Annotated in this window: 43 protein-coding genes, 1 tRNA gene and 1 pseudogene (2 of these 45 cut by a window edge); 29 read left to right on the top strand and 16 right to left on the bottom strand. The window is 72.6% G+C overall.

The genetic code is table 11. The features are described from left to right. Both ACH4XV_RS34120 and ACH4XV_RS34115 read right to left on the bottom strand, forming a co-directional pair. Nucleotides 1–172 carry the 5' portion of a transposase gene (locus ACH4XV_RS34120; protein ID WP_395796288.1) on the bottom strand. The gene continues 191 nt to the left of window position 1, outside the view, so 172 of the gene's 363 nt are visible here — the first part of the coding sequence; its start codon is at nt 170–172; its stop codon lies off the left edge, out of view. Nucleotides 173–214: 42 nt separating this feature from the next. Then, nucleotides 215–580: pseudogene (locus tag ACH4XV_RS34115) on the bottom strand (winged helix-turn-helix transcriptional regulator); the annotation flags it as partial. Between the two features lie 151 nt (nt 581–731). On the opposite strand from ACH4XV_RS34115, the gene ACH4XV_RS34110 reads away from it, so the two are divergent. The 9 genes from ACH4XV_RS34110 (at nt 732) to ACH4XV_RS34070 (ending at nt 19,669) form a co-directional block, all read left to right on the top strand. Beyond that, a complete protein-coding gene (locus ACH4XV_RS34110; protein WP_395796199.1) occupies nt 732–1,643 on the top strand; it encodes an NAD(P)-dependent oxidoreductase in 912 nt (303 codons plus the stop codon). A gap of 451 nt (nt 1,644–2,094) precedes the next feature. Continuing rightward, complete coding sequence (locus ACH4XV_RS34105; protein WP_395796198.1) at nt 2,095–5,322, top strand: amino acid adenylation domain-containing protein; 3,228 nt, start codon at nt 2,095–2,097, stop codon at nt 5,320–5,322. After that, nucleotides 5,319–10,946 carry an amino acid adenylation domain-containing protein gene (locus tag ACH4XV_RS34100; RefSeq protein WP_395796197.1) on the top strand — a complete coding sequence of 1,876 codons (5,628 nt, stop codon included), beginning with the start codon at nt 5,319–5,321 and terminating at the stop codon, nt 10,944–10,946. Before ACH4XV_RS34105 ends, ACH4XV_RS34100 begins: the two co-directional genes overlap by 4 nt. Further along, the gene (locus ACH4XV_RS34095) at nt 10,943–12,457 is read left to right on the top strand and encodes a class I adenylate-forming enzyme family protein (RefSeq protein ID WP_395796196.1); all 1,515 of its coding nucleotides are present in this window, start codon (nt 10,943–10,945) and stop codon (nt 12,455–12,457) included. Before ACH4XV_RS34100 ends, ACH4XV_RS34095 begins: the two co-directional genes overlap by 4 nt. Beyond that, on the top strand, nt 12,454–15,816 hold the full coding sequence (locus ACH4XV_RS34090) for an amino acid adenylation domain-containing protein (protein ID WP_395796195.1): 3,363 nt from the start codon (nt 12,454–12,456) through the stop codon (nt 15,814–15,816). The genes ACH4XV_RS34095 and ACH4XV_RS34090 overlap by 4 nt, the downstream gene beginning before the upstream one ends. Next, nucleotides 15,816–16,049 carry an MbtH family protein gene (locus tag ACH4XV_RS34085; RefSeq protein WP_380014546.1) on the top strand — a complete coding sequence of 78 codons (234 nt, stop codon included), beginning with the start codon at nt 15,816–15,818 and terminating at the stop codon, nt 16,047–16,049. The genes ACH4XV_RS34090 and ACH4XV_RS34085 overlap by 1 nt, the downstream gene beginning before the upstream one ends. Beyond that, nucleotides 16,046–16,312, top strand: a complete 267-nt coding sequence (locus tag ACH4XV_RS34080) for an acyl carrier protein (RefSeq protein ID WP_078979926.1) — start codon at nt 16,046–16,048, stop codon at nt 16,310–16,312. The genes ACH4XV_RS34085 and ACH4XV_RS34080 overlap by 4 nt, the downstream gene beginning before the upstream one ends. Then, nucleotides 16,305–17,768 (top strand): condensation domain-containing protein, encoded by a 1,464-nt coding sequence (locus ACH4XV_RS34075; protein WP_395796194.1) that lies wholly within the window; start codon nt 16,305–16,307, stop codon nt 17,766–17,768. The genes ACH4XV_RS34080 and ACH4XV_RS34075 overlap by 8 nt, the downstream gene beginning before the upstream one ends. Further along, nucleotides 17,765–19,669, top strand: a complete 1,905-nt coding sequence (locus ACH4XV_RS34070; protein WP_395796193.1) for a N,N-dimethylformamidase beta subunit family domain-containing protein — start codon at nt 17,765–17,767, stop codon at nt 19,667–19,669. Before ACH4XV_RS34075 ends, ACH4XV_RS34070 begins: the two co-directional genes overlap by 4 nt. Nucleotides 19,670–19,673: 4 nt before the next feature. Here the strand turns inward: ACH4XV_RS34070 and ACH4XV_RS34065 are convergent, their stop codons facing one another. Continuing rightward, nucleotides 19,674–20,198: a cupin domain-containing protein gene (locus tag ACH4XV_RS34065; protein WP_395796192.1), complete on the bottom strand. Its 525-nt coding sequence runs from the start codon at nt 20,196–20,198 to the stop codon at nt 19,674–19,676. 219 nt (nt 20,199–20,417) lie between these two features. Between ACH4XV_RS34065 and ACH4XV_RS34060 the strand changes: the two genes are divergently transcribed. Next, nucleotides 20,418–21,041 (top strand): dihydrofolate reductase family protein, encoded by a 624-nt coding sequence (locus ACH4XV_RS34060; RefSeq protein ID WP_395796191.1) that lies wholly within the window; start codon nt 20,418–20,420, stop codon nt 21,039–21,041. Between the two features lie 288 nt (nt 21,042–21,329). Here the strand turns inward: ACH4XV_RS34060 and ACH4XV_RS34055 are convergent, their stop codons facing one another. From ACH4XV_RS34055 to ACH4XV_RS34045, 3 genes are all read right to left on the bottom strand, one after another. Beyond that, nucleotides 21,330–21,674 (bottom strand): VOC family protein, encoded by a 345-nt coding sequence (locus ACH4XV_RS34055; RefSeq protein ID WP_395796190.1) that lies wholly within the window; start codon nt 21,672–21,674, stop codon nt 21,330–21,332. Nucleotides 21,675–21,886: 212 nt separating this feature from the next. Continuing rightward, nucleotides 21,887–23,248 carry a glutaminase A gene (glsA, locus tag ACH4XV_RS34050; RefSeq protein WP_395796189.1) on the bottom strand — a complete coding sequence of 454 codons (1,362 nt, stop codon included), beginning with the start codon at nt 23,246–23,248 and terminating at the stop codon, nt 21,887–21,889. A 260-nt stretch (nt 23,249–23,508) separates the two neighbouring features. Further along, nucleotides 23,509–24,444 carry a LysR family transcriptional regulator gene (locus ACH4XV_RS34045; RefSeq protein WP_395796188.1) on the bottom strand — a complete coding sequence of 312 codons (936 nt, stop codon included), beginning with the start codon at nt 24,442–24,444 and terminating at the stop codon, nt 23,509–23,511. A 246-nt stretch (nt 24,445–24,690) separates the two neighbouring features. Between ACH4XV_RS34045 and ACH4XV_RS34040 the strand changes: the two genes are divergently transcribed. The 3 genes from ACH4XV_RS34040 (at nt 24,691) to ACH4XV_RS34030 (ending at nt 27,530) form a co-directional block, all read left to right on the top strand. Beyond that, entirely contained in the window at nt 24,691–26,064 is a 1,374-nt protein-coding gene (locus tag ACH4XV_RS34040) for an MFS transporter (protein WP_395796187.1), read from the top strand. Nucleotides 26,065–26,167: 103 nt separating this feature from the next. Further along, nucleotides 26,168–26,569: a DUF3224 domain-containing protein gene (locus ACH4XV_RS34035; RefSeq protein WP_395796186.1), complete on the top strand. Its 402-nt coding sequence runs from the start codon at nt 26,168–26,170 to the stop codon at nt 26,567–26,569. A gap of 151 nt (nt 26,570–26,720) precedes the next feature. Beyond that, nucleotides 26,721–27,530, top strand: coding sequence for a sugar phosphate isomerase/epimerase family protein (locus tag ACH4XV_RS34030; protein WP_395796185.1), 810 nt, complete (start codon nt 26,721–26,723; stop codon nt 27,528–27,530). Between the two features lie 225 nt (nt 27,531–27,755). On the opposite strand, the gene ACH4XV_RS34025 is transcribed toward ACH4XV_RS34030, so the two are convergent. Both ACH4XV_RS34025 and ACH4XV_RS34020 read right to left on the bottom strand, forming a co-directional pair. After that, nucleotides 27,756–28,655, bottom strand: coding sequence for an alpha/beta fold hydrolase (locus ACH4XV_RS34025; RefSeq protein ID WP_395796184.1), 900 nt, complete (start codon nt 28,653–28,655; stop codon nt 27,756–27,758). A gap of 20 nt (nt 28,656–28,675) precedes the next feature. Next, complete coding sequence (locus ACH4XV_RS34020) at nt 28,676–29,884, bottom strand: MFS transporter (RefSeq protein WP_395796183.1); 1,209 nt, start codon at nt 29,882–29,884, stop codon at nt 28,676–28,678. A 139-nt stretch (nt 29,885–30,023) separates the two neighbouring features. Between ACH4XV_RS34020 and ACH4XV_RS34015 the strand changes: the two genes are divergently transcribed. Beyond that, nucleotides 30,024–30,557: a CGNR zinc finger domain-containing protein gene (locus tag ACH4XV_RS34015; RefSeq protein ID WP_395796182.1), complete on the top strand. Its 534-nt coding sequence runs from the start codon at nt 30,024–30,026 to the stop codon at nt 30,555–30,557. 400 nt (nt 30,558–30,957) lie between these two features. Continuing rightward, complete coding sequence (locus tag ACH4XV_RS34010; RefSeq protein WP_395796181.1) at nt 30,958–31,437, top strand: HIT family protein; 480 nt, start codon at nt 30,958–30,960, stop codon at nt 31,435–31,437. Between the two features lie 17 nt (nt 31,438–31,454). Here ACH4XV_RS34010 and ACH4XV_RS34005 read toward each other — a convergent pair whose 3' ends face one another. Both ACH4XV_RS34005 and ACH4XV_RS34000 read right to left on the bottom strand, forming a co-directional pair. Then, on the bottom strand, nt 31,455–32,036 hold the full coding sequence (locus ACH4XV_RS34005) for a dihydrofolate reductase family protein (RefSeq protein WP_395796180.1): 582 nt from the start codon (nt 32,034–32,036) through the stop codon (nt 31,455–31,457). Between the two features lie 65 nt (nt 32,037–32,101). Then, the gene (locus tag ACH4XV_RS34000; protein WP_395796179.1) at nt 32,102–32,941 is read right to left on the bottom strand and encodes a helix-turn-helix domain-containing protein; all 840 of its coding nucleotides are present in this window, start codon (nt 32,939–32,941) and stop codon (nt 32,102–32,104) included. Between the two features lie 356 nt (nt 32,942–33,297). Here ACH4XV_RS34000 and ACH4XV_RS33995 point away from each other — a divergent pair, with 356 nt between their 5' ends. Further along, the gene (locus ACH4XV_RS33995) at nt 33,298–33,741 is read left to right on the top strand and encodes an amidase family protein (RefSeq protein ID WP_395796178.1); all 444 of its coding nucleotides are present in this window, start codon (nt 33,298–33,300) and stop codon (nt 33,739–33,741) included. A 196-nt stretch (nt 33,742–33,937) separates the two neighbouring features. Here ACH4XV_RS33995 and ACH4XV_RS33990 read toward each other — a convergent pair whose 3' ends face one another. Further along, nucleotides 33,938–34,522 (bottom strand): TetR/AcrR family transcriptional regulator, encoded by a 585-nt coding sequence (locus tag ACH4XV_RS33990; RefSeq protein WP_395796177.1) that lies wholly within the window; start codon nt 34,520–34,522, stop codon nt 33,938–33,940. 64 nt (nt 34,523–34,586) lie between these two features. On the opposite strand from ACH4XV_RS33990, the gene ACH4XV_RS33985 reads away from it, so the two are divergent. Beyond that, entirely contained in the window at nt 34,587–35,123 is a 537-nt protein-coding gene (locus ACH4XV_RS33985) for an SRPBCC family protein (RefSeq protein WP_395796176.1), read from the top strand. A 299-nt stretch (nt 35,124–35,422) separates the two neighbouring features. Next, nucleotides 35,423–36,004 (top strand): hypothetical protein, encoded by a 582-nt coding sequence (locus ACH4XV_RS33980; RefSeq protein ID WP_395796175.1) that lies wholly within the window; start codon nt 35,423–35,425, stop codon nt 36,002–36,004. Nucleotides 36,005–36,199: 195 nt separating this feature from the next. On the opposite strand, the gene ACH4XV_RS33975 is transcribed toward ACH4XV_RS33980, so the two are convergent. Next, nucleotides 36,200–37,060, bottom strand: coding sequence for a helix-turn-helix domain-containing protein (locus ACH4XV_RS33975; protein WP_395796174.1), 861 nt, complete (start codon nt 37,058–37,060; stop codon nt 36,200–36,202). 229 nt (nt 37,061–37,289) lie between these two features. Between ACH4XV_RS33975 and ACH4XV_RS33970 the strand changes: the two genes are divergently transcribed. Beyond that, nucleotides 37,290–38,861 carry an MFS transporter gene (locus tag ACH4XV_RS33970; RefSeq protein WP_395796173.1) on the top strand — a complete coding sequence of 524 codons (1,572 nt, stop codon included), beginning with the start codon at nt 37,290–37,292 and terminating at the stop codon, nt 38,859–38,861. Here the strand turns inward: ACH4XV_RS33970 and ACH4XV_RS33965 are convergent. Next, complete coding sequence (locus ACH4XV_RS33965) at nt 38,798–39,361, bottom strand: CGNR zinc finger domain-containing protein (protein WP_395796287.1); 564 nt, start codon at nt 39,359–39,361, stop codon at nt 38,798–38,800. The two genes, ACH4XV_RS33970 and ACH4XV_RS33965, sit on opposite strands and share 64 nt — an antisense overlap. Before the next feature lie 59 nt (nt 39,362–39,420). On the opposite strand from ACH4XV_RS33965, the gene ACH4XV_RS33960 reads away from it, so the two are divergent. Then, a complete protein-coding gene (locus ACH4XV_RS33960) occupies nt 39,421–40,965 on the top strand; it encodes an MFS transporter (RefSeq protein ID WP_395796172.1) in 1,545 nt (514 codons plus the stop codon). 2,587 nt (nt 40,966–43,552) lie between these two features. Here the strand turns inward: ACH4XV_RS33960 and ACH4XV_RS33955 are convergent. Further along, nucleotides 43,553–44,626, bottom strand: a complete 1,074-nt coding sequence (locus ACH4XV_RS33955) for a LacI family DNA-binding transcriptional regulator (protein ID WP_395796171.1) — start codon at nt 44,624–44,626, stop codon at nt 43,553–43,555. A 164-nt stretch (nt 44,627–44,790) separates the two neighbouring features. On the opposite strand from ACH4XV_RS33955, the gene ACH4XV_RS33950 reads away from it, so the two are divergent. The 5 genes from ACH4XV_RS33950 to ACH4XV_RS33930 all read left to right on the top strand — a co-directional run bounded on the left by ACH4XV_RS33950 (nt 44,791) and on the right by ACH4XV_RS33930 (nt 50,842). Further along, the gene (locus ACH4XV_RS33950) at nt 44,791–45,963 is read left to right on the top strand and encodes a Gfo/Idh/MocA family protein (RefSeq protein ID WP_395796170.1); all 1,173 of its coding nucleotides are present in this window, start codon (nt 44,791–44,793) and stop codon (nt 45,961–45,963) included. Continuing rightward, the gene (locus tag ACH4XV_RS33945) at nt 45,960–47,132 is read left to right on the top strand and encodes a dihydrodipicolinate synthase family protein (RefSeq protein ID WP_395796169.1); all 1,173 of its coding nucleotides are present in this window, start codon (nt 45,960–45,962) and stop codon (nt 47,130–47,132) included. The genes ACH4XV_RS33950 and ACH4XV_RS33945 overlap by 4 nt, the downstream gene beginning before the upstream one ends. A gap of 143 nt (nt 47,133–47,275) precedes the next feature. After that, nucleotides 47,276–48,124: a sugar phosphate isomerase/epimerase family protein gene (locus tag ACH4XV_RS33940; protein WP_395796286.1), complete on the top strand. Its 849-nt coding sequence runs from the start codon at nt 47,276–47,278 to the stop codon at nt 48,122–48,124. Nucleotides 48,125–48,425: 301 nt separating this feature from the next. Next, nucleotides 48,426–49,535 (top strand): glycerate kinase, encoded by a 1,110-nt coding sequence (locus ACH4XV_RS33935; RefSeq protein ID WP_395796168.1) that lies wholly within the window; start codon nt 48,426–48,428, stop codon nt 49,533–49,535. A 149-nt stretch (nt 49,536–49,684) separates the two neighbouring features. Further along, nucleotides 49,685–50,842, top strand: a complete 1,158-nt coding sequence (locus tag ACH4XV_RS33930; RefSeq protein ID WP_395796167.1) for a methyltransferase — start codon at nt 49,685–49,687, stop codon at nt 50,840–50,842. Nucleotides 50,843–50,952: 110 nt separating this feature from the next. Here the strand turns inward: ACH4XV_RS33930 and ACH4XV_RS33925 are convergent, their stop codons facing one another. Next, nucleotides 50,953–51,528, bottom strand: a complete 576-nt coding sequence (locus tag ACH4XV_RS33925) for a MarR family winged helix-turn-helix transcriptional regulator (RefSeq protein ID WP_395796166.1) — start codon at nt 51,526–51,528, stop codon at nt 50,953–50,955. Between the two features lie 68 nt (nt 51,529–51,596). Here ACH4XV_RS33925 and ACH4XV_RS33920 point away from each other — a divergent pair, with 68 nt between their 5' ends. The 3 genes from ACH4XV_RS33920 (at nt 51,597) to ACH4XV_RS33910 (ending at nt 55,317) form a co-directional block, all read left to right on the top strand. Beyond that, nucleotides 51,597–52,859, top strand: a complete 1,263-nt coding sequence (locus ACH4XV_RS33920; RefSeq protein WP_395796165.1) for an MFS transporter — start codon at nt 51,597–51,599, stop codon at nt 52,857–52,859. 83 nt (nt 52,860–52,942) lie between these two features. Next, nucleotides 52,943–53,014 (top strand) — tRNA-Pro (locus ACH4XV_RS33915). A gap of 2 nt (nt 53,015–53,016) precedes the next feature. Then, entirely contained in the window at nt 53,017–55,317 is a 2,301-nt protein-coding gene (locus tag ACH4XV_RS33910; RefSeq protein ID WP_395796164.1) for a hypothetical protein, read from the top strand. A gap of 15 nt (nt 55,318–55,332) precedes the next feature. Here ACH4XV_RS33910 and ACH4XV_RS33905 read toward each other — a convergent pair whose 3' ends face one another. Further along, nucleotides 55,333–56,025 carry a TetR/AcrR family transcriptional regulator gene (locus tag ACH4XV_RS33905; protein ID WP_395796163.1) on the bottom strand — a complete coding sequence of 231 codons (693 nt, stop codon included), beginning with the start codon at nt 56,023–56,025 and terminating at the stop codon, nt 55,333–55,335. Nucleotides 56,026–56,283: 258 nt separating this feature from the next. Here ACH4XV_RS33905 and ACH4XV_RS33900 point away from each other — a divergent pair, with 258 nt between their 5' ends. Then, a protein-coding gene (locus ACH4XV_RS33900; protein WP_395796162.1) for an MFS transporter crosses the window boundary here: on the top strand, nt 56,284–57,671 show its 5' portion. The gene runs 37 nt beyond the window's last position; only the first 1,388 of its 1,425 coding nucleotides appear in the window; it begins with the start codon at nt 56,284–56,286; the stop codon falls past the right edge of the window.

The following is a 57,671-nucleotide window of genomic DNA, read 5'->3' as shown; positions in this document are numbered from 1 at the left end:
CGAACCGGGGCGGCAGGTCGGACCAGCGCACACCGGTCCGCATGCGGTACAGCACGCCGTCGACGATCTGTCGCAGGCCCGGCCCCCGGTCGGCGAAAGGCCCGGGCGCGGGCCAGAGCGGCGCGAGCAACGCCCACTCGCGGTCGGTGAGTTCGGTGCGATCCGCGACCACGGACAGGGTGATCAACCGGTCCGTGTCGACGCTGTACCCGGACGCGTCGCCCAGGAGGTTCGCCCGTCCCCACGCGCCGAGCGGTCGCAGTGCCGCGTTCAGCGACGTGCCCAGCGGGGTGAGCGAATACTCCACCCGCAAGGGCAGTTCGTCGAACTGCTCACGATGCACGATGCCGTCCAGTTCCAACTCTCGCAGATGCGAGGCCAGTACCTTCTCGGTGATCCCGGGTACCAGCCGGCGCAGCTCGCCGAAGCGGCACGGGTGCTCGTTCAGCGCCCACAGGATGAGCACCTTCCACTTCCCGCCGACCACCCCCATGGCCGCGTCGATCCCGCAGACGTACGCCCCCGGCCTGCCTCTGACCGTACCCGTGCCGGTTCCCGTGCCTGTTCCGGCGCCCGTCATGTCCGTCCTCCGCCCGCTCGTCGCCCGTGCACCGCCCACGTGCCGCCCCGCTTCGGTATCACTCAAGCCGTCCCGACGGCCGGTGTCGCGCGAGTACCCACTTCCAAGTGCGTACTTGCCCGCCCGGACGCCGGTGACCAGCCTAATCGGCATGGAACCCGACACCCGAACGACCGATCCCACCCTGCCCGCGTCCACCCCCAAGGCCCCGCTCGCCGTACTCGGCCTGGGCGCCATGGGCGGCGCGCTGGCCCGCGCCTGGCTCGCCGCCGGGCACCCGGTGACCGTCTGGAACCGCACCCCGGGCCGGGCCGAGCCGTTCGCCGCCGCAGGCGCGACCGTCGCCGCCGGCGCCGCCGAGGCGGTGGCCGCGGCCGAGTTGGTCGTGGTGTGCCTGCTCGACCACGCCTCGGTCGAGGAGACCCTGACCGGTGTCGACCTCGCCGGTCGGGACCTGGTCGACCTCACCACGACCACCCCCGCCGAGGCCCGCGCCGGCGCCGCCCGGGCCACCGAGCGCGGAGCCCGCTTCCTGGCGGGCGGGGTGATGGCGATCCCACCGATGATCGGCGTCCCCGGGGCCGGCGGCTACGTCTTCTACAGCGGCTCCCGGGAGGTCTTCGACACCCACGGCGAGACCCTGGCCGTGCCGGCGGCCGGGCGCTACGTGGGCACAGACGCCGGTTTCGCCGCGCTGTACGACGTGGCCCTGCTCAGCGCGATGACCGGGATGTTCGCCGGCCTCACGCACGCCTTCGCACTGGTACGCGAGGAGGCGATCGAACCGACCGCCTTCGCCCCGCTGCTGGCCGAATGGTTGACCGCGATGGCGCCTACGGCGCACCGCACGGCGGCCCAACTGACGACCGGCGACTACGCCTCGGGGGTAGCCTCCCCGCTCACGATGCAACTCGCGGGCGCGCCGACCTTGCTGCGTACCGCCGCCGAGCAGGGCGTCAGTCCCGAACTGCTGCTGCCCTATCTGGCCCTGATGGAGCGTCGGGTGGCCGACGGGCACGGGAACGAGAGCGGGACGGGGCTGATCGATCTGCTTCGCGGCTGAGCCGGGCCCGGATCCCCCTCCCGAGCCCGGATGCGGGGATCCGAGCCGACCCGGATCCGCGCCGCCGATCCCGAATGCGCGAACTCCGACCCGGATGCGCGGGGCCGGGCCGGCTCGGCTCCACGTCCCCGAATCCCCCTGCCCGACTGCCGGTTCGACCATCCCGATCATTAACACCCGGTTGGTATTCGGGCCGGTCGGCTCCGTTCCGCTTGATTCGAGGTCTGGACCAATAGTCGGTTTGGTATAGACCATTGACACTGCCTCGATGGCACTCCTAGCGTTGCCGACGCACGCCACGGGGGCGGACTTCGATCGGGCGACGACAGGTCGTCCGACGCGCCGCCGTGCCGCGAGCCGACGCCCGCGTCGGATCGCGGAAACGGGATGACGGCACGGCCGTTCGGTCGGCGCGTGACGTCCCTCGGGCGATGGTGGCGAGGGGGTCGACATGGACGACGAGCACACGCTTTCCCGAACCGGGTCCGGAGAACGGATCGAGCCGACCGGGGCCGCCGTGCCGCGCGCCGGGGAGCGCGTGGGCGGGTTGTCCTTCGGCCAGGAACGCCTGTGGTTCCTCGACCGCTTCGAACCGGGCGACGCCGCCTGGAACATCCCGTGGGTGTTGCGCCTGTCCGGCCCGCTGGACATCGAGGCGCTGCGTGTCGCGTTCGCGGGCGTCGCGGCCCGACACGACGCGCTGCGCACCCGATTCCCCGACGACGAGGGACGCCCCGTCGCCGTGGTGGCACCGCCCGGCCCGGTCCCGATCGAGATCGTGGACCCGGCCGGGCCGAGTGCCGACGCACCCGCCCGCATCCTCGCCGAGCGGGTCAACACCGGCTTCGCCCTCGCCGCCGCACCGCCGCTGCGGGTGACCCTGGTCCGGCTCGACGACCGTGAACACGTGTTGTGCGTGGTGCTCCACCACATCCTGGCCGACGGCTGGTCGCTCAATCTGCTCCGCCGCGAACTGGAACTGCGCTACAGCGCGCACCGCGACGGCGTATCGCCCGTCTTCGCCGAACTGCCCTCCTACCTCGACCACGCCGCCCGGCAGCGGGAGCACGACCCGGACACCGAACGGGCCGTCGACTACTGGCGCCGGCAACTCGCCGATCTGCCCACGCTCGACCTGCCGCTGGACCGCCCGCGCACCGCCGCGCCGTCCTCCGCGACCGCGTTCCACACCCGGCGCCTGACCGGCATCGGCCCCGCCCTGGACCACGTCGCGCGGACCCGGCGCTGTACCCCGTTCATGGTCCTGCTCGCCGGCTACCAGGCGCTGCTGCACCGGCACGGCGGGCAGCGCGACTTCGCCGTGGGCGCGCCGATCGCCGGTCGCGGTGAGGTCGAACACGAGGGTCTGATCGGCTACTTCTCCAACACCCTGGTGTTGCGCGCCGACCTGCGCGGGGAGCCGACCTTCGGCGAACTGCTGCGCCGCACCCGAAGGACCGCGCTCGGCGCGTACGGCCACGACCGCATCCCGTTCGAGCGACTGCTCGCCGAACTGCGGGTGGACCGCGATCCGGCGGCGCCCGCCCCGCTGTTCCAGACGCTGCTCACGGTGCACACCCAGGACGCGGACACCGGGCCCGCCCGCCGCTTCGCCGACCTGGAGGCCCGCGAGGTGGACGGCGGCCACCGCGCGGGCAAGTTCGACCTCTCCCTGGACATCCGCCGCGACGGCGACGACCTGGAGGCGGTCTTCGGCTACCGCACCGCGCTGTTCGACGAGTCGACCGCGGTCGCCCTGGCCGCCCGCCTGGAGACCCTGCTGCGCGGCGCCCTCGCCGACCCGGACACCCCGGTACACCTGCTGCCGCTGCTGACCGACGCCGACCGGGACCGACTGCGCATCCGACCCGAACCCGTCGACGAGCCCGCCGAATCGGTCCCGGCGGCCATCGCCCGGATCCCGGGCGACCGCATCGCCCTGCGCACCCCCGACGGCTCCGTCACCTACCGCGAACTCGCCCTGCGCGCCGACGCCCTGGCCGCCCGACTCCGCAGCGCAGGGGTCGAACCCGGCGCGGTCGTCGGGGTGTTGTCCCCACGCGGCGCCAACGCGGTCGTGGCCATGCTCGCCGCCTGGCGCGCGGGCGCCGCGTATCTGCCCCTGGACCCTGAATACCCCTCCACACGCCTGGAGTTCATGCTCGCGGACAGTGCGACCCGGGTGGTGATCACCGACGCCGCGCACGCCGGGAGCCTGCCCGCGACGATCACCCCGGTACGCGCCGACGCCGCACCGGAGGGCGCGCCCTTCACGCCCGTCGAACCCACCGCCCAGTCCCCCGCGTACCTGATCTACACCTCCGGCTCCACGGGCACCCCCAAGGGTGTCCTGGTCCCGCACGGGGCACTCGCCGCCCGGGTGCGCTGGATGCGCACCGGCTACCGGATCGAGCCGAGCGACCGGGTTCTCCAGAGCGCCTCGCTCAGCTTCGACACCCATGTCGAGGAGCTGTATCCGACCCTGGCCGCCGGCGCCACGCTGGTCCTGCCCGCGCCCGACGCCACCCTGCCCGACGTACTCGCCGCCGGCGACGCGGACGACGTCACCGTGCTCGACCTGCCCACCCCCTACTGGCACGAACTCGTCGAGACCGGCGCCGACACCATCGCCTGGCCGCCCGCGCTGCGCCTGCTCATCCTCGGCGCCGACCAGGTCCGCCCCGGCGCGGTCGCCGCCTGGCGCGCCCGCTTCGACGACCGGGTCCGCCTGGTCAACTCCTACGGGCCGACCGAGACCACCGTCATCGCCACCACCGCCGACCTCGGCGCCGCCGACGCCACCGCACGCCCGCCGATCGGCACCCCGATCGACGCCACGCACACCGTCGTCGCCGACGCGCACGGCAACCCCGTTCCGCCCGGCGTGCCCGGCGAACTGCTGATCGGCGGCGCCGGCGTCGCCCACGGCTACCTCGGCCGCCCCGGCGCCACCGCCGCCACCTTCCGTCCCGACCCCGACGGCCCGCCCGGCGCCCGCCGCTACCACACCGGGGACCGGGTACGGCTGCGCGCCGACGGGCGGTTGGAATTCCTCGGCCGGCTCGACGCCCAGGTCAAGGTGCGCGGCTACCGGATCGAACCGGGCGAGGTGGAGGTCGCGCTCCTGGCCCACCCCGGCGTACTCCAAGCCGCCGTGGTCGCCCGGGACGAGGCACTGGTGGGCTACGTGGTCACCACCGCCGACCTGTCCGTGCCCGAACTGCGCGCCGACCTGGCCGGGCGACTGCCCGCACACCTGCTGCCCGGCGCCCTGGTTCGGCTGGACCGGCTCCCGCTGACCCCGAACGGCAAACTCGACCACCGCGCCCTGCCCGCCCCCGACCGCCGCGCCGAACAGACCCACGGTTACCTCGCGCCGCGCACCGACGCCGAAGAACTGGTCGCCGAGATCTGGATCGACGTGCTCGGCCTGGACAAGGCCGGCGTACTCGACGACTTCTTCGAACTCGGCGGGCACTCGCTCCTGGCCACCCGCGTGGTCGCCCGGATCGCCGCCGCCACCGACCTCGTCGTACCGCTGCGCACCCTGTTCACCCACCGCACCCTCGCCGGATTCGCCGCCGCGGTCGAGGAGCTATTGGTCGCCGACCTCGCCGCGCTCGACGACGACACCGCCGAGCAGCTGCTCTCCGCCGAGAGGAACCGTTCGCAGCCATGAGCACCGAGTCCCCCGCGCGCGACACGTCGCTGTCCGCGACCAAACGCGAACTCCTGGAACGCCGGCTGCGCCGCCGCCTAGCCGCCGGCCCGGTCATCCCCCGCCGGCCCGAGGGCACCGTGCCGCCGCTGTCCTACGCCCAGGAACGCGTCTGGTTCATGGAGCAGTTCGCGCCCGGCACGGCCGCCTACACCATCCCGGTCGCCCGCCGGCTGCGCGGCGCGCTCGACGTCGACGCCCTGGAACGGGCTCTGGCCGACCTGGTCGCCCGCCACGAGACCCTGCGCTCGCGCTACCTCGTGGACGAGGACGGACAGCCCCGCCTGGACATCGCCGCGACCCTGCCGTCGGTACTCACACGCGTCGAGGCGGCCGACCGGGCCGAGGCGGAGCGGTTGGTCAACGCGGGCGCCGCGGCGTCCTTCGACCTGGCCGAGGGACCCCTGATCCGGGCCCTGCTGATCCGCCTGACCGACACCGACCACGTGTTGCTGTTGACCGTGCACCACAGCGTCAGCGACGGATGGTCCAGCGAGATCATGGTCCGCGAGGTACTGGCCGGCTACGCCGCCTATGCCGCCGGCAGCGCGCCCCGACTTCCCGAACTGCCGGTCTCCTACGGCGACTTCGCCATCTGGCAGCGGGAGCGACTGACCGGCGAGACGCTGCTGCGCGAGACGGCTTACTGGCGGACCGAGCTGGCCGGCGTCGAGCCGCTCGAACTGCCCACCCGCGGACCACGCCCGGCCCGACAGACCTTCGCCGGCGCCGGCCACGCCTTCGAGGTCGACCGTGAACTCCTGGACCGGCTCACCGCGTTGGCCCGCGAGCGCGGCGCCACCCTGTACATGGTGCTCCTCGCCGCCTTCCACCTCATGCTCGCCCGGCACAGCGGGCAGCGCGAGTTCGCGGTCGGCTCGCCGGTCGCCGGTCGCCCGCATCCCGAGGTGGAGAACCTGGTCGGGATGTTCGTCAACGTGGTGGCGCTGCGCGCCCGCACCGGCGGCGATCCGACCTTCGCCGAACTGCTCGACCGCACCCGGGAGACCTGCCTGGAGGCGTACGCGCACCAGGAGCTGCCGTTCGCCCAGCTGGTCACCGAGCTGAACGTGGCGCGCGACGTGACCCGGTCGCCGGTGTTCCAGGCGGTGCTCGCGGTGCAGAACTACGCGACGGCGAACGCCCCCGACGACCGGGCCGGGTTGACCGCCGAGGCGTTCGGCCTTCAGGCCGGCGGCACCCGGTTCGACCTGGAACTGTTCCTGATGGAGTGGCCGGACGGCCTGTACGGCGCCTTCAACTACAACACCGACCTGTTCGACGAGACGACCATCGCCCGCCTGGGCCGGCATCTGGGTCGACTGCTCGCGGTACTCGCCGACCGGCCCGACGTACCGGTGTCCACCCTCGACGGCCTCGACCCCGACGAACGTGACCTGGTCCTGACCCGCTGGAACGACACCGCCGCGCCGGTTCCGGAACGGTCCACGCTGGTCGACCTGATCGCCGACCGCATCGCCCGCACCCCCGACGCCACCGCTGTGGTCCTGGACGATCACACCCTGACCTATCGCGAACTCGACGCCGCCGCCGATCGGGTCGCCCACCGCCTCCGCGCCGAGGGGGTCCGCCCCGGCGACCTGGTCGCGGTCGGCGCGGAACGCTCCCCCGAACTGGTCGCCGCCCTGCTCGGCGTGCTGCGCACCGGCGCCGGGTACACGCCGCTGGACCCCGAATACCCGGCCGAGCGCTTGGCGTTCATGCTGGCCGACTCGGGCGCGCGGGTGTTGCTCAGCCACCGGCGACTGCCGATGCCCGCCGACTGCGCGGCCACGGTGATCGCCCTGGACGACCCCGCCGACTGGCCCGACCCGACACCCGGCGCCGACGGCACCGGTGGCATCCCCGATGTCGCGGCACCGACTCCCGACGACGTCGCGTACATGATCTACACCTCCGGCTCCACCGGCCGGCCCAAGGGTGTGCCCAACACGCACCGCGGCATCGTGAACCGGATCGCGTGGATGCAGGACTCCTACCGACTGGGACCCGACGACGCGGTGTTGCAGAAGACGCCGGCGAGCTTCGACGTGTCGGTCTGGGAGTTCTTCTGGCCGCTTACCGCGGGTGCCCGGCTGGTCCTGGCCCGCCCGGGCGGGCACAAGGATGCCGGTTATCTGCGCGACGTGATCGCCGAACAGGGCGTGACAGTCGCGCACTTCGTGCCCGCGATGCTGACCGTGTTCCTCGCCGAGGAGGGCGTGGAGCGCTGCACGACGCTGCGCCGAGTGGTGTGCAGCGGTGAGGAGTTGGCACCGGACAACGCCCGCGCCTTCCGCGAGCGGCTGCCGGATTGTGCGCTGGCGAACCTGTACGGGCCGACCGAGGCGGCCGTGGACGTCACCGCGTGGGAGTGCGCCGGCCCGCTCGCCACCGTGCCGATCGGCGCGCCGATCCACAACACCCGGGTGTACGTGCTCGACGAGGCCATGCGACCCGCACCGCTCGGCACGCCCGGCGAGCTGTATCTGGGCGGGGTCCAAGTGGCGCTGGGCTACCACCGGCGGCCCGGATTGACCGGGGAACGTTTCGTCCCGGACCCGTTCGGCGCCCCGGGCACCCGCCTCTACCGCACCGGCGACCTCGCCCGGTGGCGACCCGACGGCACCCTCGACTTCCTCGGCCGGATCGACGATCAGGTCAAGCTGCGCGGCCTGCGTATCGAACCCGGCGAGATCGAGGCCGCGTTGCGCGCCCGCCCGGAGGTGGACGAGGCCGCGGTGGTGGTCCGCGAGGACACCCCCGGAGACAAACGCATCACCGCGTATGTGGTGCCCACCGTCGCGGGGGTCGGGGACCACGACCCGGGCACGGTCGTCACCGGCCCCGACCCGGATCGCGGCACCGAGGACTTCGACTCCGACGACATCCGGGCCGCGCTCAAACGCACCCTGCCCGACTACATGGTCCCCGCCGCGTTCGTCGCGCTGCCGGCGCTGCCCCTGACTCCCAGCGGCAAGCTCGACCGCAGGGCTTTGCCCGCGCCCGCGGCGCGTCGCTCCAAGGGCGCCGCCGCCGCGCCGCCGACCACCCCGGCCGAGCTGCTGTTCGCCCGAATCTGGTGCGACGTGCTCACGCTGCCCGAAGTCGGCGTCGACGAGGACTTCTTCGACCTCGGCGGCCACTCCCTGCTGGCCACCCAGGTGGTCGCGCGTGCCCGCAAGCAGCTCCCGCAGATCGGCGGCCGGGCGGTCAGCGTGATGGACGTCTTCACACACAAGACCATCCGCGAGATCGCCGCCCTGTCCACGCTGTCCGAGGCCGAACGCGGCCCGGCGCGGCTGCTGTACCGGCTGAGCAAACCCGTCCCGGCGGCGCGGCGCACCCTGTCCCTGGTCTGCGTGCCCTACGGCGGCGGCAGCGCGGTGGTGTACCAGCCGCTGGCCGACGCACTGCCGGACACCCACGACCTGTGGTCGGTGGCCATCCCCGGACACGACGTGGGCGTCACCCAGGAGCGGCTGCCGTTCGACGAACTCGCCCGGCGGATCGTCGCCGAGGTCCAGGAACGGGTCGAGGGACCGATCGCGCTCTACGGCCACTGCGGCGTCGGCAGCGCGTTGATCGTCGCCGTGGCCCGGCAACTGGAAGCCGCCGGACGCGCGTTGGACGCGGTGTACATCGGCGCCCAGTTCCCGTTCGCCCGGCCTCGCGGGCGGGTGCTCTCCGCGCTGAGCAAGGTGGCCGCGCTCGAACCGCTGCTCGGCGACCGGGTGTACGCCAACTGGCTGACCTCGATGGGCGCCGACATGGCGGACCTGGACGGCGACCAGATGAAGTTCATCATCGGCAACATGCGGCGCGACTCGGTGGCGGCCGAGGAGTACTTCACCGAGGCGCTGTCCGACAACCGCCCCCGGCTGCGCGCGCCCATCGTCTCGGTGATGGGCGACCGGGACCCGGCCGCCGACTTCTACCAGGAACGCTTCCGCGAGTGGCGCACCATCGCCGACCGGGTGGCGCTGGTGATGCTGGACGAGGCGGGCCACTTCTTCCTCAAGCACCGTGCGAACGACCTGGCCGAAGTGATCACGCGCGTACATCCGGCGGTGGCCGCGGGCCGCACCGACGCGCTGCCCACCCGCGAGGCGGACGGCCCGTGGTGGTTCCACGGCGCCGCCGGACCACCGGACGACGACCCCGGACCGGACCGGGCCGGGGCCGACGCCGCGCCGGGCCGCGAACCCCGGCCCGGCATGGGCCGGTTCCTCCTGGTGGCGTTCAGCCAACTGGTCTCGATCACCGGCTCCGCGCTGACCGAGTTCGCGTTGCCGATCTGGATCTACCTCCAGACCGGCTCGATGGGCCGCTTCGCGCTCTACGCGGTGATCGGCATGTTGCCGGGCATCCTGATCGGCCCGCTCGCCGGGGCGATCGTGGACCGCGTGGACCGACGCAGGGTGATGCTCCTCGGCGACCTGGCGGCGGGCAGCACCCAGGGGGTGCTGTTGCTGCTCCTGGTCTCGGGGTCGCTGCATCCGTGGCACATCTACGTCCTGCTGGGCGCGCTGTCCATGGCGCTCACCTTCCAACGCCTGGCCTACGCCTCGGCGGTGCCGCAACTGGTGCCCAAGCAATACCTCGGACACGCCAACGGCATCGTGCAATTGGCGGGCGGGGTCGCCCAGTTCGTGGTCCCGCTGATCGCGGTCGGGCTGATGGCCGGCATCGGACTGCGCGGCATCCTGATCCTGGACGTGATCAGCTACACGATCGCCATCACCATCATCGCCTTCGTGAAGTTCCCGCACACCCTCCCGTGGCGGCGGCGCGAATCGCTCACCGCCGAGATCAAGCACGGCTTCACCTACTCGTGGCGCCATCGCGGCTTCCGGGCCATGCTGCTCTGGTTCGCCGTGCTGAACCTGTTCCTGTCCCCGCTGTTCCTGCTCACCACGCCGCTGGTGTTGTCCTTCGACTCGCTCGGCGGCGCCGCCCGGGTATCCATGGCGGCCGGTGCCGGGGTGATCGTGGGCGGCATCGCGATGGGCTTCTGGGGCGGTCCGCGCCGGCAACGGCTGCGCGGCATGTTGTGGTTGGCCGCCGCGCTGGCCGGGGCGTCCGCGTTCACCGGTCTGCACGCGAGCCTGTGGGTGGTCGGGATCGGCGCCTTCGGGATGTCCTGCGCACTGTCCCTGGTCAACGGCGTATACACGACCATCGTCCAGGTCAAGGTGCCCCAGCGCTTCCACGGCCGGGTGTTCGCGCTGAACACCCTGGTCGCCTGGTCCACGCTGCCGATCGGGCACGGCGTCATCGCGCCGCTCGGCGCCAAGCTGTTCGAGCCGTTGATGACCGACGACGGGCCGCTCGCGGGCTCGATGGGCCGGCTGATCGGACACGGCGAGGGGCGCGGCATCGGCCTGCTCTACCTGGTGTTCGGCGCCGCGATGCTCGCCCTCGTGCTGATCGGCCTGCGACTGCCGGTACTTGCCCACTTCGACCGGGATGTCCCGGACGCGCCCGCCGACGACGAGGTCGGCATCCAGGAACGCGAACGCCGGATCCGGGCCCGGGCCCGGGCCGCCGAGCCGGCGCCCGCCCTCGCGGAGGTGTCGAAGTGAGCATCGGAACCCGACCCCGGCCGACGCCCACCGGCCGCCGCGCACCGGAGAGCCTGTCCGCGCTGCTCGCGCATCGCGCCGAGATCGAGCCGGAGCAACCCGCGATCCTCAGCGGGCGCGAGAAGTTGACGTTCGGCTCCTGGCACTACCGCGCGGACGCGGTCGCCGCCGGGCTGGCCGAACGCGGCATCGGCGCGGGCGATCGGGTCGCGCTCCTGTACGGCAACGGCGACTGGATCGACTACGCGACCGCCTACCTGGGCGTACAGCGCGCCGGCGCGGTCGCGGTGCCGATGTCGGACCGGCTCGCCCCCGCCGAGGTGCGGCACCTGCTCGCGCACAGCGGGGCCGCGGCCGTGCTGCACCGCGCCGAGTTGGTCCCGCCGGACGCCGGCACCGGCGCTTGGACCGCCCCGGTCGAGGACATCGAGACCTACCCCGCGGGCAGCCTGCCGACCCCGGACCCCGGCGACCTCGCGCAGATCCTGTACACCTCCGGAACCACCGGCACCCCCAAGGGTGTCGCCGCGACGCATGCCAACCTGGCGTACGGCTGCACGCTGGACGCGCGCCGTCGCCCGCTCGGCCACTCGGCGCACTTCCTGCACGCGTATCCGGTGGGCACCAACGCCGGGCAGACCATGCTGATCAACGCGCTCGACGCGAAGGCGACGGCGATCGCCGCCCCGCGCTTCACCCCGGGCCACTTCGCTCGACTGATCGAACGGCACGCGGTGGGCAGTGTGTTCGTGGTACCGGCGATGGCCATCGAACTGCTCGGCGCGGACCAGGCACACCGCCACGACCTGTCCAGCGTGCGGCTGCTCGGCTCCACCGCCGCCGCCCTGCCGCGCCGGGTCGCGGTGGGCCTGGCCCGGCTGTTCCCCCAAGCGCAGATCGTCAACTACTACACCTCCACCGAGGCCGCGCCCGCGCAGACCACGATGTTGTTCGACCCCGAACACCCCGGCTCGCCCGGCCGACCCGCGTCGTTGCGCGACCTGCGGGTGACCGACGAGCGCGGGCGGGTGTTGCCGGTCGGGGAGACCGGAGAGGTCTGGCTGCGCACCCCGACCACGCCCCGCTCGTACTACGGCGAGAAGGCCGACTCGCGGGTTTTCTCCGGGCGTTGGGTGCGCATGGGCGACCTCGGCTACCTGGACGCCGAGGGCTTCCTGTACCTGGTCGACCGCGAGCGGGACGTGATCAAGTCCGGTGCGTACAAGGTCTCCACGTTGCAGGTCGAGGACGCCCTGCACGAACACCCGGGCGTGCTGGACGCGGCCGCGTTCGGCGTACCGCACCCCGTGCTAGGGATGGCCGTCGCCGCCGTCGTGGTGCCCCGGGGCGAATTGACCGCGACCGAGCTGCGGGTGTTCCTGATGGAACGGCTCGCCGCCCACGAACTCCCCGGACACGTGGTGTTCCGGGAATCCCTGCCGCGCAACGAGGGCGGCAAGATCCTCAAGCGCGAGCTGCGCCGGCTCCTGGACGACGAGGTCCGACCATGACTGTGACGAACGATCAGATCCCCTGGAACGATCGTATTCCGCCGAACGAGCACCCGGCCCCGACGGCCGAAAGCGCCGAGGCCGGGGCGGGGCTCGACACGCTGCCCTTCGCGCCGTTGTCCGCCGCCCAGTTGGGCGTGTGGGTGACCGAGCGCACGTTGCCCGCCGAGTCCGCCTACCACCTCTCGGTGCTGCTGCGCTTCGACGGCCCGCTCGACCCGGACGCGCTGGCCCGCGCGTGCGCCGCCACGATCGAGCGGCACCCGATACTGGCCGCCGCGGTCGGCGAGGCGGACGGCACGCCGGGCCTGGTGCCCACAACCCCCGCGCCGATGCGCCGCGTGCCGGCCGACGAGGCGGACCTGGACGCGCTGATCCGGGCCGAACTGGGCCGCCCCTTCGACCTGTACGCCGGTCCGCTCGCCCGCTTCACCCTGTTCTCCTTCGCGCCGGACCGGCACACACTCCTGGTGACGGCGCACCACGTGATCTTCGACGGCACGTCCAAGGAGATCGTGGTGGCCGCCCTGGCTCGGGCCTACCGCGCGGCCCGCGAGGGCGGGACTCCGGCCGGCCCGGCAGCCCCGGCGTCGCAAGGCCCCGGATCGACCGACGTATTCCGGGCCGGACCGGTGTCGGCCGACCATCCCGACACCACCGGCGTCTGGGCCCGGCACCGCGAGGAGCCCGGTCGGGCGATCCTGCCGGGGCTGCTGCCCACCACGCGGGCCGGCGGGGAACCGGCGCCGGGCTCCACGATCCCGTTCACCCTCGGGCCCGAAACGGTCGACGCACTGCACGAGACGGCCGCGCGACTCGGCGTCACCCACTTCGAACTGCTGCTGGCCGCCTGGCACACGCTGCTGTTCCGCTACGGCAACGCGCGGGTGCGTACCGCGCTCGAACTCACCACCCGCACCCCGGCCGAGGCGCGCGGGGTCGGGCTGTACGTCAACGAGCTGCCGGTCTCCTCCCGGCCGCGCGCGGGACAGGGCTTCGGCACGTTCGTCCGGGAACTGCGCGCCGAACTGCGGGCGATCTACGCCTTCCGCGACGTACCGTACAGCCACACCGTGCGTGGTCTCGGACCCCGGACCGCGCTGACCGAGCTGACCGTGAGCTATCGGCGGCGCACCCGCGTGGTCGAGCCGGTCTTCCCCGGGGTGGAGACCCGGGTCGAATGGATCGTGTTGCCGCCGACCGCGCGCAACACCGCGCATCTGCAACTGGTCGAGGGCCGGGATCGGATCGACGGCGCGCTGCACGTACCTACGGACGGCTTCGTCCCGGACGCGGCCGCGCGTATCCCGGGCCACTTCGCCACCCTGCTGAACACCGCGCTGGCCGACCCCGAACTGCCGCTGGGCGATCTGCCGTTGTTGTCCGAGCCGGAGCTGGTCCGGGTCCTGCACACCGACAACGCCACCGACACGCCGTATCCGGCCGAGGAAACCGTCGTCGAGCTGTTCGCCGCGCGCGCCGCGGCCGCCCCCGACACGGTCGCCGTCGTGTGCTCGGGCCGGTTCCTGACCTACCGCCAGGTGGCCTCGGCCGCCTACGTGTTCGCCGAGCGCCTGCACCGCGCCGGGATCGGCGCGGGCGACCTGGTGGCGATCGAACTGCCGCGCACCGGCGAACAGGTCGCCGCCGTCCTCGGCGTACTCGCCGCGGGCGCCGCGTATCTGCCGCTCGACCCGGGCTATCCGGCCGAACGGTTGGCCTTCATCCGGTCGGACGCGCGCATCGCGGCGATCGTACGCGACGGGGGCGCGCGGGCGGGTGAACCGGGCGGATCCGGTACGGACTTCACACCCGAACAGGTTCCGGACGCGCCCGAGGAGTCCGTCCGGCTCCATCTCGTAGCTCCCGTCGAAGCGCCGGTCCCCGATGCCCCCGCCGCACCGGCCCGGCTTCGTCTCGTCGCCCCCGTCGAACCGCTCGTCCTGGCCGCCCCCGACCTGAACGGGCCCGACCTGTTCGGTAGCGAGCCCGGCCGGGTCCGCCCGCCCAGTCGGCCGGCGCCGGGCGATCCGGCGTATGTGATCTACACGTCCGGCTCGACCGGTCGGCCCAAGGGCGTCCAGGTACCGCACCACGCGCTGGCCAATCTGCTCGCGAGCATGCGCGACCGGCTCGGCGCCGGTCCCGACGACCGCTGGCTCGGGTTGACCTCGCTGTCCTTCGACATCTCCACGGTCGAACTCCTGCTGCCGCTGACCACCGGCGCCCGGGTGGTACTGGTGCCCGACGACCGGCACCGGGACGGACCGGCGCAACTGGCCCTGCTGGAGCGGCACGCCGTCTCGCATGTCCAGGCCACCCCCAGCGGCTGGCGGGTGCTGCTCGCGGCCGGCCTGCACCGTCCGGGGCTGACCGCGATCACCGGCGGCGAGGCCCTGCCCGCCCCGCTGGCCGCCGAACTGCGCGGCGCGGTGGGCCGGTTGGTCAACGTATACGGGCCCACCGAGACCACGGTGTGGTCCACCTACACCGAGGTCGACTCCGGGGCCGCGCCCGGCATCGGCCGGCCCCTGGCCAACACCCGCGCGTACGTGCTCGACGGCCGGCTGCATCCGGTCCCCGAGGGCCTGGTGGGCGAGTTGTTCCTGGGCGGGGACGGCCTCGCGCACGGCTACCTCGGCCGCCCGGGGCTGACCGCCGAGCGGTTCGTGGCCGACCCGTTCGGACCGCCCGGCGCCCGCCTGTACCGCACCGGCGATCTGGTCCGACACGCGCCCGGCGGCGGGCTCGACTACGTCGGGCGTACCGACGCCCAGGTCAAACTGCGCGGACACCGGATCGAACTCGGCGAGATCGAGAGCCGGCTCGCCGCACACCCCGGCATCGCCCAGGCGGCGATCCGACTGCTCGACCCGGACAGCGAACACGCCCGCCTGGTCGGCTACCTGGTCCCCGAGCCCGGACAACCCCCCGTCGCCCCGGACGAGTTGCGTGCCTACCTCGCCCGCACCCTGCCGAGCGCCATGGTGCCCGCCGGCTTCCTGACCCTGGACGCCTTCCCGCTGACCCCCAACGGCAAGCTGGACCGGGCCCGCCTGCCCGAACCGGCACCCACTCGACCCGAACCGGGCGGACCCGCCTATCCGTTCGACGCGGCCGACGGCCCGGCCGACGAACTCACCGAGACCGTACGGGCGATCTGGGCCGAGGTGTTGCGCCTGGACGACATCGGTGTGGACGAGGACCTTTTCGACCTCGGCGGCCACTCGCTCACCATCACCCAGATCGCCGCCCGGATCCGCAAACGCCTGGGCGTCGAGGTCCCGCTCGACGTCTTCTTCGACACCCCCACCGTCGGCGGCGTGACCGACGCCGTCCGCGACCTCCAGGAGCCGTGATGCGCAACGATCCCGAAACCACCGACCCCGAGACCGACCAGGAAACCTACCGCGTGGTCGTCAACGACGAGGAACAACACTCGTTGTGGCCGCTGCGCACCGACCCGCCCGCAGGCTGGGTGCCCACCGGATTCGTCGGCACCCGCGAGGAGTGCACGGCGCACATCGACCGGGTCTGGCCGGACATCCGGCCGCTGAGCCTGCGTCGGCGACTGGCCGGGGACGCGGCATGAGGGCGGACCCGCTGCGCGAACGGGTGGCCACGCTGATCGCCGACGTGAGCGGCGGCGAGGTGAGCGCGCACGAGGTGTTGGAATCAACCGGCTCGCTGACCGCGTCCGGGGTGAGTTCGCTGACCTTCCTGCGCCTGATCGACGCCCTGGAGGGCGAGTTCGACGTGTTCTTCGATCTTGACGCCGACCTGGACTTCGTCGAGGACCTGGACTCGCTGGTGGCGCACCTGACCCGGCACGGCGTGGCGGTGGGCGATGGCTGAGGACGAGTCGGCGAGAGCCCGGGTCGCGGCCGAGCCACCGGTCGCGGCCCCCTACGAGGTGCCGGCGCCCTTCGCGGTCTCCGCCGACGACCCGGTCCGAGCCCCGCTGACGTGGGGTCAGCGGGCCATTTGGCAGGCCATCCGCCGTACCGCGCCCAGCGACCACTACTTCAACATGACCCGCGTCTTGCCGATCGCCGACCGCGGCCGACCGGTGGACGTGACCCGGGCGACCGCCGCGCTCGGCCGGCTGATGGAGCGTCATGACGCATTGCGCACCCGGCTCGTGTCCACCGACGGCGAGCCCCGACAGGCCCGCCACTCGGTGGGCACGCTGCCGGTGGAGGTGTTCGAGGCGGCGCTGATCGAGGATGCGGACACGGTCGCGGCGGCGGTGGCCGAACGCCTCGGCGCCACCCGCTTCGACTACTTCGACGCCTGGCCGATCCGGGTCGGCCTGGTGGTGCACGGCGGCCGGGTCCGCTACATCGCACTGGCCCTGTGTCACGTGGCCACCGACGGCCACGGCGTCGAAGTCCTGGTCCGCGACCTGCGGCTGCTGATCCGGCGCGGGTCGGCGGGCGGCCCGGCGGCGGGTGGGGCGCTGGACCTGGCGCACGAGCAGTCCACGACCACGGGGCTGCGCCGGGGCGAATCGGCGCTCGCGCACTGGGAGACGCACTATCGGCGGATCGCGCCGACGGTGTTCGCCGACGTGATCGCCGAACCGGCGGCGCCGCGCTTTCGCACCGTGCGCCTGGTCTCCCCCGCGCTGGCCCGGGCCGCCGACGCGGTCGCGCTGCGCCACCGGGTCAGCCCGTCGGCGGTGTTGCTCGCGGGCGCGGCCGTGTTGGCGGCGCGCGCGGGCGGGCGGGACACCGCGGTGATGTTGCCGATCGTCGCCAACCGTTTCCGGGCGGACAGCCGCGATCTGGTCACCACGCTGTCCCAGGAAGGGCTGTTCGTGCTCGACCTGGACCTCGGCGCGCGCTTCACCGACCTGCTGCCCGCCGCGTGGCAGGCGTCGCTGCGCGCGTATCGCAGCGCGGGCTACGACCCCGACCGGTGGAACGCGCTGATGTCCAGGATCACCGCCGAACGCGGCACGCCCATCCGGCCGTTCTGCTGCTTCAACGACATGCGCCTGGTGGATCGGCCGCCGGAGCCGGGACCGGAGCCGACCGCCGCCGAACTGGACGTGGCGCGCACCCGCAGTCGGGTGGAACCGGCGGGCGGGCACGAGTTCATCGCCTGCCGGTACTGCATGCACGTGGTCGCCGAGGGCGACGCGCTGGTGGTCAGCGTCACCGGCGACACCGCCTATCTGCCCGTACACGCGCTGGAGGCGCACCTGGTCGCGCTGGAGGATCTGCTGGTACGCGCTGCCGCCGGGCGGGAGGTGCCGATCGGCGCGCTGACCGGCTTCGCGGAGCGGGTGGCGGAGCCGGTCGCATGAGCGTGCTGGCGTATGCCGGTGCCACGTCCGTCGCGGCGGGCGACCGGCTGCGCTTCCACCTGGCCTCGACCGACGGCGGCCCGGTGCGTGGCGAGGTCACCATCGTCGACGCGACCACCGACCACGTCCTGGCCCGGGCCCGAGTGAGTGGCGAGCACTGGGAGTTGGCCGTTCCACCGGACTGGCCCAGCTCGCTGTACCGGGCCGTGTTCGACGACGGCACGCCGCTCGCCGGGGACGAACCCCTGGACCACGAGGCCTGGTTCGTGGTCCGCGCGGCGCAGCCCGGGGTGGCCGCGCCGATCCTGGTGTCGGTGCCGTTCGCCACGTGGCAGGCGTACAACCGCTCCGGCGTGCCCGGCCGGGGACTGTACTACGCCGAACAGCCGGACCGGGCCGCCCGGGTCTCGTTCGACCGACCCGGCGGCGGGCCCCCGCCGGAGCGCTGGGAGGAGGGTCTGCTGCGCTGGTTGCGGGCCACCGGCAGGCCGGTCGAGTTCTGCTCCGGCCTGGATCTGCACGGCGGGCACGAACTCCTGTCGCACTACCGGCTGTTGGTGGTCAACGGGCACGACGAGTATTGGTCGCGGGAACAGCGCGACACCGTCGAGGGGTTCGTCCGGCGCGGCGGCAACCTGGCCATCTTCGCCGGGAACACCGCGTGGTGGCAGATGCGCCTGGAGGACGCCGGCCGCACCATGGTCTGCCATCGGGACGCGGTCGCCGACCCGATGGCGGCGATCGATCCCGAGAGGGTCACCGTGGAGTGGTCCAGCGCGCCGGTGCACCGGCCGGAGAACACGATGACCGGGCTCAGTTTCCGGCGGGGCGCGGGTGCGTGGGGCGAGGGGATGAAGGTGATCCGCGAGGAGGCGTACATCGCCCGGTTCACCGACCACTGGGTGTTCGCCGGCACCGGCCTCGCGGACGGCGACAAGTTCGCCCAGGGCGCGCTCGGCTACGAGACGGACGCGGCCGAACTGGACTGGAGCACGGGCGTCCCGCGCGCCACCGGCCGCGACGGCACCCCGCCGTCGTTCGTCGTGCTCGCCACCGCCGATCTGCGGCACTGGGCGCGCTACGGGCAGGGCGGCGACGCGGTGATGGGCACGTTCCGGCTCGGCGCGGGCACGGTGTTCAACGCGGGCACCATCAACTGGGGCAGCGCGCTGGCCGATCCGGTGGTCGACCGGGTCACCCGCAACGTGCTGGACCGGCTCGGCGCCGCCACACAGCCGCAGTGGGAGGTGATCGGCCCCGCCGCCGACATCCGCGCGCTCACCGCCTGCGAGGACGTGCTGTTCGCGGTGGACACCGAGGGGGCGCTGCTCTGCCGCGACACCGGCGGGCAGAACCTGCCCTGGCGGGCGATCGGCGCCGCGCCGGCGGTGCGCGCCCTGGCCGCGGCGCGGGAGGCGGCCGGTGCGCTGCCGCTGGAGGTGTACGCGGTCGGCCCGGACGATCGGCTGCTGCGCCGGCCACCCGTGACTCGGCCCGCGCCGTGGAGCCCGGTCGCCCGACTGCCCGAGGGCACTCTCGCGCTGGCGCTGTGCGACGGCGGCGTCTTCGCGGTGGCCGCCGCCGACACGCTGCACCACGTGTACGCGACCGAGCTGCCCGCCGACCCCGAGGCGCCGGCTCCGTGGCGCGTACTCGGCCCGGCGGGCGGCGCGATCGCCCTCGCGGCGATGAACGGCCGGTTGTACGCCGCCGACGGCGCCGGCCGGCTGTGCACCCGGCTGCCGATCGTGGGGTCGGCCGCGTTCGTCCCGCTGCCCGGCGAATCGGCCCCGCCCGACACCTGCCGCACGCTGACCGGCCACGCCGGGAGCCTGATCGTCACCGCACCGGGTTGCCGGATCCGCCGCCGCTCGGCGGTGCCGCCGCCGACAAGGGGCTGAGCGCCTACGCGCCGAGGTCGACCCAGTGGTTGTCGTGGCGGAGGAAGAACCGGGCGCGTTCCTTGTCGGTGAGGTGTTCCAGCTCGGGGATGCCCTCGAAGTAGGCCTCCCGGGGCGCCCCCGGGGCGAACTGGAGCAGCATCGAGGCCGGCTCGCCGGATTCGTTCCGGAACGCGTGCAGGCCGCCGACCGGGACGTACAGGAAGTCCCCGGCTCTGGCGTCGCGCCAGTCCCGGCCGTCGAACAGCCGGATCGTGCCGGAGAGCACGAAGAAAGACTCGGAGATGGTCCGGTGGAAGTGGGTGCCGGGGCCGCTGGGGACCGCGTGCATGTCGACCCGGTACAGGCCGTACTCGCCGTCGGTGGAGTCGGTGGTGGCCAGGTAGTGGTAGGTCGCGCCGGCGGTGATCAGCTCGGGCGGGTGCTCGGCCGGGCGGAACCGGGCGTTGACCTCGCCGGAGTCGCCGCGGTAGCGGGTCTCGGGGTAGCCGAGGCTCTGCGGATCGTCGGGGACGTCGGGGAAGGACATCGCGGGCTCCTCGTCGAACGTGTCGCGTTTGGTGGTGATGCGTGTGGTGGTGACGTGTGTGGTCGTGACGCATGCGGGTGGATCGGGGCGGGAATCGTCGGGGATCGATCGAAGGATCGCTCCGGGACCGATGAGTTTCCGGTGGACGCGCGGTCGAAGCATGTGTCGGCTCGAAAACCACGCGACCACGACGGCGACACCGCGACGAAGGGCAGCGCCATGAAGATCACCCTCACCACCTTCCTCACCATCGACGGGGTCTACCAGGCCCCGGGCGGCCCGGAGGAGGACCCCGGAGGCGGCTTCGAACACGGCGGCTGGTCGGCGCCGTACGGGGACGACGACTTCGGCCGGTTCATGGTCGGGGTGATCGGCCGTGCGGAGGCGTTCCTGCTCGGACGGCGGACGTACGACATCTTCGCGTCCTACTGGCCCGCGATCACCGACCCGGCCGACCCGATCGCCGGGCCGCTGAACACGCTGCCCAAGTACGTACCCACCAACACCCTCACGTCGGCCGATTGGCACAACACCCGGCTGCTGCACGGCGACCTGGCGGAGGAGGTCGGCGCGCTCCGGAAGCAGGACGGCGGCGAACTCCAGATCCACGGCAGCGGCGCGCTCGCCGGGTCGCTGCTGCGGCTCGGCCTGGTCGACGCGATGCACCTGCTGACGTTCCCGGTCGCGCTCGGCACGGGCAAGCGCCTGTTCGAGCCGGGTGTACTGCCGACCGCGTTCGCGCTCACCGGGTCGGAGGTCACCGGGAAGGGCGTGGTGATCACGTCCTACGAGCGCCGGGGCGCACCCACCTACGGCAGCTACGAACGTCCCGAGCAGGGGTAGAGCCGCAGGCCCGAGCGGGGTGGCCGCGGGCCCGGGAACGCAGCCGAGGGCCCGGGAGCGCACACACCGACGGCGCGTCCGAGACCCACGGGGGGTGTCGGCCGCGCCGCCGGCGGCTTTTTCGCGGGGCGGGGATCCCCGCGATCATGGGGCCGGGTCCCGGCCGGGGGAGATCGGCTCGGGCACCCTGCCCGCGCGGGCCCGGGAGTCCGGTCTCGGGAGTCATGGCCGGGGTTCGGCGTACCCCGGCCGAGACTCGCGAGTCCCCGGGCCCACGACGCTCCGGGCTCAGGCCTCCTGGATGAGACCGATCGGGTTGTCGTCGGCGTCCTTGAGTACGGCGGTGCGCTTGCCGCCGCCGACGTCCTTGACCTCGTGGACGGGCTGCGCGCCGCCCTCGACCAGCGACGCGAAGGTCGCGTCGATGTCCGCGACGTGCCAGTAGGAGATCGGGCCGTGCTCCCACTTGGCGTGGCCGTGCGGGTCCAGGCCGATGTCCTGGCCGTCGAGGTGATAGCCGACGTAGTACGACTCGTCCATCACCGGGTCGACGCCGAGGATCCGGCTGTACAACTCCTTGGCCTTGGCGAGATCCCGCACGGGGTAGATCACCGTCTTGATGCCTGTGGTCATGCTGCGCTCCTCGGGAGGGCCGGCCGGCGTCCGGTTCGGGGTCCGGGTGCGGATCGGCGTCGGGGCTTTCGCCTTTGCGGGTGCGGGTCCGTTGTCGGTCCGCCGAGGAGGTGACCCGCGCGGGCGGAGGAGTGTGACCGGTCCGGCGAAGTTTTTCCGGGGCGGGGTACGAGGCGGCGTGGGGGTGGGCGGCCGGGTGCCCGGGGTCGTGGCTATCCGGCCGGCTCGGTCGTCGTCGCCAACAGCCGGTCCTCTCCCCACGCGATGGCCTCCTCCCGGTTGGCGAACGCCGTCCACGGCGCCGGTCCGTCGCCGATCGGGTCGAGCAGCGGTTCCCGGGCGGCGATGGCGATCTCGTGGCCGGCGGCGACCAGGTCGGCCAGCACGGCACCGAGCATCGCGGCCGAGCCGAGCGCGATCCGGGTGACCCGGTCCAGGTCGAGCACGATCCACCCGGGCGGGCTCGGCTCGGACTGGCGCAGCGCGTGCAGCAGGTGCTCCGTCTCGGTGAACTCCAACGCCCCCTGCGCCCGGATGACCACGACACGATGCCCCTCGCGGTCGAGAACCGCCCGCTGCGCGGGTGTCCGGGCCCGGTAGGAGGGGTGGTCGAGCGCGGTGGTGACCTCGGTGACGGTGGCGATGTGCCGACCGGGCTGGTGCATCAGGTGCAGCGCGAAACGTTCGGACAACTCGGTCAGCGCGACCACACCGCGCACGGGGTTGCCGGCCCGGTCCAGCGGCGGGCTGTGTACCGCGATGCCGAACCGCGCCGGGCTGCACGCGATCAGGCCGCCGGACACCCCGCTCTTGGCGGGCAGTCCCACCCGCAGCAGCCATTCACCCGCGCTGTCGTACATCCCGCAGGTCGCCATCACCGCCAACGCCCGCACCGCCACCGGTTCGGCGATCACCCGGTCGCCGGTGACGGGGTTGACGCCGCCGTTGGCCAGCGTGGCCGCCATCACCGCCAGGTCGGCCACTCCGACCCGGATCGAGCACTGGCGGAAGTAGGTACGTACGGTCTCGTCCACGTCGCCGGCCAACGAACCCGCGCCGCGCATCAGGTAGGCCAGCGCCCGGTTGCGGTCTCCGGTCGCCGCCTCGGAGCGGTAGACGTCCTCGTCGACGTCCAGGGATCGGCCCGCGAAGGCGGACAGGCAAGCGCGGATGCGTTCGAAGCGGTCGCGCGCATCGGCCGCCGGAACCAGGGAGGTGGTGACGATCGCGCCCGCGTTGACCATCGGGTTCGCCGGTCGGCCGGTGCCCTGCTCCAGGCTGATCGCGTTGAACGCCTCGCCGCTGGGCTCGGCGCCGACCCGGCGGGCCACCTCGGCCGGGCCGAGTTCGGATACGGCGAGCGCGTAGACGAAGGGCTTGGACACCGACTGGATGCTGAACAGGTTGTCGGTGTCGCCGGCGTGGTAGCGGTTGCCGGACATACTGACCAGCGCGAGACCGAAGGTACGGGGATCGGCGGACGCCAACTGCGGGATGTAGTCGGCGACTTCGCCGTCGGCGAGCGAACTCAGCCGGTCGTGCAGCTCGGCCAGGGAGGTGGTCACCGGGTCCATGGGGACCACCCTTCGGCTGTGTGGGGCGCAGCGGGGTACGGCATCGTCCTGCTCCCGTCCGTCGACCGGCCGGGCCGGCGAGCGGGTGTGGGCCGATGCGGTGTCGTCACTTAGCGTGATGGTCGGTCTTCGAGCGTAGTCGGCGCACGGTGGACATGCCCGTCGGCGGGGCGTGGGGTTGGGCCGGTTGTGCAGCCGGCTGTGGGGCCGGCTGTGCAGCTGGTTGTGGGGTCGGCTGTGGGGCGGGCTGTGGGGCCGGCTCAGCCCTGTCGCGAGCCCGTCCGGATCGGCGCGCCGGCCTCGGCGCGCTCGCCGGGTGCCGCCGCCGCGTACAGCACCTCGCGCAGTCCGGGAAGTGTCTCGCGGTCCGGGCGCCAGACCAGGCGCAGGGTGAGGTCGGGGGTGTCCAGCGGAAGCCTGACCAGGGTGCCGGCGGCGAGTTGGTCGGCGACCGCGAAGTGCGGCAGCAGTGCGACGCCCAGACCCTGTTCGGCCCAGGCCCGGGTGACCGTGACACCGCCGGCCCGGACCCGCTCCACCTCGGCACCGAGCAATCGATCGCCGGCCAGCCGGAACGAGCAGGCCGACGCCCCGTTGACCAGCAGCCGCTCCTCGCGCAGGTCGGCGTCGGTGATCCGGTCCCGGTCGCCCAGCGCATGCCCCGGGGCGGCGACCAGCGCCAGCCCGACGGGTTCCAGGTCGACGAACGCCAGTGCGGCCGGCGGTGGTTCGAACCCCAGTTCGCCGAGCCAGGCGCCGGTGTCCAGGAGCAGCGCCACGTCGAGCCGACCGGCCACCACGGCGGCCAGGAGTTCGCTCCGATCGCTGTCCGAGACCACCTGGACCCGCAGATCGGGTCGGCGGGCGGCGAGCCGGCCGAGCACCGAGGGCACGTGCGTCACGGCGATGCTCTCCAACGCCCCCAGCCGCAGCAGGGGCGCCGCTGCGGCCACCTCGCGGCGGGCCTGTTCGGCCTGGTCGAGCAGCCGGTGCGCCCACTCCCGCATGCGCTCCCCGGCGGCGGTCGGCGTCATGCCCCGGGGGCTTCGGTCGAACAGGACTACGCCCACGGACTTCTCCAGGACCCGGATCTGCTCGGAGACCGACGACGGCGCGATGTCGAGCGCGTTGGCGGCCGCGGTGACCGTGCCGAAGCGGGCGACCGCCTCGAAGGTGCGGAGCTGGCGAAGTTCCATGGCCGGGCAACCTCCTTCGAGCATTCGGATATTCCGAACGGAGCATACGGGCGGGCCGGTCGAGTCGAGGGCTGCGGTCGACGGACAGTGGTGCGGCGCGATCCTCGGGCTCTTCCGGGTGGCTCCCGGGCCTGTTCCGGGTCGCTCCCGGGCCTCCTTCGGGCCTCCTTTTGGGCCTGCTTTGGGCCTGCTTTGGGCCTCTTTTCGGTCGCTCCCCCACTGCCCCTCCACTTTCGGAGACTCTCGATGACACTCCTCGGTCCACCCGTCGCAACCCCAGCCACCATCACCTCGAGGTCGCGCACCCGGGCCCTGATCGGCATCTCGCTCGGCTACTTCATGGTGTTGCTCGACATGACCGTGCTGTCCGTGGCCGAGCCGGATCTGGCCCGGTCGCTGGGCGGTTCGGTGGCGGGGCTGCAGTGGACGGTGTCCGGGTACACGGTCGTCTTCGGCGCACTGCTCCTGACCGCGGGGGCGGTGGCCGACCGGTTCGGCGCACACCGGGCGTTCCGGGTCGGCATCGTCGGGTTCGGCGTCGGTTCGCTGCTGAGCGCGGCGGCGCCGAACCTGTGGACGCTGGTGGCGCTGCGCGGGCTGCTCGGGGTGGCCGCCGCCGCCTGCGTACCGGCGTCGATGGCGATGATCACCCGGCTGTTCCCGATCCCCGCCGAGCGGGCCGGAGCGGTGTCGGTGTGGGCTGCGCTCAGCGGCGCGGCCCTCGCCGTCGGTCCGCTCGCCGGCGGCCTGCTCGTGGACGCGTACGGCTGGCGCGCCATCTTCCTGGTCAACGTCCCGATCGCCGCCCTCACCCTGGCGCTGACCGCCGGCCGCGCGGTGCGGTGCCCCCGGGGCGAGCGGCCGATCGACTGGGCATCCCAATTCGTCGTGTGCGTGGCGCTGGGCCTGGCCACCGACGCGCTCATCGCGGCCGGGTCGGGGTCCGGGACGCACGCGGCCGGCTCGGGGGTGGCGGCGGTGCTCACCGCGCTGCTGTTCGTCCGGGCCGAACGACGCAGCCCGCACCCGGTGCTGCCGGCCGCCGTGTTGCGCTCGCGCGCCACGAGGTCGGCGCTGCTCGCCGGGGCGGCGGTCAACTTCGCGATGACGGGGCTGCTGTTCGTCCTGCCGCTGCTGTTCCGGCAGAACCTGCACATGTCGCCGATGCGCACCGGGGTGGCGTTCCTGCCGATGACGCTGCCGTTCGCGGTGAACCCGCTGCTCACCGGGCGGATCGTGGCGCGGTCCGGGCCACGGGCCCCGATGCTGGCCGGGCTGGGCCTGCTGACCTCGGGCTGCGTGGTGTTCGCCGTCGCGGTGCTTGCCGGCTTCGGGTATCCGGTGCTGGCGATCGGGCTGGTGTGTACCGGCTTCGGGGTTTCCTTCGCGCTGCCCGCCCTGGTCGGCACGGTGATCGCCACGGCACCGGAGGGCACGGCCGGCGCGGCCGGCGGCCTGCTCAACGCGGTCCGCCAGATCGGTGCCACGGTCGGCGTCGCGGCGATGGGCGCGTTCGTCGGCGTCGGCGGCGCGACGGGCACCCACGATCTGGCCTGGGCCCTGCTGCTGCCGGCGGTGCTGTGCGCGGTGATGACGGTGGCGGTGGGACGGCGGGTCTGACACGCGGACGCCGGGCCATACGCGGATGTCGGCGCCGTATGCAAAGCTGCGTGCGACCAGCGGGGTACGGGATCCTCAGCCTCCCAGAAACGAGGACTGCGCAATGAACATGGGCACGACCGCCACCGGGACATTCGACCTCACCTCCTTCCAACCGGAGGCGATCGACGAGGCCCCGGGGGCCGCGCTCGGCCGGGTCACCATCACCAAGGTGTTCGCCGGCGACCTGGCCGGCGAGAGCACGGTGCACATGTCGTCGGTCATGGACGTCGAAGGCGCCCCCGCCGCCTATGTCGCCGTGGAACGCTTCACCGGCGAACTGGCAGGCCGCAAGGGCTCCTTCGTCTTTCTGCACTGCGCACCGGGAGCCGCGGGTGAGGAACTGACGATCCGGGTGGTCGCGGGTACCGGGACGGACGAACTCGCCGGGATCACCGGTTCGCTGGACATCACACGAACCGAGGACGGCGGTCACACGTACGTCCTGGGCTACACACTCGGCTGACATCCCGCTCCGGGGTCGCACACGGGGGCACCTCGATGCCGGGCCGGTGTCGCCTTGACCCGGGGGCGACGGCGACCTACGCTCCGAAACAGAAACGGGAAAGCGCTTTCCATTCGACCGTGCCGCCCGCGGGCGAAAGATTCGAGGACACGTGAGCACACCCGAGCATCCGAGGTGGGCCTTCAGCACCCTCGGCGCCCCCGGCCGGCCGGTGCACGAACACCTCGTCCGCGCGCTTCGACACGGCTGCACCGGCCTCGAACTCCGGGTCCACCAGGACGAGTTCGTACACGTGGACCTGCCCCCGACCGAACGCCGGGCCATCCGCGCCCGGATCACCGACGCCGGCCTGGCCGTACCGTGCCTGGCCGGCTACGCGGGCATCTGCGCGCCCACCCCCGACCCGGTCGTCCTGTCCGCCATCGACCGCCTCCTCGACCTGGCCTACGACCTGGGCGCGTCGGCCGTCCGCATCTTCCCCGGCGGCACCGGCGACGGCGACACCGAACGCGCCCAACGCAGGCTGGCCGCCCTCCTCCCCGACGCCCGCGCCCGCGGCGTCACCATGCTCATCGAAACCCACGACTCCCACCCCACGGGCGCAGCCGTGGCAACCCTGATCCGCCCCTTCGCCGGCGCGGTCGGCGCAATCTGGGACGCCCTGCACCCCTGGCGCCACGGCGAACAACCCCCCGAAACCGCCGAAGCCCTCGCGGGCTTCCTGCACTACGTCCAAATCAAGGACGCAGCCTCAACGATCGACACCACCCCGGTTCCCCTGGGCACCGGAGCAGTACCACTGACCACCATCGGCACCACCCTGCAAGCCCAAGCCTGGCAAGGCTGGATCTCCCTCGAATGGGAAAAAGCCTGGTACCCGGAAATCCCCACCCTCGACGAGGTCCTCCCAGCCGCAGCCCAATGGGTGAACACATACTCCCGAACCCGACCGAGCAAATAACTCCGGGCGTGCGGTCCCGCCCGACACAAACAGCCCCTCACCAAGCTCCGCAACGCGGTTCTGCAACGCCGCGAGGTGGCACGCCAGATGCAGTCTGTGGTCCGTGAGTGGCGCCGTGACTGGTGCCAGGATCCCCCGGACACGCCCTGACACGACGCGGCGCCGCATCCGGCCGAGTGGCCGGGGGCGGCGCCGCGTGTGCGGGTGCGTGCGTGGGTGTGGCGATCAGGTGACGTTGCGGCCGAGGAAGTCGCGGATCAGCGCGGCGATCTCCGGGGTGTGGGTGGCGAGTGCGAAGTGCCCGGCGTCGAGCAGGTGGATCTCCGCATCGGGCAGGTCGCGGGCGAACGCCCGGGCCCCGTCCGGGCCGAAGATCTCGTCGCCCGCCCCCCACGCGACCAGCGTCGGCGGGCGGTGGGTGCGGAAGTACTCCTGGAAGGCCGGGTAGCCGTCCAGGTTGAACTGATAGTCCCAGAACAGCTGTAGCTGGATCTCCTTGTTGCCGGGTCGATCCAGGTACGCCTGGTCCAGGACCCAGGCATCCGGCGCCACCCGGGCCAGGCGGTCCGCCGGGATGCCGTGCGTGTGCTGCCACTTGGTGGCCTCGGCGGTCAACAGCTCGCGCACCGCGGGCTCGTGCGTCTCGCGGTCCTTGGCGTGCGCGAACAGGATGTCCCAGAACGGGGTGAAGCCCTCCAGGTAGGCATTGCCGCTCTGGCTGATCAGCGCGGTGACCCGCTCGGGGTGCGCGGAGGCGATCCGCAGGCCGATGGGGGCGCCGTAGTCCTGGATGTACAGCGCGAACCGGTCCAGGCCGAGGTGGTCGACGAGCTTGAGGGTGACCTCGGTCAACGTGTCGAAGCTGTACGGGAAGGCGTCCACGGCCGGCGCGTCCGACTGCCCGAAACCGATGTGGTCGGGGGCCACCAGGTGGTATGCGTCGGCGAGTTCGCCGATCAGGTCGCGGTACATCGCGGAGCTGGACGGGAAGCCGTGCAGCAGGAGCAGCGTGGGGTTCGCCGGGTCGCCGGCCTCGCGGTAGAAGACGTTCAGTCCGTCGATCTGCACGGTGGCGTGGCGAATGGCGCGGTCGGCGGAGGCGGTGGGGGTGGCGATGGCGTTCATGGGGATCGTCCCTTTCAGGGTCACGAGGTGGATGCAGAGGATGCGAGAGCTGCGGTGGAGGCGGTGGTGCGCGCGGCGGTACGGGCCGCGCTCTCGGTGGTCGACGTCAGGACGGCGGCGAACAGGCTGAGTCCGACGCCGGCCGCGAAGTAGGCGCGGTATCCGCCGGTGGCGGCGTGTCCGGCGGCGGCCAGGGCGAGGCCGAGGCCGGCCGAGCCCTGGTGGACGATCCAGGCGGGGGCGAGCGTTCGGCCCAGGCGGGCCGGGTCGAGGCCGCGGGTGACGATCGCCATGGTCAGCGGGATCACCGTGAACGACGCGGCGCCGAACAGCACGGCGGCGACGACGAGCAGCCGCGGGTCGGGAGCGGCCGCCGCGAGTACGAGGGAGGTGGCGCGCAGCACGTGCATGACGGGCAACAGGCGTTCGGGCGCGGTGTGACCGACGAGACGCGCCGTCACCGCGGACGACACCGCGGCGGCGGCGGCCACCGCGACCAGACTGCCGCCGGCCGCGGCCGACCAGCCCAGTTCGACGGCGTGCTTGGGGAGCAGCAGGACCATCGCGTACAAGGTCGCGGCATGCAGCCCGAACGCGGCGAGGATGCGCCCCCGGCCACGCAACGATTGCCGCTTCGGCAAACCCGGCCCGCCTCCCCCGGTAGCGAGGGAAGCACCTGAAGCCCCAAAAGCCCCTGGCACGGCTGCCACCTGACGGTCCGTCGGGACCGCCGCCGCGAGCACCGCAGTGGCGGCGAGCCCCGCCGCACCGATCGCCACGTACGTACCGCGCGTCCCCAACGGCCCGAACAGCCCGGCCGCCGCCCACGGGACGACCAGCTGCCCGAGGTTGATGCCGATCGTGGCGCGGGCCAACGCCGGTGCCGCGCGGTCGCCTTCGGCCCGGGCGATCAGGGTGCTGACGGCGAGGCTGGAGGAACCCGCGAAGCCGAGGCCGCCGAGCACCACATACGCAGCCACGAACTGCCCGGCGCCGCGCGCCGCGCCGAGCGCCAGGTAGCTCGCCGACAGCAGCAGGAGCGCCGCGACGATCACCCGCTTCGCGCCGATCCGGTCGAGCAGGACGCCGACCAGCGGCTGGGCGGCGCCGGTGACCGCCGTGGACAGCGCCGCCGCGACCGCGAGGGTCCCGGCGCCGATGCCGTAGTCCTCCGCGACCGGTGCGAAGAACACCCCTGCGGAGAAGTTGAGGCCGAAGGACACGGTCATGGCCGCCAGTCCTGCCCCGGTACTGCCGATGCGCGGCACTACGGCCACCCCCTTGTTTCTAATGCCTAACTCGATGTCTAGACATTAGACAGCAGAGAACTAACCTGTCAACACACATTCATCGGTTAGATTGATCGGTATGGACATCCGACCGCTGACCGGCGAACCCCTGGCGCTTGACCTCGCGAACACACGCCGGCCCCTGCACGGCGCCCCGCACGACCACCTGGACGACCCGGCCCTACTGCGGGCCTGGCTCGCCGAACACGCCTTGGACACCCACCCCGACACCACGCCCGAGACGGACCTCGACGCCGTACGCGACGCACTCGTCGCCACCCGGGAAGCGATCCGCGCCGCACTGGAGGAAGGCGCATACCACGACCTGGACGCGGTCCTCGCACGCGCGACGATCCGCCTCGGACTCGGCGCGCAGGGCCCCACCGAGCAGGTCGACGTCGCCGACCCGGCATGGCGACCGGCCTGGGAAGCGGCGCGCGCCTACCTGGAGTTGCTCCACACCACCGATCCGGACCGAATCAGACGCTGCGCGAACCCGGAATGCACACTGTGGTTCGCGGACATATCCAAGAACGGACGACGCCGGTGGTGTTCGATGGCCGAATGCGGCAACCGCGCCAAGGCCCGAGCCCACTACACCCGAAGCCGATGACCGCGAACCAACCCGAGCACCCGAAACCGGCCCGTACAACGCCGTGATGCGACCGGAGGCGACGCCGGCCGGTAGGAGCAGACCCCAGCGAGGGCATCCGCGCCGCGCCCGCCGACCGCAGGGTCACACGGCACCTCAAAGACCGGGCGGCGGACCGGTGATCGAATCCAGGACTGGCTGCTGACGCGGGTGCGCCGTACGCTGCCGTAGTCCACTGTCTTGACGGCGTTGAGAACCGGGATCCGCGCCGTCCCCGGGGAACACCCGGGCGTCTCTCCCGCGCCGCGGTCGTATCGCACATAAATCGGCGAGTCGTGCGACAAGACGCGACAGCGCACCAGCCCGGTCAGAAAAGGGACTTCCCCTTTCGTGGGTTTACGCGCCGCCTACGCTCGTGGGCATGACGACACCTTCCGAAAGCTGCTACTCCTGCCGGCAGGACGCCTCGTACGACACCCTCCCACCCCGCGAACGCATCGTTTCCGACGCGCTGTGGAGGGTGAAGCACGCGGTCGGTACGAGCCTGGCGGGCTGGCTGGTCCTGATCCCTCGACGCCATGTCACCTCGATCGCGGACCTGACCGAGGACGAGGCCGCCGGCCTGGGGCTGTTGCAGGTCCACGTGTCGCGGGCGGTGCGGGAGGTGACCGGTTGCGCCAAGACCTATGTGGCGCAGTTCGCCGAGAAACCGGGGTTCGAGCACGTGCACTTCCACGTGGTGCCCCGAATGGCGGACCTGGCTCCCGAGTTGCGCGGGCCGAGCGTATTCGCCCTGTTGAATCCGACCGAGGCGGAGCGAGTGCCGACCGCAGAGATGGACCGCGTCGCGCTCGCGATACGCGCACACCTCGGATCGCTGCCGAGCGCGTCAACGCAGTGAGTGCAGCGACGGATCGGTCAACGGCGTACCCGATAGCGCAGGTGGAGCACCCCGTCGCCCTGGATCACCACGTCGGGGTCCTCCAACAGGTGTTGCGCGTCGAGCGACCCGAAGTAGCGTTTGCCGGACCCGAACACGACGGGCACGACGTCCATGCGCACCTCGTCGACCAGGCCCGCCGCGAGCACTTGGCCGCCGACGTTGCCGGCGGCGACCTCGACGATGCGGTCGCCCGCGAGCTCCTGCGCCTTGGCGATGGCCGCCTCGACGCCGTCGACGAAGTGGAACGGCGCCCGGGGGTCCCAGCCTTCGGGCGCCGGCCGGTGCGTCACCACGACCACGTGGTCGATCCCGCTCGGCGGCTTTCCGTCCCAGCCGTCGGTCATGTCGAAGACGTGGCGGCCTGCGACCGTCACCCCGATTTGGTCCCAGTACGGCCGGGTGTAGTCGTAGGACGTCTGCGACACCTTCACCTCGCCGCTCTCGTCCAACGGGACGTCACCGCCGGACAGCCAGTCGAACAGCGGTCCGGGCTGGTCGTTCTCGTCCGCGACGAAGCCGTCCACCGACACCGAGCCGTACATGACCACCTTGCCCACGGGGCTCTCCTCTGCTTTCGGGTGCCTCAAATTAGCGGGTCGTGGGCCGTCGCTCTTGTAGGAAATCAATCGGCCGGCAGCGGCCACCCGTCCAGCGTGTGGCCGGGATGTTCGCGCAGGAACCGCCGCCGGACCTCGAGGTACCGGGTCGGTGTGAGCCCGGTGAACGCCCGGAACTCGTGGCCGAAGTGGGGCTGGTCGAAGTAGCCCGCGCCACCGGCGAGTTCGCCCCAGTCGATCGGCCCGGCGGGGTCGATCGCGAGCACGGCGGCGGTGAAGCGGTGGGTGCGGGCCAGCCGCTTCGGCGTGACGCCGACGAGTTCCTTGAACCGCTGCGCCAGATGGGTACCGCTGACGCCGGCTGCCACGCTCAGGTCGCCGATCGCCACCGCCCCGCCGGTCGCCGCGATGACGCCTCCCGTATGGCGGACCAGCCCCAGGCCGGCCCTCTCGCACAGCCGTCGCACCAGCTCCTCCTCGAGCAGCGTCAGCATCTCGTGCGGACCGTCGGCCGCGGCCAGCCGCTCACGCAGTTCGGTGACGGCGGGCCGGCCCCAGACCTGCTCCAGCGTCACCGGCCGGTCGCGCAACTCGGCCGCGGGCATCGGCAGGAACGACGCCGGCCCCCACGGCTTGAAGTGCACGCCGACGGACCGGGTCCGGGGCGGGTAGCCGAACTCCAACGCGCGGGTGGGCGTGGTGACCACGCAGCCGTCGGCGTACTCGGCCGTCTCGACATCGGTGCCGGCGCGGATGTGAAACGGCGCCCCGAGGTTGACGATGAGCAGCGCCGCCGGCATCGCCGGCAGCGTCAGCCGGGCGTACGGCGGCGCGCCCTCCAGGTAGTAGAGGTCGTCGATCAGCCCGTCCAGCGGCGCTCGCGGCACTTGGGACACGTACTTCACACGCACAGCATCGCCGACGCCCCACCGGCACCGCGCGCCGGGACGGGTCGGCGGCGCTGGTGTCGGTGACGAGCGGGCAACGGGCCGGCGTCGACCCGGCGCCGATCCCACGCCTATCCCGCGCCGATCCCGGACGAGCGCCCGGCCGCGGACATGTGCGTGGGATACGCGTGCGGTGTGGTGTGGGCGTTCCTGCGCTCGACGAGGCCGAGCAGTCCCGGGCGCGCGAGGGCGCTCGGTGGGGGTGGGGCGTCTGCCGAGTCGGCTGCTTGCGCACGTCCCGTGTGGGGGGGTCGTTTCGTGGCCGTCGGCCTCCGGTTGCGGCCCCTTGAGTGCGGACGAAGCTGTCGGCAAAAGTGACCGACGACCCGTCCTGCCCCGTCGACAGCGAGTTGGTCGCCATCATGCGGGCAGCGGTGGAAGCGGTGCGGGCCGAGGGCGCCACCGTGGTGGAGGGCGAGGGGCCGGTCGGGCTGGAGGAGACGATGGCCCTGTATCAGCCGTTGCTGATGGCGCAGAGCGGGTTGGTCGAGTCCGACGAGTCGTACGCCGGGCTCGTGGAACTCGCCGCGACGGAAGGCGCGACGGGCGGGTTCGCGTCGGACCTGACGCTCCGCTTCCGGGACTGGCACGCGCTCGACGAACGCCGGCAGCACTCCCGCCGCCGCTGGGCCGAGTTCTTCGGCGACGTCGACGTACTCCTGTGCCCGGTGAGCCCGACGGCCGCCTTCCCGCACGACCATCGCCCCGACCCCACCTGGTCGGTCCGCACCCTGCGCGTCGACGGCGCCGACCGGTGAGCGACTCCGGTCTCCGAGACTTGTTCTCGGGACCGGAGTTCGCTTTCGTGGGGATATGTGATGTCGAAGAATCCGCGCTCGGCCCTGAACACCCTGGCCACCCCGCGCCCGGCGCGCCGGTGTCCGGTCCGCGCCGCCTCGGGAGTGGGCCGTCGCGGGCATGGGCATAGGCAACTCCCTTGGGTACACGACCCGTTCACGACCGCAACAGGGCGACCGCACTCTCTTGCGCGAGGCTCTCGGCGAAGTCGGGCAGGGGCGTCCCATTCCGCAGGTGCCTCCGTACCAGCGCCAGCGGCAAGTCGACGACCGCCAGCACGACACGCTCGAAGTCCGCGGCCGCGGTGGCGTCCAGCCGGAGGGCCAACTCCGACAACGCTTCGCGAATCCGCTGGTTCGCGTCGGCCAGGCGACGCGCATGCCGCTCCGGCCACTCCTCCTGGCCGAAGGCGCCGGCTCCGTACAGCAACACGGCAGCCCGCTCAGGGTTCGCCCTGCTCCAGGCGACGACGTGCCGTGCCGCCGCGCCGCCCGCGTCGTGCGGCTCGGGGCGGGAGGCGAGCGCGGCGAAGTAGCCCTCGTGGAACTCGCCGACGGTGCGCAGCCACAACTCCGCCAACAAGACGGCCCGTTGCGGGAAGCGGTGGTAGACCGAGCCGCTGGGTGCGCCGCACGCTCGGGCGACTGCCGCCATGGTGACCGCGGCCGGTCCGTGGGCGGCGGCCACATGTACCGCGGCTTCGAGGAGGTCTGTTTCGTCGTAGCGAGGTGGCCTGGCCATGAAATAGAGAGTACTCTCCATTTCAATTAGAGGAGAGCATCTAATACTCTTGGGAGGGGCGCGAATGGCGGTCCTGAACATCCACGAACGCCGGATCCAGGCGCCATGCGAGCAGGTCGGCGCACTGATCGACCGTCTGGCGAGCGCCGACGACCCGCTGTGGCCAGGCCGGTCCTGGCCCAGGATGGTGCTGGACCGTGGTCTGTGCGTCGGCTCGCGCGGCGGCCACGGCCCCATCCGCTACTCCGTCGAGGCCTATGTGCCCGGGCAGTGGGTCCGGTTCCGGTTCTCGGCCCCGCGCGGCTTCGACGGCACGCACGAGTTCGTCGTCCAGCGCGCCGAACCGGGCGGCACGGTGCTCCGCCACGTCCTCGCCATGCGACTACACGGCAGCGCCCGGCTTTCGTGGCCGCTGGCCTTTCGCCGGCTGCACGACGCCCTGATCGAGGAGTCCTTGGACCGCGCCGAATCCGCCTTCGGGCCGGCAGACGACGCTCGTGCCAAGCGGAGCGCCTATGTTCGGCTCCTGCGTTATCTCGGCGCGCGGACCACACGTCGGCTCCGAGGCGCATCGCCGCCGACAGGGCTGCGGACGGATTGACGACACGGACCGCAGCCGACTGAGCACCGCCGCATGGATCGCGGTCAACCTGGTGCCGTTCCCGAGGGGCACGGTGGGCGCGGATCGCTCGGCCACAGCGCGTAGTCCATGATGCGCGGCGGCGGACCTCCCGTCCGCGCCTGGCTCGTCGCGTTGCCGGTGTGGAGGGCGTCGGGGCTCCTGCGGCGCGATGGTGCGACGGGGGCATGTCGGCCGCTGGTAAGGCCTCCGTGGGGAAGCGCTTGCGTGCCGGTTCGTCGAAGCGGAGCGAGCCGGGCGTGGGCTGAATACCCTGGGCCATGCCATCGATCAGACTGAACAACGACACCGCTGCGATGCTGGCGGTCTGGGTCGAGCCGTGGGGCACCGACCACTGGATGCGACCACACGAGAAGTTCACGCTCCTCACCGGCGACGGTCCCGAACCGGATCCCGACGATGTGCCCTTCGACGTGGTTTTCCACGACGAGGGCGTGAGTGTCTGGGTCAATGGTGCCTACGAGGCCACCGTGCACGACGAATCGGGTGCCGAGGTGTCGTGCGGACATCAGCGCCCCCTCGACGTCATGCGTGCCTGGACCGAGTCGGCCGAGGCGGCAGCGGTCGCCGACCGTCCGTACCTCACCCCGGAGATCCGGGAAATGGCCCGCCGCCACGCCGAGGACATGCGCCGCGCACTCACCGAGGCCGAGGCCGCGGCCGCCGCTGCGGCTGAGCCGGCCGAAGTGGTGGCGGAGGTCGAGGGGTCTGCCGAGGCCGATCCAATAGCGGAGCCGGAGTCCACGGCCGAGGCCGACATGAGCGACGCCGACACGGCCGAACTCGGCACCCGCTCCGGGCCCACCACTCCAAACGGAGCCGACACGACGGCCGGACGCTGACCAGTTCAAAGCCTGAGTGGCCATGCACCCGAGCGGCTGAGGACGTGGGCGGCCAACGACCTGGGCGGCTGAGCAGCTGCGCGACCGAGCAGCCGAGCGGCTGAAGAACCCGAACCAGCCAAGCGCCAAGCCCCCAACGCAAGCCCCTCCCCCACGCCCGCCGCCCGCGCGGCACCCCCCGGGCCGCCGGCCCCCCTATGCCGTGGCCTCCGGCCGGGCCCTCGTGGCCAGTTCGGACAGGCCCCGCAACACCCGGCGGCCCTCCTCGTCCGGCTCCTGCGGCTGGTAGATGGTGATCCGCTGGCCGCCCTCCATCCGCAGCACCTCGAACGCGAGCGTGATCTCGCCGAGTTGCGGATGCCGGTACGTCTCCTGGTCGCTGCGCCGCCGACGCACGTCGTACCGCTGCCACTGCACCGCGAACTCGGGGCTCCCCTCCGTGAGTTCGTCCACCAGAGCGGCCAACTCCCGGTCCCTGGGGTCGGCGGCGAGCAGCGAGCGCAGTTGCGCCGTGGTGCTGAGCGCGGCCCGCTCCCAGTCGGCGAACAGCTCCCGTGCCATCGGGTGCAGGAACAGGTACCGAATGCTGTTGCGCCGCTCCGGCGCCCAGTCGGCCAGCCCTGGCAGCAGCGCGAACACCTCGGGGTTGGCGGCCAGGATGTCGCTGGTCCGACCGAGCAGGTACGCGGGCCAGGGTCGGACCCGCTCCAGGAGCGCGCGGATCCCCGGCCGTACCTCCCGATCCGCGGGCGCCCCGCCGGCCGGCACCCGCTCCGCCGCGTGGTTGGCCAGGGCGTACAGGTGCGCGTGCTCCTCCTCGTTCAACCGCAGCGCGCTCGCGATCCCGTCCAGGACCGCACCGCCGGGATTGTTTTCGCGGCCCTGCTCCAGGCGCGTGTAGTACTGGATGCTCAGCCCCGCCAGCGCCGCCAGCTCCTCCCTGCGCAGCCCCTGGGTACGACGGAGTCCGGTGCCGGCGGGCAGCCCGACGTCGCCGGGCTGAAGACGGGCGCGGCGGGCCTGTAGGAACTCTCCGAGTGGATGTGGTGACGTCACCTCTCGATTGTCACAAAGCCGGGGTCTCGGTGCGTGTCCCCCACGGGGACAGGCACGGCGGGGTGGCGCCGGCACGGGGACGACCGTGCCACCACCAGTCCCGGCACCGCACTCGCCATTGGCGCGAATGACACGGCCTTCATGGCGACCCACGCACGCGCAAAGCTGACAGCGCCGCCCCGGGTCCGGCCCCCGACCCGACGCCCGCAGAACGGACGTGCCCGCCGCCATGCCCCCCACCGACCCGCTTCCGCACCCGATTCCCTCGCCCCCGCGCCGCCGATTCGCCGGCCCCACGCCCGAACGGGCCGGATTCGGGGCCCGGTTCACCACGGCCGCCGCCGTCGGATCGGTCCTGAATCCGATCAACTCGTCCATCATCGCGATCGCGCTGGTGTCGATCGGCCGGGCGTTCGGCGTGGACGCGGGGGCCACGACGTGGCTGGTGTCGGCGTTGTACCTGGCCACCGCGATCGGGCAGCCGACGGCCGGGCGGCTCGCGGATCTGTTCGGGCCCAGGCGGGTGTACCTCGCCGGCATGGCGCTGGTCGCGCTCGGCGGGCTGATCGGTTTCGTGGGTACGTCGATCGGCATGCTCGTGGTCGCGCGTGTGGTGCTCGGGCTGGGTACGTCGGCGGCCTATCCGGCGGCGATGACGATGGTGCGCCGGCAGTCGGAACGCCTCGCCCGGCCCGCGCCGGGACGGGTGTTGAACGCGCTCGCGGTGGCCGGCCAAACCACGATGGCGATCGGGCCGCCGCTGGGCGGCCTGCTGATCGCGGTCGGCGGGTGGCGGGCGATGTTCCTGATCAACATCCCGCTCGCGGCGATCGCGGCCGGGTTCGCGGTGTATTGGTTGCCGGCGGACGAGCGCCGGCGGCGTACCGGCTCGGCGGCGCGGGAACTGGATCCCCCGGGCCTGCTGCTGTTCGCCGCGACGTTGACGAGCGTACTGCTGTTCCTGATGCGGCCCACCGCGTCGAGGTGGTGGCTGCTCGTGCTCGGACTGGTGGCCGGAGTGGCGCTGACCCGGTGGGAGTCGCGCGCGCACTCGCCGTTCCTGGACGTGCGGATGGTGGCTCGCAACGGCGCGTTGACCAGGACGTACCTGCGGCAGGCGGTGGCGATGGCCTCGACCTACTGCTTCATCTACGGCTGGACCATGTGGCTGGAGCAGAGCGCGGGCCGCTCGGTGTCGGCCGCCGGGCTGCTGATGACGCCGTCGTTCGTGGTGGCGGCCGGGGTCTCGGCCGTGGTGACGGGGCCCAGGCTGCGTACTCCCCTGCTGGCCGGTGCCGGCGTGCTGACCGTGGGCAGCGCGAGCCTGTTGCTGCTGCGAGCCGACTCGCCGCTGTGGCTGCTGATCGTGGTGAGCGTCGTCTTCGGGCTCCAGAACGGCCTGGCCAACACGGCCAACCAGCGGGCGATGTTCCGCCAGGCGCCGGCCGCCGCGACGGGCACGGCGGCCGGGCTGCTGCGTACGTTCTCCTACCTGGGCGCGCTGGCGTCGGCGAGCCTGATCGGCGCCACCTTCGGTCGGCGGGCGACCGACGTGGGGCTGCATCACCTGGGCATGATCCTGACGGTGATGTCGGTCGTATTGGTGGCGGCCACCGCGCTGGACCCGGCGCTGCGTGGGGGACGGGAGGACGAGGGGCGGGGTGCCGAGGGGCCAGGTGGCGAGGGATCGGATGCCGGGGAACCGGGAGCCGGGGAGCCGGAGGCCGGAAAGCCGCCCTATGCCCGGGCGCGGCGGTGGGCGGCCACCCGTTCGCGTGTGGCGCAGCGCCGCGAGCAGTAGCGGCGGGTCGGGCCGCCGCCCTCGTCGACGAAGACGTGTCGGCAGGTCGCCGAGGTACAGACGCCGCCGGGTGGACGTTGCCGGTCCCACAGCACCATGGTCAGGGCCAGGCACGACGAGGCGAGGAACCATTCGCCCCACGGCGCGTCGTCGTCGCGGTCGAGGTGGGGATGCCACGGACTGCGGCCGTCGTGCGAGGTGAGCCGAAGCCTGCCCCGCCCCCGACGAAGCAGGCGATTGAGCGCGTCGGCGGCAGCGTCGACGTCCTCGGCGGCGAAGACCGCACGCAGCAGCAGGGCGGCGGCGCGCAGGTCGGCGACGTCGGTCGCGGTGAGCTCGATCGGATCGGACTCGCCGTGTTCGCGCAGGAGTTCGGCGAGGGCGGAGGGGGATGGGTCGGGCGGCGGGTCGTCCGCCGTCAGCGCGTTGACCAGGGCGACGGTGCGTCGGGCCACGGCCTGTACCGAGTGGCGGGTGGCCCGCTCGTCGTTCGAGTGCAGCACAGCTCAAATGTAACGCATCTAGCCAATAATTGAGTTACTTACGTAACGTGCCAGCCATGCAAAAGCGTTACAGAGGAATATGGCCCTACATCGCGGGAGCGGCCGCAGCACGTACCGGCGACGAGATGTCGGGCCCGGCCCTGCTGCTGGCCGGCTTGGCGGCCACCGGCTCGCCCGCCACCGCCTCGGCACTGCTCGCCGCCGTCACCGCGGCGGCAGCACTCGGCGGTCCCGTCTTCGGCGTACTCCTCGACCGCTCCCCCCGGCCAGGCCGCCTGCTGACCGCCACGCTGGCGGGCTACGCGGCGGCGCTCGGGGCAATCCTGGCCACGCTGGGCCGAACCCCGATCGCGATCACCCTGCTGATCGCCCTGACCGCAGGACTGGCCGGCCCGGCCCTGACCGGCGGCTGGACGTCCCAACTGCCGCGCGTGGTCACACCGGCCGACCTCCCGCGCGCAACGACGTACGACGCCATGACATTCAACCTGGCCGCCCTGACCGGCCCGGCCCTGGCCGGAATCGTCACGACCCTGGCCGGGGCGCGGGCCGCGATGACCACCGCGATCGTCCTGATCTGCCTGGCCCTACCGGCGGCCCGAGCACTGCCGCCGGCCCGTGCGCAGGCGCCGACCCGCACGCAGGTGGCGGCCCGCACGCAGGTGCTGCGGCGACGGCGCTTGACGCCGCCACCAGCCGGGACATCACCCACCACCGGAGTACAGGCGCCCCGAAACCACGCGGCGCCACCGCCCACCCAAGCGCCGCCCACCAACCGCAGCCAGGAGCCCCGGGAGCCGTCGGAGTTGCCGAAGCCGTCGGCGGCGGCGGCCAACGGCCTGCCCACCGCTGCCTCCCACAACGCACCCCCGGAACGCCCGGAGCCGCCGAAGCACCGGTCGACCCCGTCAATCGGCGCCGACCTCGTCGCGGGCTTCCGAGCCATCGTGGGATCACCGTCCCTGGCCCGGGCCACGGCGGCATCGATGTTGTCCTGTGTCGGACAGGGCATCCTGCTCGCCGCCGGCCCACTCCTCGGCGAACGGGCCTTCGGATCGGCCGCCCATGGGCCGACCCTGCTCTCACTGCTCGCAGCCTCGGCGCTGACCACGAACGCGTTCCTGGCCCGCCGGCCGCACCCACTGCGCCCGGAAACGGTGATCCGGTACAGCACGCTGATCCTCGCCGGCGCCCTCCTCCTCGCGGCAACGGCCAACCCGATCCCGCTGATCGCCGCGATGCTCCTCGCCGGCGTGGCCGAAGGCCCGCAGCTGACAGCCTTGTTCACGATCCGACACCGCGAAGCCCCCGAGGCCCTACGCAGCCGCATCTTCACCACCGGCGCCAGCCTGAAAATCACCACCTTCGCCCTCGGCGCAGCCCTCACCGGCCCCCTCCTCACCCACTCCCTCACCACAGCCCTGGCCACAGCCGCGCTCTTCCAGGTCCTGGCCACACTCAGCCTCACCGGAAGAATGCCGACGCCACCGGCGGACGAGAGAACAAACGCCGGGTCCACCGAACACCCCAAGCCAGAGCCCGAACCCGAACCCGAGCAACGCCGGGGGCCAAGGCAGGAGAGCCGCAGCCGCGAGCGATGATCACTCGAAACGCGCCGAGTTCCTCCCACCCGCTCGACCCCCAGACACGGCGATCGGCACGGTACGACTCCGAGCGGGCGGGATATCGACCCTGCACCGACCGGGCGGCCATCCCCGACCGAGGCCGGTCGGGGATGCCCTTTTGGGGTGGGTCAGAGCAGGTTCGGCGGACGTTGCGCTGTTGGTTGCGGGGTGCCGGTGCGGGGCTGGTCCGGCACGTGGGATGGGCCGCCGCCGGCGTGCGTGGCTCCGAGACGGAGGACTCCCGACGAAGCGGGCGTGTGGGTCGGCGAAACCCGGCCGGCAGCGAGGGCGGGAAGGGGCTCGGGTCGGGTTCCCCGGCTGGCCTTCCCGAGTGGGTCGGGTGCTTCCGGCGCGCGTTGCGCCTTGGGTTGCGGGTGGCTGGTCTGGGGCCGGTCAGAGCCGGTGGTGGGCCGCCGCCGGCGTGCGGGGCTCCGAGACCGAGGGCTCCCGACGAGGCGGGCGTTCTGCTCACCGAAAACCGGCTGGCGGTGGGGGCAGGGAGGGCGGTCGGGTCGAGTCCGCCAGGTGGCCTTCCCGAGTGGGTCGGGTGCTTCCGGCGGGCGTTGCGCTTGTGGTTGCGGGTGGCTGGTGCGGGGCTGGTCAGAGTCGTTGGTGGGCCGCCGCCGGCGTGCGGGGCTCCGAGACCCGGATTCCCGACGTGACGGGCACGTTGCTCGGCGAAAAACCGGCCGGCAGCGAGGGCGCGGAGGGTGGTCCGGTCGCGTTTCCGGAGGGTCTTCCCGAGTGGGTCGAGTGTTTCCGGCGAGCGTTGCGCTTTTGGCTGCGTGGGCTGGTGCGGAGCTGGTCTGAGTCGGTGGTGGGCCGCCGCCGGCGTGCGGGGCTCCGAGACTCGAAGTTCCCGGCGAGGCGGGGATTTTGCTCACTGAAAAGCGGCCGGCAGCGAGGGAGCGGGTTGGGGGCTCGGGTCGAGTCTGCCGAGGGGCTTTCCGGGGTGGGTTGGTGCGATTCGGGGCGTTGGGGGAGGGGTTGGGGTTCGGAACCGGATCTCGGTGGGTGGTTGTGGGCTTCGAGTTTCTGTGACCTGCGGTTTTGTGGGGGCGGGGTGGAAAGTCGGGTGTTGAGTGCCGGTTTCGTGTTCGTCGACCCCTTCGGCGGGAGTGTGGAGACCGAAACTGCCTGGTCGGAGTCGGCTGCAAGCGCTGTGGCCTTGCAGAGGTCGTCGAGGAGACCGAAAGTGCCCAGCGAGGGTCGAAACCGGATCCCGAGGCACCTCAAACGCTCTCCTCTTTGCGCTGACCTGCGGTTTTTCTCTCACCGCCAGGCCACGGCACCCCACGCCGTCCGGATTTGTGAACCCTCGCCACCCACACACCGACCGCACACCGAAACCACCCGACCCACCCGGGAAGGCCCCTCGGCGGACGCGACCCGAGCCGCCTCCTGCCCGCTGCTGCCGGCCGGTTTTCGCCGAGCAACGCGCCCGTCTCGTTAAGAGCCCCCCGTCTCGGAGCCACGCACGCCGGCGGCGGCTCATCACCGACTCTGACCAGCCCCGCACCGGCCCACGTAACCAAAAGCGCAACGCCCTCAGGAAACACCCGACCCACTCGGGAAGGCCCCCCGGGAACGCGACCGGACCACCCTCGGCACCCTCACTGCCGGCCGGTTTTCACCGAGCAACGCGCCCGTCTCGTTAAGAGCCCCCCGTCTCGGAGCCACGCACGCCGGCGGCGGCTCATCACCGACTCTGACCAGCCCCGCACCGGCTCACGCCACCAAAAGCGCAACCCCGGCTGAAAGCACCCGGTCCACTCGGGAAGGCTCCCCGGCGGACTCGACCCGAGCACCCTCCTGCCCGCCGCCGCCTGCCGGTTTTCGCCGAGCAATGCGGCCGTCTCGTCGGGAGCCCGGAGGCTTGGACCCACGCACGCCGGCGGCGGCCACCACCGACTCAGATCAGCTCCCGACCGGCCACCCGCAACCACAAGTGCAACGCCCGCCGGAAGCACCCGACTCACTCGGGAAGGCCACCCGGCGTACCCGACCCGAGCACCCACCCTGCCCACCGCTGCAGGTCGCTTTTCCGCCGAACAACACACCCGCCTCGTCAGGACCTCGAAGTCTCGGAGCCCCGAACGCCGGCGGCGGCCCACCACCGACCCGGGCCCGCCCCGCCCCGCACTGGCACCGGCACCGGCACCGGCACCGGCACCGCGCGGCCAAAGGCGCAGCACCTGCCGAGGGAAACCTCGGCCTGCTCGGGCTGCCCCTCGCCTCTCCCCGCCCCCCATGCCCCCGGCCCAGGCATCGCGCGGATGAGCACACAGCCGCTGCGACGCCGAGACCAAACCCGGCCAACGTGCCCTGCCAAGGTTCGGCAGGTCGGGAGTTCCGGCGCATCCACCTCACCGAACCAACCGCGCGACCCCCTGCCTCGAGGGTCTCGGCGGGGGCACTCACGGCGACCCCTGGGGTGGGTGGGGCCTGGGTCGGCAGAGGCCGGCGCCGACGCCCGCCCGAGGTGGCCAAGGGCCTGATGATCCCGTTGCCGCCGGCCCCGACGCCTTCCCCAATGGCACCGAGGCCCCGGCAACCCCACCGGTCAGGCCCCAGGGACGGGCCCCGTGCTGGATCTGATGACCAGTTCCGCGTCCACGTCCACCGTGCGTGGGGTCACCGTTGGGCCCGTGAGGATCATGTGCATGGCCTGGGTGCCGATGTCGGCCAAGGGGAGGCGGATCGTGGTCAGGGGTGGGTTGAGGTCGGCGGCGAAGGGGACGTCGTCGAAGCCCACCACCGAGACCTGGTCCGGTACGCGCAGGCCCAGGTCCTCCCGCAGGGCGGCCAGCACTCCGGCGGCCATCACGTCGTTGAGGACGACGAGCGCCGTCGGTGCGGACGGGCCGGCCAGCAGGGCACGGGCGGCAGTTCGGGCCTGCTCTCGGGTGAAGCCGCCGTCGACCACCTGACCCGGGGTCAGGGGAAGTCCCAGCGACCGGAGTTGCCGCCGGGCGCCGTCCAGGCGATCCCGGACCGTGGTCAGCGCGCGGGGGCCGGAGACGATGCCGAAGCGCCGGTGGCCGAGGTCGTACAGGTGGCGCACGGCGAGGGCGGCGCCGGCGCGGTTGGCCGGGCGTACGGTGTCGGCGGCGATCCCGTGTGAGCCGACCGCGATCACGTGGCCGCCGTCGGCTCGGTAGGCGTCGGCCTCGGCGGCGAGCCGTCGGGTGAACTCGCGGTCGGCGAAGCCGCTGCCGGCCAGGACCACCGCGCGGGCGCGTTGGGCGCGCAGGCGGGCCAGGTAGTCGAGTTCCAGTTTGGGGTCGCGGAACGTGGCGGCCAGCATCACCAGCAGCCCGTGCTCCCGGGCGACGCCCATCGCGCCGGCCGCGATCGCCGCGAAGTACGGGTCGGCGACGTCGTGCACCACCACGCCCACCACGCTCGTCGTGGAGCGGGCCAGCGCCTGCGCCGGGGCGTTGGAGACGTACCTGAGTTCGCGGGCGGCGTCGAGTACGCGCTTGCGCAGTTCCTCCCCCACGATCCGGGTCCCGCTGCTGCCGTGCAGGGCGCGGGAGGCGGTGGCGGAGGAGACCCCGGCGCGCTCGGCCACCTGCTGGAGGGTGACGGGGCCCGGCGGGCGGGCCGCAGGCGCGTCGGAGGTCGGATTCGGCATGGGCACAGAGTAGCGATTGGAAAGCGCATACCCAAGTGGATGCCGGGCGCGGTATGCGGGCAGTGCACCTCCGGCCCGGTATCCCTTGACCTCGGCGGCCCCGCGCCCTAGCTTACGGGAAAGCGCTTTCCCATTCCCGTCCACCCGCCTATCGAAAGGCCCCCATGACCACCACCCAGACCCTCGGCGTCGTGATGAACGGCGTCACCGGCCGCATGGGCTACCGCCAGCACCTGGTCCGCTCGATCCTGGCCATCCGCGAGCAGGGCGGCGTGGCGCTGGCCGACGGGTCGCGGGTCGTGCTCGAGCCGGTGCTGGTCGGGCGTGACGCCGACAAGCTGCGCGCGATGGCCGACCGGCACGGCATCGCCGCCTGGACGACCAACTTGGACACCGCGCTCGCCGACCCCGCGAACACGATCTACTTCGACGCGCAGGTGACCACGGCGCGCGAGAAGGCGATCCACACGGCGATCGCGGCGGGCAAGCACATCTACACCGAGAAGCCGACCGCCGAGACCCTGACCGGCGCGCTGGACCTGGCCCGGGCCGCCGACGCCGCCGGGGTCAAGCACGGCGTCGTGCAGGACAAGCTGTTCCTGCCCGGACTGCTCAAGCTCCGCCGGTTGATCCAAGGCGGCTTCTTCGGCCGAATCCTGTCCGTGCGCGGCGAGTTCGGCTACTGGGTGTTCGAGGGCGACTGGCAGGCCGCACAGCGGCCGAGCTGGAACTACCGGGCCGAGGACGGCGGCGGCATCGTCGTGGACATGTTCTGCCACTGGTCGTACGTCCTGGAGAACCTGTTCGGCCGGGTCGAGGCGGTCACCGCCAAGGCCGTCACGCACATCCCCACTCGCTGGGACGAGCAGGGCCGGGAATACCCGGCGACCGCCGACGACGCGGCCTACGGCATCTTCGAACTCGCGGGCGGGGTGGTCGCGCAGATCAACTCCTCGTGGGCGGTGCGGGTGAACCGGGACGAACTGGTGGAGTTCCAGGTCGACGGTACCGAGGGCAGCGCCGTCGCCGGCCTGCGTCGATGCCGCGTCCAGCACCGCTCGGCGACGCCGACTCCGGTGTGGAACCCGGACCTTCCGGTCACCGAGTCCTTCCGGGACCAGTGGCAGGAGATTCCCGACAACGCGGGCGACAGCGGCTTCGACAACGGATTCAAGGTCCAGTGGGAGGACTTCGTCCGGCACGTGGTGGACGACGCGCCGTTCGCGTTCGACTTCCTCGCGGGCGCGCGGGGCGTACAGCTGGCCGAGTGCGGCCTGCGCTCCTCGGCCGAGGGCCGTCGGATCGAGCTGCCCGTTCTCGACGGGAAGTCCGCATGACCGCCCGCCTGTTGCTTCCCACGACGACGGGCACGGTCGAGCCGTACGAACTCACCGGGGTACACCTGGGCGCGGCCCCCGGCGGCCCGGCCTTCCGCGAACGCACCGCGTACGCCGCCGCGCACGTGGTGGCCGACCCGCTCGCCGACAACACCCCGGGCCGGCCGGCGGCACCCGACTGGGACGCCACACTCGCCTTCCGGCGCCACCTGTGGTCGCACGGCTTCGCCGTCGCCGACGCGATGGACACCGCGCAGCGCAACATGGGCCTGGACTGGGCGGCCACCGCCGAGTTGATCCGCCGCAGCGCCGCCGAGGCAGCCACGATCGGCGACCCGTACGCGCTGATCGCCTGCGGCGCGGGCACGGACCACGCCGGCGTCGGACTGACCGTGGATCAGGTGATCGCCGCCTACACGGAACAGATCGCGGTGGTCGAGGAATCGGGCGCCAAGGTCGTGCTGATGGCGAGCCGGCAACTGGCCGCGGCGGCGCAGGGGCCGGAGGACTATCGGCGGGTGTACGACGCGCTGTTGCGGCAGGTGCGGCGGCCGGTGGTACTGCACTGGTTGGGCGAGGTGTTCGACCCGGCGCTGGCCGGCTACTGGGGCTCCGCCGATGTCGACGCGGCGACGGAGACGTTCCTGGACCTGGTGCGCGAGCACGCGGATCGGGTCGACGGGGTCAAGGTCTCGCTGCTCGACCGTGACCACGAGGTTCGGCTGCGCGCGCAACTCCCCGCCGGGGTACGCCTGTACACCGGGGACGACTTCCACTACCCGGAGCTGATCCGGGGCGACGGGCGGCACTTCAGCCACGCCCTGCTCGGCATCTTCGACGCGATCGCCCCGGTCGCGGCGGGCGCGCTGCGGGCGTTGGACGCGGGTGACACGGATCGGTACGAGTCCCTGATGGCGCCGACGGTGCCGCTGTCCCGGCATCTGTTCGCGGCACCGACCTACCACTACAAGACCGGCATCGTCTTCCTGGCCTGGCTGACCGGCCGCCAGTCCGCGTTCACGATGGTGGCGGGTGCACAATCGGCCCGCTCCGTACCGCACTTGGCCGAGGCCTTCCGACTGGCCGACGCGGCGGGCCTGTTCCCGGATCCGGAGTTGGCGGCGTCCCGGATGCGGGCGCTGTTGACGGTGGCGGGAGTGGCGTCGTGAGTGCGAACGAGGCGACGGGTTCGGAGGCACGGGACGTGACGGCGGCGGCGGTACCCGCATCCGAGGCCGCAACGGCCTCGGCAGCACGCCAAGCCGCCCCCGACCCGACAGCTGTGGACGTCCCGAGCGGGCGACCCGCCGGCGTGCCCACGCCCGCGGTCGGCGACGCGAGGTTGGCGCGGCTCGCGCTGAACCAGTGGACGACGCGGGAGTGGTCGCTGCGCGAGGCGGTCGAGGGGTGTGTGCGGGCGGGCCTGCCGGCGATCGGGCTGTGGCGGGACAAGGTCGCCGACGCGGGGCTCGCCGAGTCGGCGAAGCTCGTGCGCGAGGCCGGGTTGCGCGTCTCGTCGTTGTGCCGTGGCGGGTTCCTGACCGCGCGCGAACCGGCCGCGCGGGCCGAGGCGATCGCGGACAACCGTCGCGCGATCGAGGAGGCCGCGGCGTTGGAGGCGGCCTGTCTGGTCCTGGTCGTCGGCGGACTGCCGGCTGACGACCGGGACTTGCCGGGGGCGCGGGAGCGGATCGCCGAGGCGCTGGCCGAACTCGCACCGTACGCCGGGGAGCACGGGGTTCGGCTCGCGTTGGAGCCGCTGCACCCGATGTACTGCGCGGACCGCGCGGTGCTCTCCACTCTGGACCAGGCGCTGGACCTGGCCGAGCCGCATCCGGTCGAGCAGGTCGGTGTGGTCGTGGACGCGTTCCACGTGTGGTGGGACCCGTACCTCCCGGCGGCCATCCGCCGGGCCGGCGCGCGAATCGCCTCGTTCCAGATCTGCGACTGGGTGCTCCCGCTGCCCGCAGACACCCTCCTCGCCCGAGGCATGATGGGCGACGGCACGATCGACTTCCGCGCGATGGCGACGATGGTCGAGGCGGCCGGCTACCGAGGCGACATCGAGGTGGAGATCTTCAACGCCGACGTCTGGTCCGCCGACCCGAACGCGGTCCTGGCCACCCTGAAACGCCGATACGTAACGGAACTCCTGGGCTGAGCCCGCGAGTCGCCTCCGGCCCGGCTGCTCGGGGCGGCCGTCCACCATCCGGCCGCCCCGAGCCGGCATCGGTTTGCCACTACATGGATGCCGGCGAGTGCGTCCGACCGGGCCGCGTCGAATCCGGCCGAGCCGCTCCGACACTGCTCCGTGCCGCCCGGTCGGACCCACGGAGGACCGGGTCGGCGCAGCGAACGTGGGAGGGTGCCTTCCCCATGTACCTCGCCTCCCCAGGCGTACCCGGGGTCGGCCCCGCATACGTCCGGCCGACTCTCACCGATACGAAAGTGGACCCGTCTTCATGCGCATCGTGCTTGCTCCCGACTCGTTCAAGGGGACCGTTGAGGCTTCGGTGGTGGCCGAGGTGTGGGCGGAGGGGTGGTTGCGGGAGCGGCCGGGGGACGAGGTGGTGTCCGTGCCGTTGGCGGATGGGGGTGAGGGCACGCTCGATGCGGTGGCGCGGGCCGTGCCGGGGGCCGTGCGGGTGCCGGCGGGGCCGGTGCCCGGGCCCGATGGGCGGCCCGTGGACGGCGTGTGGTTGCGGTTGCCGGACGGTACGGGCGTGGTCGAACTCGCCGCCGTGTCGGGGCTGCCGTTGATGGCCGCGCCCGATCCGACCGGGGCGCATACCGCCGGCCTCGGCGCCGTCGTCGGCGCGGCGCTGCGGGCCGGCGTGTGCGCCCTGGTGGTCGCGGTGGGCGGTTCGGCCTCGACCGACGGCGGCACCGGCGCCCTGGCCGCGCTCGGCGCCCGCTTCCTCGACCACGACGGCCGGGAACTACCGTATGGCGGCGGCCCCTTGGCCCGCCTGGCCGGCATCGACACGAGCGAGCTCGCGGCCCCTCCCCCCGGCGGCGTACAGATCCTCACCGACGTCACCAATCCCCTGCTCGGTCCGACCGGCGCGGCGGCCGTCTTCGGCCCGCAGAAGGGCGCGACCCCGGACGACGTCGCGGCCCTGGACTCCGCCCTCGCCCGCCTGGCCGTCCTCCTCGGCGGCAGCCCGACCGCCCCCGGCGCCGGCGCGGCAGGCGGTACCGCGTACGGCCTCGCCTCCGCCTGGAACGCCTCGATCGTGCCCGGCGCCCTCCGCGTCGCCGAGCTCGCGGGCCTGCCGGACGCCCTCGTCGGCGCCGACCTCGTGATCACCGGCGAGGGCCGCTTCGACGCCACCTCGGCGCAGGGCAAGGTGGTCGGCACGGTCCTCGACCTGGCCCACCACGGCGCCGGCGTCCCCGTGGCCCTGATCGCCGGCTCGATCGCCGCCCCCCTACCCCCGGGCGTGCGCACCGCCGCCGACCTGACCGCCCTGTCCGGCTCCCCCGCCGAGGCCCGAACCAACCCCACCCACTGGCTCCGCGAGGCCGCCACGCGCCTGGCCGGCGAATTCCGCGCCGCGTCCGCAACCTGACCGCCCCACGGCCGACTTGGGCGCGGCGGCGGTGGCGGTCGATCCAGCCGAGCGGTCCGCCGGCCCACCCCAGCCCCGACCCCGACCCCGCCCTCGGGCCCGCCGCGTGGCCCCGAGCAGCCGATGGGGGCGGCTAGGCTGAGGGGATAATGAACTGGTTTTCTGCGCCTTCGGGCGAGTTCGAGCTCGGCCGGTATCCCGAGGATCCCCGCGATCTGCTGCGCGCCTGGGATGCCGCCGACGAGTACGTACTGCGCCACCTCGCCGGCATCGACGACGCCGAACCGACGGATCTGTCCGGCTCCGTCGTGATCGTGGGAGACCGATGGGGCGCGCTGGCGACCGCGCTGGCCGAGTCCCGGCCGGTACAGATCAGCGACTCGTTCCTCGGCCAGGAGGCCACGCGGACGAACCTGGCGCGCAACGACGCCGACCCGAAGTGGGTGCGGCTGCTCTCCACGCAGGACGCGCCGCCGGAGCGGATCGACGTACTGATCGTCCGCGTCCCGAAGAATCTGGCCCTGCTGGAGGACCAGCTGCACCGGCTCGCGCCCGGGGTGCACGCCGACACCGTGGTGGTCGGCACCGGGATGACCACCGAGATCCATACGTCCACGCTCAAGCTGTTCGAGCGGATCATCGGCCCGACCCGGACCTCGCTCGCGGTGAAGAAGGCCCGGCTGATCCTCGCCACGCCCGACCCCGCGCTGCCGCGTACCCCGAGCCCGTGGCCGCACGGCTACACGCTGCCGGACGGCCTGGGCGCGGCGTCCGGGATCGTGACCGTCAACCACGCGGGCATCTTCTGCGCCGACCGGCTCGACATCGGTACCCGCTTCCTGCTGCGCAACCTGCCGCGTCGCGTCGGCCGCGACCGGGTGGTGGACCTGGGCTGCGGCAACGGCGTGGTGGGTACGGCGGCGATGCTGGCCAATCCGCGCTCTGAGGTGTTGTTCGTCGACGAGTCGCACCAGGCGGTGGCGTCGGCGCGGGCCACCTTCGAGGCGAACCTCGGGACCGACGCGGGCGCCGAGTTCGTGGTGGGCGACGGGGTGACCGACGTGGCGCCCGGGAGTGTCGACCTGATCCTGAACAATCCGCCGTTCCACACCCACCGGGCCACCACCGAGGGCATCTCGTGGCGGATGTTCGCCGGTTCGCGCGCGGCGCTGCGCTCCGGTGGCGAACTGTGGGTGATCGGCAATCGGCATCTGGGCTACCACGTGAAGCTGCGCCGGTTGTTCGGCAACTGCGAGATCGTGGCGAGCGACCCGAAGTTCGTCGTGCTGCGGGCCGTGAAGAAGTAGGGGTCGGGCCGTTCGGGGAGCGGGACACCGGGCCGGAGCCACCGCCCGACCCGGTCCTGCGCCGCCCGTCCCGGACCGCGCGCCGGCCCCGGCCCGGCCCCAGCCCCCGCTCAGTCCTCGTTCTCCACCCGCAACAACATCCGCTTCAGCAGCGCGTTCAGTACATCCCGATCCGCCTCGTCGAGCGGCCCGACCATCGCCCGCTCGGCCCGGTCGAGCAGTTTCATCGCGGCCGTCCAGCGCTCCCGGCCGGTGTCGGTCAGTTCGACGTCGACCCGGCGGCGGTCCTCGGTGCCCCGGATGCGGCGGATCAGGCCGGCCTTCTCCAGCGTGTCCAGCCGCCCGGTGATGCCGGCCGGCGACACCATCAGCTCGCCCGCCAGTTCGGACGGCGTGGCCCGGTACGGCGCGCCGCGCGAGGACAGTCGGTGCAGCGTCTCGAACTCGAAGCCCTGGAGTCCCAGCTCGGCGAGCGTGCGTTCCTTGACCTGCCGCACGTGCCTGTTCAGCATCTGGATGCGGGTGACGATGCCCTCCACCCGCTCGTCGAAGGGCGCCTTGTCCCGCCAGCGCGCGATGTGCCGGTCGACCGAGTCGTCGGCCTCGGACGGCCTGGGCTCGCCGCGCTCGCCGCCCCCCGTCTGCCGATCCTGGTCCGATGTCCGGTCCCGACGCTCACCTTGCATCCGGTCATTATGCTATGCGAGCCGTTAATTTGCTGGCAAAAGATTCGCTGACGAATTATATTGCGATCATGACGTCCTCGACCCGACGGCTGATCCTCGGCCGCTCCTTCGCGGCCTTCGCGACCGCGCTGATCCCGACCACGCTGACCCTGGCGCTCGTACACACCGGCTCCAACGGCGATCTGGGCCTGGTCCTGGCGTGCGAGCTGATCCCGATGTTGCTGCTGCTACCGGTGGCCGGGGTGATGGCGGACCGCTTCCCTCCGCACCGGGTGGTACTGATCGCCGACCTCGTACGCGCCACCGCCCAGTTGGCGATCGGCGTCGAACTGCTCTCGGCCCCGCCCCGGATCGCCGACCTGGCCGTACTGTCCGCGCTCACCGGCGCCGCCGTCGCGTTCGGCACGTCGGCGATCCATACCCTGGTGGTGTCGGTGGTGCCCGAGCCGGAGCGGATGCGGACCAACTCCCGCCTCGGCGTGGTCCAGGGCCTGGCCCAGATGGCGGCACCCGCGGCCGCCGGCGGCCTGATGCTGGCGGTCGGCGCCGGCTGGTCCTCGCTGCTCACCGGGCTGCTGTTCGTCGGATCAGCCGCCACCTTCGGCGGCCTGCGTCCCGAGCGGGTCGTACGTCGGGCCGAACCGGGGCCGTTCCTGGGCGAGTTGCGGGCCGGGTGGGAGGAGACCAGGCGCCATCCCTGGTTCCTGGCGAGCGTGATCACGCACGGCGTCTGGCACCTGGCTGCCGGCTTTCTGCTCACCCTCGGGCCGATCATCGCCGTGGACCGGCTCGGCGGCGACCGGTCCTGGGTGATCATCGCCCAAGTCGGCACCGTGGGACTGCTGTTCGGCGTGTGGGTCTCCTCCCGTCTGCCAATTCGCCGTCCCCTGGTGGCCACCACGTTCGGCGCCGCGCTCTACGCCGTCCCGCTCACCACCCTGGCCCTGCACGCCCCGATGCCGGTCGTCGCGGCCGGCTACTTCATCGCCATGCTCGGCCTCGGTGTCCTCAGCCCGCTGTGGGAGACCACGATGCAGCGCCGAATCCCGGCGGACGCGCTGGGCCGGGTCGGGTCGTTCGACACGCTGATCTCCTTCGCGGCCAGGCCGCTCGGCCTTGCCGTGGCCGCTCCGGTCGCGGCGGCGATCGGCAGTACGACGCCGCTGCTGGTGGCCGCCGTACTCGTATTGGCCTCGAATCTGGCGCTGTTGCTGCTGCCGGACGTTCGGATGACCACGAACGCGGCGGAGGACGCGGCGAAAGACGCCGCGACGGACGCGCCGGTCGTGGCGGAGCCCGCGACCGAGTCCGCCCCCGCCAAGCAGGCCTGACGCGCCCGGGGCGGACCGAGCCCCGCCGCAAATCCGATTGTTCCGCCCTCGTGTCCGCCTCTAGCCTGAACCCGCAACGGCGACGGCGTGTAGCTCAGCAGTAGAGCACCGGGCTTGGGACCCGGAGGGCGCGGGGGCGGAACCCGCCATGCCGGCTATGAACGACAACCAAGAGCAGCGACAGGGGCCCACGCCCGAGAGCGCCGACGGTACCTACATCGGCGGGCAACTGGCCCAAGCCCTCCGCACGGCCGCGACCCACGAGGACGCGGACACCCGCCGCCGTGCCGAAGTCCGGCTCGGGCGTTGGCGCCAAGTGATGCACGGTCTGCGCGACGGGTCGTTGCGGATCGGCTCGCGCACGCCCGTCGCGGGGTTCCCGGCCTGGGTGACGCCCGAGGTGGTCCGCGGCGGATTCGCCACCGGGGTGGCGAGTGCCGGCGGCCCGCTGTTGCCGCACGAGGTCGAACTCGCGCGCCGCGCGGGCGTACCGGCCGATCGGCGCGCCCTGTTCGAGTATCACCTGAGCGATGCGGGCCTGGCCGAACTCACCACGATGCTCGACGGCGGGCACTACGAGGTGACCGTGCCGGAGGAGGCCGCGCTGCTCGCGGTGGCCTGGCTGGCCCGGGTGGGCGAGCGGGCCGCGGCGCTCGAACTCCTGGAGGCGATCGCGCCGTTCGCGGACCGCCTGCGCTTCGCGCCGCGCCCGACGTCCGCCCCCGCGCCCGACCCCTCGACGGCGTACCGGCGTACGGTCGGCGAGGCCCGCGCCGAGGTGGCTCGGCGGCGGCCGAAGCGCGCGATCGAGGCGATGCGCGAGGCCCTTGCCGTCTGGAACCCGTTCGCGGACGAACTGCTCACGCTCTGGCTGGACGTCACCGATGTCGACACCGGCCATGTGCTCACCCGCGACCCGGATCCGGACTGGCGGCGGCGCGGACGCGAACTGCTTGACCGGTACGAGGTGTTGGCGGGCGAGCATCGCCTGTGCGGCAAGCACCGCGACCCGAAGCAGAATCAGAGCATCCTGCGCACCGCTCTCGCGGATGTCCTCGCCGAACGCCCGCTCGACGCGCGCCGGCTCGGACTGGTCCGGCACACGATCGTGTCGATGGTGGGTCGGCGCGGTATCCCCGGATCGGCCGAGCACACACGGCTGCGCGAGTGGCAGGCGGACGATGCGAGGCGGCCGATGCACCACGAGTTGGCCCGCGTGGTGGTGCGGCGGTTGGGTGACCTGCCGCAGGATGCCGGGACGACCGACACCGGCGCGCTGCTCGGGCCGGTCACGACGGCCGAGCAGGAGGCGGCCGGTGTGCCGGCGCACGCGGAGATCCCGGCGGCGATCCGGCGGTTGGTCGAGCGGGCGCTGAGCGCGCCGATCGGGACGCTGATCGAGCGCGGCATCGTGCCGTCGGCCGAGGTACTGGCCGAGCTGGTACCGCAGTTGGTCGCCTCGACGACGGCACAGGCGTACCCCGATGCCTCGTTGCGGGCGCTGATGAGCGCGCACCACCGGGCGTTCGGCAATCGTCGCTCGTTGTTGCTGGTGGATTTGCGGCACCAGATCCGGGCCGAGGAACTGCCTTGGGTGGCCGCGGTGTCCGTTCGGTGCGAGCACGACATCGAGGCCCGGGAGCAGGCCCGGACGGTGTTGACCCGTCTCGGCGGGCTGGCCCTGACCGGCTTCCCGGCGACGATCCTGCCCAACCCGATGATCGCCCAGCTGTCCGCGCTCACCGCCGGCGCGGGGGTGCGGGTGCCGTGGGTGGAGGAGTTGGCGGCGGACATCTTCATGGGCCGGTTCTCCCGGAAGTTCCTGGGCGCTGCGGTGCTGGCCGGCGGGATCCTGGAAGGGTCGTTGTACGAGCGGTACTTCGACATCGACTACGCCGCGGTGGCGGGGTGGGTGAACGGGGATCCGGACTGGCGTGCCTACTCCGACGCGTCGCTCGCCCGGTTCGGCGAGATGTGCCGGTCTCGGGGCGGGGTCGGGGCGGGGTGGTCCGTGGCCTCGAACGGCGTGGTGCTCGAGCATGCGCAGATCCTGACCACGCACAACCTGGCGGCACTCGCGGGACCGGTCGGGGTCGAGCCGAACTGGGCCGACCTGGCCCGGCATTCGTTCACCGCGGCGTGCCGGTTGACGGCGCGCACGCAGGGCAACCCGCGGCCGCTGGGCATGGTGAAGGACGCGGCGTACGCGTGGCGGCAGATGGTGTTCCACCTGTCGCTGTGCGGCGAGGCGGAGCGGGCCGAGGTGGAATCCTGGTTGGACGAGGAGAGCGCCCGGTATCCCGACCACGTGGGCCGGCGGCTGGCACCGGCGGTGTTCGGGCTGCGCGCGGTCGCCGCCGGCGCGCGCTTCAACGCTCGGGGCACGCTCGACAACGGCGCGGGCCGACGGCTGGTGGGGTGGACGACGAGCCGGCATTGGTTGTTGGAGTCGCGGTAGGGGCGTGGCCGGTTCCTACAGGTCCGGCCATCCTCGGCGCAGGTGGGTGAACACGACGTCCAGCGCCCGGCGGGGGTCGGGTTCCCCGCCGGCCAGGTCGGGGGTCTCCAGCACGTAGCGGGCCAGGACGCGCAGCGACAAGTCGTCGGGGTCGCGGCCGGTCTCCTCGGTGATCACCCGGGCCAGGGCCGCCTCGCAGCCGATCCACAACGATCTGGCGTACGCGCGCAACGCCGGGGTGGCCACCACGAGTTCGGCCCGACGGCGGAACTCGGGATCCGGGTCGGGACGGAACGGCCCCCGCCGGGTCAGGAACGTGTGCAGGGCGGTCAGGATCGAGCTGCCGTCGGGGCGTTCGCGGACCGCCGCGATCAGGGCCGCCTCGCGCTCGTCGCCGTCGTTCAGGATCAACGCTTCCTTGCCGCCGGGGAAGTGTGCGAAGAGCGTGGTCACGGCGGTGTCCGCGGCCTCGGCGATCTCGGCGACCGTCACCTCGGTGAAGCCGCGCTCCAGGAACAGGCGTAGCGCGGCGTCGGAGAGGGCCTTGCGGGTGGCGGCCTTCTTGCGTTCGCGGCGGCCGAGGGGTTCGGAGGGGGCGGGCATCGCGGCGGCGGCCGGTGTCTCCGACGCGGGTCGGGGTTTCGCCGCGGGTTGCCGGCGGCGGCCCGCGGGAGGCTGCGCGGGTGTCCGCGGCCGACTGTCAGTCATGGGGCGATCCTAACAAAGTCACAGGTATTACGGATCCGTAGTGATGGTGTACTCGTAGTGCTGAGGATTTCATCATGATTATGAATCCGTAGTGATTGCGGTTTTGTAGTGAGTGTGGTCCCCTGGGAGGGCACTCGCCCGGGCCCGCCCGCCTTGCTCGCTTGTCGCCGTACGCACCGTGTACGCCGAGCCCGTGCGGCGCCCGCCCGGCCCACCCCCGCTCACGGCCGTCATGCCGACCTGCCTCCGGAGTCCGCCATGTCCGTCCTCACCGAATCCGCCCCGACGCCGGCGCAGGTGTCACCCTCACGAACCGTCCTGTGGCTGATCCTCGGCCTTGTCCTGGTGGCCGACGCCCTGGACATGATCGACTCGACGGTGACCAACATCGCCGCGCCCACGATCGTGGACGACGTAGGCGGCGGCGAGACGCTGATCAAGTGGCTCGGCGCGGCGTACGCGCTGGCCATGGGCGTACTGCTGGTGGTCGGCGGTCGCCTGGGCGACAAGTTCGGTCAGCGTCGACTGTTCCTGATCGGCATGATCGGCTTCACGGCGGCCTCGGCCGGCTGCGGACTGGCGCCGGATCCGGTGCTGCTCGTGGTCGCCCGCGTGGTCCAGGGCGCCTTCGGAGCACTGCTCCTCCCGCAGGGCATGGCGATCATGACCAGGACGTTTCCGCGCGAGATGTTGGCCAAGGCGTTCAACCTGTTCGGCCCGCTGCTCGGCCTGGCCACCGTCGGCGGGCCGGTCCTGGCCGGGTTCGTCATCGACGCCGATGTGGCCGGGCTGTCCTGGCGGCCGATCTTCCTGGTCAACCTGATCCTGGGCGGTGTCGGCATCGTCGCCGCGCTGCGCCTGCTCCCGCACGACGACGGGGACCGCTCGCTCACCGTGGACGGGCCCGGCGCCAGCTACCTGGGCGTGACCATGTTCGGCCTGATGTTCGGCCTCATCGAGGGCTCCGCCAACGGCTGGGACGCCCTGCCCGTCGGCTCCCTCGCGGTCGGCCTGGTCGCGCTGGCCCTGTTCGCGCGGCGCCAGCGAATCGCCGCGAACCCGCTGATCAAGCCGTCACTGTTGAGCAATCGCGGCTTCACGGCCGGTCTGATCGTCGGCCTGCTGTTCTTCGCCGTCACCAGCGGATCGACGTATGTCGTCTCGCTCTTCATGCAGCAGGCCCTGAACGCCGGCCCCCGCGACGCGGCCCTCGGCCTGCTGCCGCTGACCATCGGGATCATCATCGCCGCCGGCGCGTGCATGGCCCTCACCCGACGACTCGGCCGCACACTCATCCTGATCGGCATGCTGATCACCCTGGTCGGCACCGGATGGCTGCTCGCCCTCGTCGTCGCGCACGGTACCGATCTGAGCCTGTGGGCCCTGGCCCCGGCGGTACTGGTCACCGGCCTCGGGATGGGTACGTGCTTCGGCACCATCTTCGACATCGCCCTCGGCGACATCGCGCCCGACGAGGCGGGCAGCGCCGGCGGGGCGCTCACCGCGATCCAACAATTGGCCGCCGGCATCGGTTCGGCGACCGTGACCACGATCTACTTCCACGCCGGCGCCCCCGCGCACGCGATGACGGTCAGCCTGGTCACGGTGCTCGTGGTCACCGTGGTGTGCCTGCCGGCCGTGTTGCT

This window comes from Embleya sp. NPDC020630 (assembly GCF_044334985.1).
Lineage (GTDB): Bacteria > Actinomycetota > Actinomycetes > Streptomycetales > Streptomycetaceae > Embleya.
This window is presented reverse-complemented; position numbering and strand designations above follow the sequence as displayed.

Bases quoted from the DNA above. Each gene is read 5' to 3' on its own strand.
- ACH4XV_RS34070 (WP_395796193.1), top strand. From the start codon at position 17,765: ATGAGCGTGCTGGCGTATGCCGGTGCCACGTCCGTCGCGGCGGGCGAC.
- ACH4XV_RS34105 (WP_395796198.1), top strand. From the start codon at position 2,095: ATGGACGACGAGCACACGCTTTCCCGAACCGGGTCCGGAGAACGGATC.
- ACH4XV_RS33925 (WP_395796166.1), bottom strand. From the start codon at position 51,528: ATGCAAGGTGAGCGTCGGGACCGGACATCGGACCAGGATCGGCAGACG.
- ACH4XV_RS34020 (WP_395796183.1), bottom strand. From the start codon at position 29,884: ATGACCGTGTCCTTCGGCCTCAACTTCTCCGCAGGGGTGTTCTTCGCA.
- ACH4XV_RS34015 (WP_395796182.1), top strand. From the start codon at position 30,024: ATGGACATCCGACCGCTGACCGGCGAACCCCTGGCGCTTGACCTCGCG.
- ACH4XV_RS34075 (WP_395796194.1), top strand. From the start codon at position 16,305: ATGGCTGAGGACGAGTCGGCGAGAGCCCGGGTCGCGGCCGAGCCACCG.
- ACH4XV_RS34035 (WP_395796186.1), top strand. From the start codon at position 26,168: ATGAACATGGGCACGACCGCCACCGGGACATTCGACCTCACCTCCTTC.
- ACH4XV_RS33920 (WP_395796165.1), top strand. From the start codon at position 51,597: ATGACGTCCTCGACCCGACGGCTGATCCTCGGCCGCTCCTTCGCGGCC.
- ACH4XV_RS34045 (WP_395796188.1), bottom strand. From the start codon at position 24,444: ATGGAACTTCGCCAGCTCCGCACCTTCGAGGCGGTCGCCCGCTTCGGC.
- ACH4XV_RS33955 (WP_395796171.1), bottom strand. From the start codon at position 44,626: ATGCCGAATCCGACCTCCGACGCGCCTGCGGCCCGCCCGCCGGGCCCC.
- ACH4XV_RS34100 (WP_395796197.1), top strand. From the start codon at position 5,319: ATGAGCACCGAGTCCCCCGCGCGCGACACGTCGCTGTCCGCGACCAAA.
- ACH4XV_RS33980 (WP_395796175.1), top strand. From the start codon at position 35,423: ATGCCATCGATCAGACTGAACAACGACACCGCTGCGATGCTGGCGGTC.
- ACH4XV_RS33990 (WP_395796177.1), bottom strand. From the start codon at position 34,522: ATGGCCAGGCCACCTCGCTACGACGAAACAGACCTCCTCGAAGCCGCG.
- ACH4XV_RS34010 (WP_395796181.1), top strand. From the start codon at position 30,958: ATGACGACACCTTCCGAAAGCTGCTACTCCTGCCGGCAGGACGCCTCG.
- ACH4XV_RS34060 (WP_395796191.1), top strand. From the start codon at position 20,418: ATGAAGATCACCCTCACCACCTTCCTCACCATCGACGGGGTCTACCAG.
- ACH4XV_RS34065 (WP_395796192.1), bottom strand. From the start codon at position 20,198: ATGTCCTTCCCCGACGTCCCCGACGATCCGCAGAGCCTCGGCTACCCC.
- ACH4XV_RS33960 (WP_395796172.1), top strand. From the start codon at position 39,421: ATGCAAAAGCGTTACAGAGGAATATGGCCCTACATCGCGGGAGCGGCC.
- ACH4XV_RS34025 (WP_395796184.1), bottom strand. From the start codon at position 28,655: ATGAACGCCATCGCCACCCCCACCGCCTCCGCCGACCGCGCCATTCGC.
- ACH4XV_RS34085 (WP_380014546.1), top strand. From the start codon at position 15,816: ATGCGCAACGATCCCGAAACCACCGACCCCGAGACCGACCAGGAAACC.
- ACH4XV_RS33985 (WP_395796176.1), top strand. From the start codon at position 34,587: ATGGCGGTCCTGAACATCCACGAACGCCGGATCCAGGCGCCATGCGAG.
- ACH4XV_RS33910 (WP_395796164.1), top strand. From the start codon at position 53,017: ATGAACGACAACCAAGAGCAGCGACAGGGGCCCACGCCCGAGAGCGCC.
- ACH4XV_RS34110 (WP_395796199.1), top strand. From the start codon at position 732: ATGGAACCCGACACCCGAACGACCGATCCCACCCTGCCCGCGTCCACC.
- ACH4XV_RS34055 (WP_395796190.1), bottom strand. From the start codon at position 21,674: ATGACCACAGGCATCAAGACGGTGATCTACCCCGTGCGGGATCTCGCC.
- ACH4XV_RS33905 (WP_395796163.1), bottom strand. From the start codon at position 56,025: ATGACTGACAGTCGGCCGCGGACACCCGCGCAGCCTCCCGCGGGCCGC.
- glsA (WP_395796189.1), bottom strand. From the start codon at position 23,248: ATGGACCCGGTGACCACCTCCCTGGCCGAGCTGCACGACCGGCTGAGT.
- ACH4XV_RS33970 (WP_395796173.1), top strand. From the start codon at position 37,290: ATGCCCCCCACCGACCCGCTTCCGCACCCGATTCCCTCGCCCCCGCGC.
- ACH4XV_RS33950 (WP_395796170.1), top strand. From the start codon at position 44,791: ATGACCACCACCCAGACCCTCGGCGTCGTGATGAACGGCGTCACCGGC.
- ACH4XV_RS34040 (WP_395796187.1), top strand. From the start codon at position 24,691: ATGACACTCCTCGGTCCACCCGTCGCAACCCCAGCCACCATCACCTCG.
- ACH4XV_RS33930 (WP_395796167.1), top strand. From the start codon at position 49,685: ATGAACTGGTTTTCTGCGCCTTCGGGCGAGTTCGAGCTCGGCCGGTAT.
- ACH4XV_RS33935 (WP_395796168.1), top strand. From the start codon at position 48,426: ATGCGCATCGTGCTTGCTCCCGACTCGTTCAAGGGGACCGTTGAGGCT.
- ACH4XV_RS34090 (WP_395796195.1), top strand. From the start codon at position 12,454: ATGACTGTGACGAACGATCAGATCCCCTGGAACGATCGTATTCCGCCG.
- ACH4XV_RS34080 (WP_078979926.1), top strand. From the start codon at position 16,046: ATGAGGGCGGACCCGCTGCGCGAACGGGTGGCCACGCTGATCGCCGAC.
- ACH4XV_RS33945 (WP_395796169.1), top strand. From the start codon at position 45,960: ATGACCGCCCGCCTGTTGCTTCCCACGACGACGGGCACGGTCGAGCCG.